Raw genomic sequence first — 57,671 nt, forward strand, 5'->3', positions numbered from 1 at the left:
TTTTATTAGAATTTTCAGGGTTTTACATACTGTTCAATCTTCTGTTTTCAAAGTGCTTTTTCTGTGTTACTGTCTCAGCAGCAACTTTTAAAGTTTATCATGTTCGGTTGTTTTTGTCAACCATTTTTTTCATTTTCTTCAAAACTTTTTTCATCGGTCATCGATGTGTTTTGTAGAAAATTTGCCGCCGTTTTCAGCGGCGAGTTATATCATACCAAAGCATTTGACAAAAGTCAACCTTTTTCTTATGTTTTTTTTGCAGACCAGAAAACTGCATCGGAATAGTTCCGATGCAGTTTTTCTAAGCTTAAATGCCAGATCATATGTGCTGTAAAAAAATCCTTTTCACAAAGACACCAAAAGAGGAGGAAAATGCCTTAATGTTGATTTTCTATCACGGTCACGATGGAATGGGGCTTTAGTAAATGAGTGCAGACCTGCGGACCTTTTCTCAAAGATGCCTCTATTTCTATGTCCGTCCGGTTTAAAAAAACGGTGACTATGGACTGATCAGGATTCAAAAATGCACAGGCATCTATTTTATCGGTGTAGCGGGAAATTCCGATCCGTACTGCCTGAGGCTTCACATACCGGCTTAAATGTCCAATGTAATAATAGCTCAGTTGCTTTTCATAAGTATTTTCTCCTGTATGAATCATAATAGGTGCCGCACAGAAGTTCCCCACATGATTGGGTCCTCCCTTTTCATCCAGATACAGGTTCCAGTCAATGTGAGCCTGACAGCCATGATTGAAATTTCCGATCATGTCATGGGCGTACATTTCTGCCTGTGCCAGCTGGTTCCCCTCATCAAATCTGGAGTATTCCACACAACCCTCTGTAAAGATAAGGGCTTTATCCGGGAAATCTTCGCTGACCATTTGAAGATTTTCAAAATGATCCCCGCTGTACCAGTGAAAGGCCTCCCCCCAGACAGCATCTCCCTCTCCCTGGAAATAGACACATGCGTTTTCATAGACACGTTCCTTATTATGATCCCAGGCCAGTATTTTCACATCAAGACCTGCCTCTAAAATCGCCGGCCTTAAAAAGTCCTGTGCAAACTCCTTCTCTTCCTGAGGCGTATAAATACAGGAATCCCATTCCTGAACAGCCTTTGGCTCATTCTGAATGGAAATATAGGTAATCTTAATTCCCTTTTCCTCATAAGCCCGGATATATTTCACTAGGTATTTCGCCCAGGTCTTCCAATATTGCCGTTTCAGCGTTCCTCCGTGGTTCATATCCCCATTGGATTTCATAAAGGAAGGCGGACTCCATGGACTTGCCATAAGAACCATTTCCTCTACAGTTCGTTCCCTGGCTTTCCGTATCAGCGGAAGAAGATAGCTTTCATCGCATTCCACAGAAAAGGTCTCCAGGCTTTCATCCCCATCCTTAACGTAACAATAGTTTTCAAGGGAGAAGTCACAGCTATTAATATGGGTTCTGCACAGGCGGTAGCCCAAACCGTTTTCAGAAAAATACGCATCCAAAGCTTCTGCCCTTTTCTCCTCACTTAAGAATGACCAGGCATATCCTGCTGCCTGAGTGAAGGCTCCTCCAAATCCTAATACAGGCTGATACCGCTTGCCAGGATAAATGGTTATTAAATTTCTTTCCTGGTCCGGACAGTTTGACCAACAGGCCTCTGACTCCTGAAAATATTGATCTTCGGCCGCATTTGTAGTGACGATTTTCATTCCGATTCCTCCTCTTTTATCAGTTCTATTTATAGTAATAACTCAAATCCTTCCTCTGTCCGCCAGGTCTTTAACCCACTCTCATGGCTTCTCATATGCCAGCCCCCTAAAATCCTTCTTAGGACCGGTTCCTTCTAAAATATAGAAACAATGGGTTTGAAAAAATGTCTGGAGGTATTTGGGGAGGATTATTCTAATTCCAGAAGGGCAGTGCCGATTCCGCCTCCCGGAACTGAAAGCTTTACCATCTGACCCTGCAGTCTTAAATAAACCGGCATATCCCGATCTGTCCGGTTCATAAGAACTGCAGCCAGCTTATTATCAGGGCGCTTAAAGGCAGTCACGTCGATTTCATCCGTGTAGCGGCTCATGCCAATGCGGACGCTTCCCGGAAGGAGATAACGACTGAAATGGCTTATATAGGTATAGGAAAGCTTCTTCTCCAGCCGTCCTGTTTCCACATCGTACATCATGGGAGCATCGCAGAAATTGTTCACATGGTTTGGCCCGCCCTTGGAATTTATAAGGATGTTCCAGTCTATAAACGCACAGGCTCCGTGGTTTAAATCCCCGGCTATGTCATGGCCATACATTCTGGCATTGGAAAGCTGATCAGCTGAGGAAAAACGGCTGTATTCCACACAGCCTTCGGAAAATACCAGCTTCTTTTCCGGAAATCGCTCCCGTATCATATCCAGGGCCTCAAAATGATCTCCGGAATACCAGTGGAAGGCCACCCCTTCTACCACTGACCGGGTTTCCTCATCTATGACTGCCAGCGTTCGTTCCAAGGCCCGCTCCTTATTGTGATCCCAGATGAAAAGCTCCACCTCCATAAGCCCCCGGCGTTTCATGGCCGGATAGAGAAAATCCTTTAAAAACCGTTTTTCCTCCCCTGGGTCATACCGACAGGAATCCCAAATCTGGGTGGCATCGGGTTCATTTTGAACACTGAGCCTTTTTACGGATACACCATTCTTTTGGTATTCCTCTACAAACCGGCACAGATAGTCTGCCCACAGGCTGTAGTATTTTTCCAGAAGCTTACCGCCGTGGTTTTTCTCCCCATTCGTCTTCATAAATGGAGGCGGACTCCAGGGAGAAAGCATAACGGAAAGACTTTCCCCTTTGACCTTTTCCGCTGCCTTTAAAAAGGGGAGTATATACATTTCATCTCTTTTTATAGAAAAACTTTTAAGCTCTTCATCCCACTCCTGGTCCATGGCCGAATAATTACCGAGACAGGCGTCGCAGCTGTCAATGGCCATGCGGGCCTGGGTATACCCCAGTCCATCCGTTCCGTAGCAGGCCTCTAAGAATTCCATCCGGGCCTTTTCTCCCATCTGATGCCAGGTATAGGCTGCCGCTTCCGTAAGGGTTCCTCCAAAGCCTTCCAGGGTCTGGTAGGTAAAATCCGGACAAAGATTCACAGCTTCCCGTTCCTGGCCTTCATCCGTTACGGACTGGATTTCTTCTGTCCACGTTTCCGCTTTTCCATTTTCATAGGTGGTGACATTCCATGAACCTTTCATCTCATTCTCCTATTCCAATATTCCTCCGATAGACAGAGGGGCTTTGCCCTGTCACCTTTTTAAATACCTTAGAGAAATATTTCTCATCATGATATCCTACTTTATATGCGATTTCATATACTTTTAAACGGCCGTCGTGCATGTATTCACGGGCGCATTCTATTCTCAGCCGGTTTAAATAATCAATAAAGCCGCAGCCAAGCTTTTGGGTAAACAAGGTGGATAAATAAGCGGTGGACACTCCCACCTTCTCTGCTACCATTCCCAGATTCACATCCTCGGACATATGGTCCATCATATATTCCATGGCTGCCTTTACAAAAATATTCCCCTCCGGTCCAGGGCCTTCCTCTCTTTCACCCAGCCAGGGTGCCGCAATGGATTCCAGCTTCTGCAATATCTCCGTGGAACGGCAGGGCTTTAATAAGTAATCCACTGCTCCCAAACGCAGGGCCTGCTGAGCATAGGAAAAAGTATCATAGCCAGACAGGATGACGGTCTTTGGGCAGACTCCTGCTGCCAGGGCCTCCTTCATTACATCCAGTCCGCTTTTTATCGGCATTTGCACATCTACCAGCATGACATCCGGATGATACTTATAAATAATATCCAGGGCCTCTTCTCCATTTACTGCACAGTGAATTTTGTCAAAGCATCTGGTATTCTTCCGTATGTAATTTTCCATCCCCTTTAGGATGTTTTCTTCATCGTCTGCCAGAAGCAGGCGAAAAGAAGGCTGTGCCATAACATTTCCCCCATCTTTATTACTCTAAAGCTCTTCCGGAATCTCGAGCCTGACCCTGGTCCCCTCATGAGGCCGGCTGTAGATGTTCAAGCTGTAGGATTCCCCATATTTTAAGTACAGTCTTTCTTTAATATTGCGGATGGCATAGTGGCCGATGCGGGCATTGGAATAGCGTATTCCTTCCTCTGCAAGAAGAATTCTGTCCGCCTCCTCCTGTTCCATTCCTACCCCGTTATCCAGAATCTCAAAAACCAGGGTATTGCCCTTTTTACGGCCTGTGACCTTAACCAGTCCCCCTTCTCCACGGATTTCCAGACCATGTACAATGGCATTTTCCACAAAGGGCTGCAGGGTCAGCTTTCCGATTCTGCATTTAAGGAGGTCTTCCTCCACATCAATCTCATAATCCAGCCTTTTGGAAAAGCGCATCTTCTGTATCTGCAAATAGCTGGTGATCAGCTCAAGCTCTGTGGCCACATTCACCTCACTCTGCCCATGACTCAAAAGGAGGCGGAACAGCTTGGAAAGGGCCAGCACATCCTCTCCCAGCTCCTCATTACCGGACCCTACGGCCTGCCAGTAAAGAGAGTCCAGCACATTGTAGAGGAAATGAGGATTGATCTGGGCCTGCAGGGCATTCAGTTCGCTTTCCTTTTCTCTCAGTGCCATAACATAATTCTTTTCGATCAGATCCCGGAGATCATTTACCATCTGGTTAAAGGTTCTGGACAGGATTCCTATCTCATCCTCGGTTTCCGCCTCAATGGCCTGATTAAAATCCCCTTCCTTAAACTTTTCCATGGATTTGCACAAAGCGGCAATGGGCTTTGTCAGCCCTCCCGATACCATAACGGACAGAGGACCGGTCAGAACCAAAAGAGAAATCCCAAGAAGCACCGGCATGGCCAGGGTTTGCCGGACCCGCTCCCTCCAGTTCTTTTCCGGTGACATATAGCAGACCTGGATTCCGGTTTCCTCACTTCTGGAGTTGAAGATATAGTATCCGTTCCAGTGGTCAACCCTAAGGAACTCTCCCTTCCGGACAAATTCCAGAACCTCTTCGTCGATCCGGCCTGTCCGGCTGATTTCCACTCCCTTTGAATCAAGGACCACAATGCCCTCATTGGGAACACTCAGCATGCTTTCGCAAATATCCGTATAGCGGGAGGCTTCCATACCGACTGCCAGAAAACCCAGGCGCCGTCGTTTCGATAAATCATATAAGGCCCTGCATGCCACCACCTTGTCGGATTTATTATTTAAATAAAGTCCTCCCGTTCCCGCAGGTTCCCGGAGCCATACCACATCTCCCTTGGCATCATGAGCTGCCTGATAAACCGGCAGCTTTCGTATCTCCTTAAGGTTTTTGTTGTGAACACTGGCGTCCCGGCTTATGTAAAAAGGCTGCGCCCCGTTTTCAGGGTAGAGAATCACTGTCTTAATCTGGCTTTTGATGGCCAGCATATCCTGAAGAAAGGTAACCGGAGTCTGCTTAGACCAGAATAATGGATCCCGTTTCAGCTCAATGGCCGGAGTTGTCAGTACCTTATGAATATCTGTATTTACAGCAAAATAGGTGGCAACATCCTGAACATCCTGCTGTAAGTAAACGATATCGTCGCAGATGGTCTGGGTAAACCGCTGGTAAAGAGAGATATTTTCCTCCATGGTAGTACGGTAGGTGCGGCCATAGAGGAATATGGCCCCGGCTATTACTACAGGAACCAGAACCATGTAGATGGCTAACATCATCTTATGGCGTATCATCAGCTTTTTCGTAATCCTTTTTGAAAGGGAATTCATCTTTCCTTCCATGGGCCACCCCCGTTTTTTTCCTCTAGTTTAACCTTTTACAGCTCCCATGGCAACGCCTTTTGTGATGTACTTATTTAAAATCACATAGATAATGACCATTGGCGCTGCGGTCAAAGCCATTACTGCAAACTGAACCGCATAATTAGAGGAGTAAAGACCTGTAAATTCCAGCACGGAAAAAGGAAGGGTCTTCCATTTGGGACTGCTCAAATAGGTGCTGGCCATCATAAATTCATTCCAATTGTTCAAGAAAGTCATGATGGAAACCGTGACCAGGGAGGATTTCAGCATTGGCGTAATGACTACCACAATGATCCGGTAGATGCCGCAGCCATCCATCAGGGCCGCCTCCTCAATTTCCCTTGGGATGCTCTCCATAAAGCTGCAGGTGAGAAACAGGCCCTGGGGCAGGGAAAATGCAATATAGGGAATCAGCAGGGCCCACATGGTATCGGTTAAGCGGAGTTTGTCATAAATCACATAATTAGGAAGCAGTGTTGCATGGATGGGAATCATCATACCAAGTAGTATTAAGTTCCTCACCAGGCCGGACAGCTTCCAGTGCATTCTGGTACAGGCAAAGGCCATCATAACGGAAATTACCAGGACCAAAAGGACTGCAAGCACGTTTATGAGCAGGCTGTTCTTAAAATACAGCAGGAAATGGCCGTCTACAAACGCCTTTATGTAATTGTCCCATTTTATCACCTTGGGAATGATCAGCAGTCCATTGGTAAACATCTCATTGCTGCTGGCAAGGGAAAAGTCTAAAAGCCAGACCAGTGGGAATATCTGGATCACAGCCACAGCTGCCAGAATGATCCATAACAAGAGGCCGCCCACCGTTATGTTCTTTATCTTCATTCTTTATCCCTCCTTCTCTTCCCGGAAAAGCCGATTTAAAATCTGGGTTGCCAGTATGCAGATGATCACAAATACCACGCTTATGGAATTGCCGTAGCCATAGCGGAAAGCACTGAAGGCCTGTTTGTATAAATAGTTTGCCATAAACTGAGTCTCATTGCCCGGACCTCCATTGGTCAGGAGGTACACGGTTTCCATCTGTTTTAATGCGGAGATAATGGCCAGGGTTACATTGACCTGGATGACCGGCTTCATAAGAGGCAGGGTAATTCTTAAAAAGGTCTGACGGCTGTTTGCTCCGTCAATGGCCGCCGCCTCATAAAGTCCGGGATCAATGTTCTTGATTCCCGTATAGTAGATGAGCATTCCCCAGCCAAAGCCATGCCAGATTAAAACCACCAGAACCGACCAAATGGCTCTCCCGCTTCCCAGCCAGTTGGTATCGCCTCCAAAACCCAGGGCCTTTGAGATGTTGTTTAACAGGCCGAAATTAGGATTGTAGATAAACTTCCACAAATAGGCAATCACCGCTACAGAGATGACATTTGGCAGGAAATAAACACACCGAAAAAAACCTTCTGCCCTGTGGCCAAGCCGGTCTAAAAGCGCTGCTGTCATGATGGCAAGGGGATGCTGGATCACTACAAAGCCAGCCGCCAGAAGAAGGGAATTACGTAAGGAATACCAGAACGCCTTCTCCTGAAACATCTCTTTATAATTGGCAAATCCAATGAAATGATAGGCCCCCAGACCGCTGAAGTCCGTAAAACCATAGTGTACGCTTAAAAGTATGGGGGCAAGTATTGCAAATACGAACATGGCCACCCCCGGAAAGACCAGGGTGAAAATAATCCCTTTATTGCTGTACGCCTTCTGCATATATTTCCTCCTTCGAGATTTTTTCACGGAAACCTATGGCCGCCTCCGTTTACCGGCAGGCGGCCATGATGAATGACTCACTTACTTACATGCAGCTTCAAGGCCCTTTAAATACTCCTCAGCAGTGATCTTTCCAATGGCTGCCTCCTGTACCAGATCCTCACTGATTGTCTTGAATTCAGAAGTCCCCATATCACCTATGGGAGTTCCGGATAAGTTGGAAGCATGGCTGACAATGTCGATGAACTGCTTTTGAGGCTCTGTTTCTTTACCAGTTGCAAACTGGGCAAAATCCTGAGCGGACATACATACTCCGTTTTCCCATGCGACCTTGGTCCATCCCTCCGGACGGAACATATAATTTAATAGCTTAATGGCTTCTGCTTTATTTACAGCCCCGGCTGTTACGGAGTATCCGCCTCCGTTCCATGCTGCAATATCAGTTTCACCGCCCTGTCCGCCGTCTATTACGGGCATGGTGAACACCCGGATATTGTCACGGATTTCTGCCGGAATGTCCTCATTGGTAGCCATGCTCATTTCCCAGCTTCCCATGTAGAACATAGCCGCCTGGCCATTGGCAAACAGGTTCTTGGCTGTGCCATAGTCTGTTGTTTCAAAACCGGTCTGGAATAAGCCCTTTTTAGCGGTATCCATTAAAATCTCCGTTGCCTTTTTAAAGGTGGGATCGGAAAAATCCTTAGAAGCAATGGCATCATGTGTTTTCTGCATAACGCCCTTGCCATCCAGCTTCTGCATCAAATCCGTCACATAGATATAAAGAGGCCATTTGTCTCCCCCATCCATGGAAACAGGAATGATTCCCTTGGCCTTAATCTTCTCTCCTAAAGCCAGAAGCTCATCATAGGTCTTGGGCACGGACCAGCCGTTTTCATCAAATATGGCTTTATTATAGTAGAAAGACATAACATCCGTATTCCGGGCCAGGCCATAAAGCTTTCCATTCCGTGAAAACCCATCCAGGGATCCATTGATAAAACCATAGTCCTTATAGTCATCCTTATTTAATTCTGCCAGAAGTCCGGCGTCCATCACCTCATCGATAAATCCCGGCTGTCCCCAAACACTTACCAGATCCGGCATCTGGCTTCCTGCTGCGTAGGCCTTGAACTTGGTTTTATAGGCTTCATCATCCAGGGCTTCCACATCGATTTTTACATTTGGATTCTCAGTCATATAAGCGTCAAAAAGCGTCTGCTCCACCAGCCCCTGGCCTGAAGTTCTGTCTGGAAGGTTGGTAAATACCTTTAGGGTAACCTCTCCGGCAGCCGTATTTCCTGCTTTTTCTCCCTTTGTTTCTGCTGCCTTTGTTTCTGCTGCCTTTGTTTCTGCTGCAGGTGCGGTTGTCTCCGTCTTGGTGCCACCGCTTCCTCCGCAGGCCGTTAAGGCACAAGCCATTGCAACTGCCATCGCGGCTGATAAAAATCTTTTTCTCATATAAACCTCCTCCATTCTCCTTTTGTTCACTTCTTATAATTATTCCGTTATAAAAGCGACCAAAAGCATCCTTTTTATTTTATATCATCAGTATAGCAGTTTCAATATGGTTATTTAACACATAATCTTTCAAAATAGTGGACTATTTTTTTATTACTTTTCACAGTCCATCCCAAAAATCCTCCACTGGGTGAGAGCTGGAAAAGGGGATTCTTCCTCTGATTTTTTCAGTTCCTTCAGCTTTACCCAGGAAATGGTTCTGGGAATAAAGGAAAAGCTTTGCCAGCTCCCGGTCTTTTCCATGAAAAGACGTTCCGCAGTTCCGTCGGAGAATTCCAGAGTCGCCTCCTTCCAGTAATTGTCATGAGGGAAATCAGCGCGTATTAAAATTTCCGCCCGGTCTGCCAGCACCCTGCGGCCAAAATCAGTTCTTATTTCTGCTTCCGGATCCTCATTATCTCCCCAGCTGGTATAAGGCCATTCTCCATGAAACGTATTCTCACACCGTCCGTCAATGGTATTCCTTGCAGCAAACACAGATTCCCCTCTGGTTTCCACAGAGGCAGTGCAGTGGGGATAAACGGTGGTTTCTCCTCTGCGGTCCAGAGGATTTTCACTTAAATTACGGTAAGCTCCCCAACGCTGGCTGCTCACCGCCTCCACCCGGATCCCTCGTTCCTCTCCAAAGGCATCTGCCGGATAAGCCTGGGCCTCTTCCTCTCCTAAAGGAACCGGAAATTCCATGGCATGATCCTCCAGCCACACCTCCGCCTCAGGAAGAGCCGGGGAAAGGGATACCTTTAGGGGACAGGGAAGGCGCCGGCTTTCTATCCGGATTACATCGCCAGGCTCATAGGGAGAAGAAGGCCGAAGCACTGCCCGTCCCTCTCCTTCCTGCTGCTGCCTGATTCTTCCCTGTTTATCACAAACCATAATTCGGAAAAAATCTTTCATCAGCTTACAGCTCCTTTTTCAGTTCTTCTACGATTCCCACACTTGCCGTGGATCCGATCCTGGAGACTCCAAGCTCTATCATGACAAGGGCTGTTTCCAGGTTACGGACTCCGCCTGCCGCCTTTATCTGAATTTCGTCGCCTACCATGCGTTTCATTAGCTGAATGTCCTCATAGGTGGCTCCTCCTGTTCCAAAGCCGGTGGAGGTCTTGATAAAATCCGGCTTTACCTCCAGAGCGATCCGGCATAAAGCTTCCTTTTCTTCTTCCGTTAAGTAACAGTTTTCAAAAATAACCTTGGAGATTACCTTATTTTTTCTGCACTCCTCCACAACAGAAGCCATTTCCTTCTCAACATAGCCGTAATTTCTTTCCTTAAGCTCTGTTAAATTTACCACATAGTCAATTTCGTCCGCCCCGTTTTTTATGGCATTGGCTGTTTCATTTGCCTTGTCCTCTATGGTAGTCTGACCTAAGGGAAATCCAATGGCAGCTCCCACATGAACGCCGGTTCCCCTTAACAGTTCCTTGCACAGGGCTACCGGAGCCGGATTGATGGCTACCATTTTAAATCCATAGCTTCTGCTTTCTTCACACAGTTTTTCAAAATCCTTCCGCACCGCATAGGCCCGAAGCTGGGTATGGTCAAAATATGCTGCCAGCTTCTCCGGTGTCATGCTTCTTAACAATTCTCTGTTCATGCCTTTATCTCCTTATTCTGCCAGTTCATAAATAGCCTTTACATCCTTCTCATCAAGGGCCTGAAAACTTCCCAGCTTCCCATTCATAACCGCCTTTTGGGCCATCACATCAAAGGCCTCCCTGCCAATACCCGCCTCTTTTAAGGTCACGGAAAGTCCCAGGCTCTTAAAAAAGTTTTCCAGGCAGCAGATTCCCAGACGGATTACCTCTTCTTCCGTTTTATCCTCCGGGCTGATTCCAAATACCTGGCAGGCAAAGCGGGCCATCTTCCCAGGATGGGATTTGTTCACATATTTCATCCATGCAGGAAATACAATGGCAAGCCCGGCGCCATGGGCAATATCATAGACAGCGCTCAGCTCATGTTCAATCCCGTGGCTGGCCCAGTCTTCCATTCTTCCTTTTCCCAAAAGGCCGTTATGGGCTACGTTCCCAGTCCACATCACTTCGGCCCAGACATCATAATCCTGTGGATTTTCAAGAACTCTGGGGAGATTATGTATCAGGGACCTCATAGCGGCCTCGCACAAGCGGTCAGAAAGGTCTGTCTCCTCATTGGGAGAGAAATACCGTTCCATGACATGAGAAAGGATATCCGCGCCTCCAGCTCCGATCTGGTTCTTTGGAAGCGTATAGCAAAGCTCAGGATTTAAAATTGCAAACCGCGGATAGAGAAGGCTGGAAATAAAAGAACGCTTATCCGGCCCCTCTTCCCTGGTAATTACACTGCCATCGCTGCTTTCACTTCCTGCCGCAGGGATCGTTAATACCACACCTATGGGCAGGACGGTTTCCGGCTTCCGGTCTGTGGTATAAAAATCCCATACATCTCCCTTGTAGGGTACTCCAGCCGCGATGGCCTTTGCGGAATCAATGACGCTTCCTCCTCCTGCCGCCAGAATAAAATCCACTCCTTCCCTCCGGCAGAGTTCAATGCCCTGGCGTACCAGGGAAAGCCTTGGATTCGGGCATACTCCCCCCAATTCTACAAAGGAAACTCCTGCCTCCGTTAAGGATTTCACAATCCCGTCATAGGTTCCGGAAGCCTTGATGCTTTTTCCTCCATAATGAAGCAGCACCTTTTTGGAATAGACAGCAGTTTCCTCACCCACCCGTAAATGAGTCTGTCTGCCAAATATAATCCTTGTCGGGTTATACCATGTAAAATCTATCATTTTATCCTTCCTCCTGTTCTGATAAAAGCCATGCCGCACTGTTCCTGATCCATTTTCCAAACTCAGGATTTTCAAAGGTCTTTCCATTGTGTCCTGCACAACAGTAAGCCACCTTTCCCTTTCCGTACCTCCGGACCCAAGCCGCAGGATAGCTTTTTCCTTCATATTGGTACTCCATTACTATCTGGATATCTGCCAGTGGGTCAAGCCGAAACTGATATGCCTCATCCTCTGCGCAAAAATCGGAGACGCCCTCCATAACTGGATGGGCTGTACCCTTTCCCTTATAATGAAGAACCGGAAGCTGTTCATAGGGCGGATGGGATAAGAATTCTCCACCGATCATCTGCCCCAGCTCGCTGCGGTTCTGGACCGAGATCCCGTTATGTAAAACCAAAAGTCCCCCTCCTGTAGAAACAAAGGACAATAATCCGGCAGTTTCCTCATCTCCAAAAGCCGGTTCGTCAAATTCTCCGTAGAGAATGCACAGCCGGTACTGTTTCATAGCATCACTTTCAAACGCCTCCGGGCGGTCTGTCAACGTAATACAGCATTCCGCAAGAAGCTCTTTTACCTTTTCCCCTGGTTCATAAAGGGGATGGTATCTTGCATCCCATTTCCCAAACATCAAGGCCTCTACCATGGAATCTCCCTCCTTCCTTCATCTCTCATGACCAGCCTTCTTTCATCCTCATGAGCCGGGCAGAACTCATCCCTGCTCCGGTCCTGAAGAAAATAAAGGACAGCCTGCTGCCCGGTCCCTTTCATCTTCCAGGAGCCGTCATAGCAGAATACCCGGAAGGTATAACCTTCCGGACCCAGGCGGTTCATCTGAATCCTTGCCTGCATATTTCTTGCTGCCCGTACCATATGTTCTCCGTATCGTTCATGATCAAAGCACATATTGTTGCTGGAATCCCTGGTGGTTATATAGCAGATCCGTCTGCCCCCGCCCTGGTCCAAAAAAGGCTTAAGGAGGCGCAGTGCCTTAAGGGGGCCGTTTACATGATGCTCATAGGCCTGTAAAACGGCTGGCCGTTCCTGGTTTTCATAGATGGTACCTGTCCGGGGAAAGATTCCCTCATCATCACCAAATACCAACAGATCAAGGCCATCTTCCTTCTTAAAAAGGTTTTCTGCTGCCTGGACCTCTCCGTATCCCAGCCGCCAAACCAGCCAGCCCATTTCTTTTAAACATTCTTCCGCCTCCCGGCAGACTTCCGTATTTTCTCCACAAATCAATGCTGTTTTCCCCTTCTTTTCCACCATTTCCACCTCCTTCCGTTTAAAAGCACCATGCCCGTCCGTATACATCCACAACCTGTAGACAAGAGGGTTTCTCTCCTGTGAAATAAGAAAATGCAGACTCTGCCGACTGGGATGGCTCCAGTTCTCCTTTCATAGGTTCAGCCCCTTCCATATAAGTGCGCATCCAACCCGGATGGTATAAATAGATTCCATAGCCCCGTTTTCCCAAATCGTTATGAAGGATTCTTCCAGCCATGTTGAGAGCTGTTTTTGACATGCAGTAGCCTGTCATATCCTTACGATGAGCCACGCCGATGCTTCCTGCCTCCGAGGACACAAAGCAGATTTTCCGCATTCCCTCCTCCATAAGCGGAAGGAATCTACGGGTTAGGCACAGCGGACCAAGGCTGTTAATGTTAAACATTCTTAAGTTCTTTTCTAAATCAGTCTCACTCCCCATATCCTGTTCCTGCCAGGCCACGCCGGCGTTATGGATCAGCAGATCTATGACCGCAGTATGGCTTCCGGCAGTTTCAAATGCCCGGGCAATGGATTCATCCGATCCGATATCCAAAGACAAAAGCTCCAAACGTCCCGGCCAGGCCTCCTTTAACCGGGAAAGCCAGGGCCATTCCTCCATATACTGTCCTGCCAGCACAAAAAAGTCTTTCTTTAAAAACTCCTCACAAAGGGCAAAGCCCAGTCCCCGGTCTGCTCCTGTTATGAATACTGTCTTCATCTTTCCCTCAGCCTTTCTCATAATCCATATAAGCCTGCTCCATCAAAAGGAAAAATGCCTGCCCTTCCGGAGAAAAGCCCGGTCTGTCAAAGCCCGGTGCGCCGCAGACTCCCCGTACAAAGCCCTGGGGATCCATCTGCCCTTCTGCCGCTCTCCGAAGACGGTCTGCCTGTTCCTTACAGCCAGGGCTGGAAAGCCAGCCCTCCTTAAGCCCCCGGTAGATGGTATATGCAGTCATCTGGGATAAATTTGTTTCCACAAAGGAAGAAGGATCATCTACTACATCATGGAACAGCCCATCCTCCCTTACATGGAAAAGTACTCCATCCAGCAGTTTCTTTACCCGCTTTCTTATCATTTCCCGCTGCCGCTCATATCCGCTTTCCGGAATCAGATGCAGAAGCCTTGCTAAGCCGGCCATGGCCCAGCCATTTCCGCTGCCCCAGTGGGCTGCCCTCACATATTCCTTTTTTTCATCATCCCACATATGGCACATCAGGGCTGCCTTCTCATCATAAAGGGCATTCCAGTAGCCCTCCGCCTGCCGGATGGCCTCCTCATAATATCCTGCAGCTGCCAGAAACGGCGGAAGCATATACATGGAATCCACCCAGAACTGGCGGCTGGTGGTCAGATGGTAAAGAATCCCTTCTTCATTTCTGGGTGCTTTCTCAAGAGTCCAGGAAAGCAGAGCCGAAAGACCTTCCTCCAGGAGAGGATCCCCGCAGGTGCGGCAGGCAGCCAGCAGGGCTTCTCCCACGGAACAGGGATCTGTCACGCCATCCGTTACTCCGATCGTGGCAGCCCGGCCATCCTCCATCCTTCTGTATACCGCCTCTCTGGCCATGGCTGTCACGACCTCCATCTCGCCCATTTCCAGAAATGCCTGCATTGCAGTTCCCTGCTCCCAGGAATGGCGCTGCATGGAGAGAAGGGCCAATGCGCCTTTTCTGATCTGTTCTGCTCTGTCCATCACCTGCCCGCCTCCTTTTCCATCTCCATCCGGTATTCTCCCAATCCCCGGTTCACTTCCTTTAAGCCTTCATAAGCCTGGTTAAAAATTGTATATAATTTATCATAACGGCCTGCCAGGGATTTTCGTGGCAAAATTTCCCGCACAACAGGATTGATCCTCTTTACTGCCGAAAAATCAGGATAGATCCCCACACCGACTCCGGCGCAGACCGCCGCGCCCAGGCTGGTGGCCTCCTCTAAATAAACCGGAACGTTTAAAGGCATCTGGAAAATATCTGCTAATATCTGAAGCCAGGCTTCTCCCTTGGCCCCGCCGCCGATCACCCTTAAATCATTGATGGCTCTTCCCTGTTTTAAGCTTTCCAGAATCATTCTCAAATTATAGCTCACACCCTCTAGAACCGCCCTGGACAAGTCCTCTTTTGTAGTGGTAACAGACATCCCTAAAAAAGCCCCTCTGACGTCAGCATCCCATCTGGGCGACCGCTCTCCCAGTATATAAGGCAGATAGATAACCCCTCCGGCTCCCGGTTCCGCCTTCTTAACTCCTTCATTGATCCGTTCATAAGGGCTTATTCCAGTTTCCTCAGCCTCCTTTGTTTCCATCTGGCAAAGGGTTCTCTTATACCAGTTGTAGGAATATCCCGCTGCCTGCATGGTTCCGCACGGCGTATAAAGCTCCGGGTCTAAGTGCACCCAGTTAAAGGTTCTAAGCTCCGGGTCAAAATAGGGTGTTTTGGAAGCCATGGAGATCCAGGAAGAGGAGCCGAGCACATGATAGGCACTTCCCTCTTCTACCACCCCGGCTCCTGCACAGGCACAGCTTCCGTCCCCACCTCCGATGACCACCGGAGTTCCTTCCAAAAGCCCGGTAAGCTCTGCCGCCTCTCCTGTCACCCGGCCCCCTATATCGGTGGAGGGATGAGGTTCCGGCAAAATCGCCGGGTCTATATCCAGAGCGCTGAGGATTTCCTCTGACCAGCACTTTTTCCTGATATCAAAAAGATTTGTGCCGGAAGCATCGCTGTAATCAGTCACAATATTTCCGGTCAGACGGAAAATGATATAATCTTTGGCCTGAAGCATCCATCTGCATTTATGATAGACTTCAGGCTCGTGATTCCGGATCCAGAGAAGCTTGGCTGCGGAATAGGACGCGCTGAGCCTGTGGCCTGTGATTTCGTAGCCACGCTCCATCCCGATCCGTTCCTTCATGAAAGCCTCCTCTTTCCCTGCCCTGGTATCTGCCCAGATGATCATAGGCCGCAGAGGCTTTCCCTGAACGTCCACCGGAAGACACCCCATCATCTGGGCGCTGAAGGAAACCACTTCGATCTCTCCGGCTGAAATTCCGGATTTTTCAAGAAGCTCTCTGGTCGAGCTGCAAACCGCCTTCCACCAATCCTCCGGATCCTGCTCCACCCAGCCAGGTGCCGGATAATAGGCAGGGTATTCATGGACGCAGCTTGCCGCCATCCTGCCGTCTGTATGGTATAGGGTGGCCTTGTTTCCGCTGGTCCCTAAGTCATGGGCTAATATATACTGTTTCATAGGTTCCTCCTTATAAAGACAGCTCCACCAGCGTGGCCGGCATCTCATGCTTTTTATTTACCTTGTCAGGCCCTGTCACTAAGTCAAAACAGGAAGCAATGATTTTTCCATCCCATACAATCGGCTCTCCCGGCTGGTCCAGGCCTCCATCCACTCCGGTGCAGTCTGGGCTTTGGGCAATTCTCTCCACACTTCCGTCAGGATCCACCTTTGCTATGGCATTGGCGCTGAAATCAGCGATATAGAGATTTCCCTCTTCGTCAAAGAACATTCCGTCTGTGCTCTGAAGCTCTGCGGGATTCCGGGCAAATACCTGGTTCTCCTTTAAGCTTCCATCCTCATGAAAGGTAATCCGGTAAACAGTTCCGTCTCCGAAATTACCCACATAGAGGTTTCCTTCCTTATCAAATACGATTCCATCCGCTCCGTACTGGCAATCCGGATTCTGTGTAATAAAGGTTGCAAAAATATGTCTGTCCTCCAGCGTATTGGTTATATGTATTCCTTCTTCCTCCAGGCCGAAGCGGTATACGCAGCTTACCAGTTTCCCGTCGGGCCGTTTTACCGGATGAAGATAACTCTGGGTAACGTACATAAAACCATCCCGGATTCTGATGCCATTTGGATGCTCCATATGATCCGCCACCACCGTGGTCTTTAAAATATTACCCTCTTCATCTACTGCCACTTTTAAGATCCTGCCTTTGAAAATAAGATCTTCGCGTTCACTCCAGCCCTGGTTATCGCAAAGATACACGTTCCATTCCTCATCAAAGGCAATACCCATGTTCCTGGCAACTCCAGTTTCCGGATGCACCGGAACATCAAACCACTTTTTCACATTTCCTTCCCGGTCAATCCTCACCACACAACCGGACATGTCATCCTCTGCATAATTGGGACAGGAAAGCACCAGATTCCCATGGCGGTCTACGGCCATGCCATCCGGGGTGCACACATAGTCAGGCAATACACAAAATAACCGGCTCTCTCTCATCATCTTTTTCCTCCTTAAAATTTAATTACGATCTTTTTAGTGCCGGGCTCTCTGGCCTCCACCAGTTTAAAGGCCTCCAGACACTGTTCAAAGGGAATTACATGGGATATAAAATCCATGGGTTTAAGGACTCCCTGATTGATCCAGGCCATAATCTGGGAGTGGGCCTCTCCCTCTTCCTTTTTGCTGGGCCACTGGACGAATTGAAGGGTCCAGTTATAAGGAGCCTGACTCCAGTCCAATTCCATATTTAGCTTGGGAGATATTCCATAACAGCAGATTTTTCCATTATATTTTACCAGGGGCATTGCCTGGTTAATGAGAGCATTGATTCCCACTGCATCCACCACATAATCCACACCATCCGGAATCAGCCTTTTTACTTCCTCTCCGATGTCACAGGCAGCCGTATTAAAGCTATAATCTGCTCCCATCCTCTTTGCCTCTTCCACTTTTGCATCTGCAATATCCGTGGTGATCACGGTCCTTAACCCCAGCAGCTTTAAAAATCTGGTAAAGCACAATCCTACCGGCCCTGCCCCAAGTACCAGAGCTGTCTCATTGGGCTGGCAGCCGAACCGGCGGATCGCACTTAGAACCTCACGGAAGGTAATGATCATGGAAGCGCCAACTGCATCCACCTGATCCTCAGGACGGAGTACCGTCTGGGCTAAATAGGCTTCGCTCCATTCCGGAGTTCCCGGTCCCATGCCATGACGGATGTAGCTCTGGGCATCTCCTACTACTGCATATTCTGCATAAGCTCCCCAGCCCGGCGTATACCCCGCTGTTTCTTTTTCCAGAAACGGCAGAAGTACCAGGTCTCCTACATGCAGATGTTCCGCCTGCGCACCCGTCTCCACCACTCTTCCAACTCCTTCGTGACCCAGAATGGCCGGATAAGACAGGAAATTTTTAAATGTGCCATGAATCAGCTTCATATCCGTTCCATTGCACACGCCGCAGCTTTCCAGCTTTACCAGTGCCTGACACGGACCATAGTCTGGCTTTTCAATTTCCTCTACGGACAGTTTTCCTGTTTCGTCTACAATCAGCGCTTTCATCTTGTTTTCCTCCTATTTCCTTCTTCAAAACAAAAAAGGTACAATCATCTCCTGATTTTCATGAGATAATTGTACCTTTTCCACAATAATTCTAACACGGTCTTTCTTTTTATTTGGTGCTTTATTTTTTTATTTGCTTTTTTTTCCGCAGCATTTCTTATATTTTTTTCCGCTTCCGCAGGAACAAGGATCGTTTGGATAGATTTTCAGAGGATTCTTGCGCTGGGCAGATACTCTCTCTAAGCCCTTCATTACCATTTCATATGGCTTGTGACCTCTGTTTAACACCATCCTGGTGTGATTCCATACATCTGTGATAATGCTTGTGAACTTTTCCAAATGCTCTTCTGATTCAAAAATGATCCCGGCAGCCTCTATTCCTTCCACAACTTCCTGAAGCTGTCCTCCCATGCTGATCTCAGCCTGCACCTGGCGCAGCAAATATGGAACCCTTTCATCCGGAACGTTCATTTCATCCGTCAGAAATTTGCTCAGACAGCTTAATTCTCCGGTCATTAAAAAGCCCTCATTGTCCGCCATGAAACGGATTTCCATCTGGGTGGGAATATAATAAGGCACTTTTTTCTGCATCTGCTGCAGTTCTTCAATGTCCTTTTGCTCTTCCAGCGCTCCATCCACAAAGTTTCCATCAACGTATCTGACGGCAGGACGGTATGAATGAAGAAGCTCATAGGCATGTAACAGTTCCTCTAAGGAAAGCTTCTTATCTTCATATTTATTAAAGGCTTCTAACAGAACCAGCGGGGGAGTGACGGCATATAAGGAATTTGCTGCACGGAGATAGTCTCCGATTGTGCTGAGACGTTCACGCTCTTCCTTAAATTCCTGTGTCTTTACCTCTTCATATGCTTTTATTACTTCTTCAGCAACCATAAAATGATTATCAGGTCCAGCAGTTACATAGCCTCCGGCGTAAAGAAAATCCATTTCTCCTGCTTCAAAGGATGGCACCTGGAAATCATCTGCTGCCACTTGCTCAAATAATCTGATTTCCGAATTACGGGCGCAAAGGAAATAACGGCTCATTACCTTCTGTTCCAGAATATGAGCTATGGTCCGTTCCGCCAGCTCTTCCTTTTTTAATTTGGAAAGCCCGCCCATGCCGTGTCTTTTTGCAATCTCAAGGATGCTGCTTTTATCATAGCAGTCATATATATCTGCTATATGAACTTCTTCGGATGCATGATCAGAACCCTGGTTCAGTAATTTATTGACAGCAGACATGTCATATTCTTTCAGCTCTTTTGAATCCGACTCCAAAAGTTTATAGTACCCGGCGATGCTTCCGCAGTTTTCCGGGACACAATCTCCTTTGAATTTTACAACCTGACCACAGCTTTCCTTATAATCAGCCGCCACATCTTCCACCTGGATATTTAATTCCCAGTTTTTGTCAAGGCCGTAGGTATATGTAAATTTGCCGGTACCGGATACCAGACTGTCAATGGTTTCATCACCTAAAAGGTATTGAAATTTCTGGGACCAATTCTCTGTCCCCGGAACTACCCGAACCCCTTCAGAACGGAATTCAAATTCATACAGGTGCTCATCGGACCAGCAGAATGCTGTCTGAATCATCTGGTGCAACTTTCCAAAGGTTATCCCTTGCGGTACCAGAACCCTTCTCCAAATCGGCGGCTTGCTGCCTTTGATCGTGACTTTCAGTTGATATGCTCCCATGAATACGCCCTCCTGTCTTGTATCCTTTGTATCCGTTCTTAAATTACGGAATGATTTTTATATTTCTACTATAAAATAAGCGCACGTTCCAATTTACCATATTTCCTCCTGTTCTGTCCAGTCCATCCCGCTATTTTTTGCAAAGGAAAGGCTGTTTTTTGTAATTATGACAGCTTTTTCAATGCTGATTTTGATTCTTATCCAAAATAGAGGAATTTCGTCTTCCCATCCTGCAGATACTATTAATAAGAAAAAAGAGAGCCGGCAGGCTTTACACAACCTTTACGATTTCTATACTAAAACATGATATCGGAAAAACCTTCCGGCTGATATACTCCATGATGTAAGCGAAAGCAATTTAAAAGAGAAAAGAGGAGAAAGTAAAATATGAAAAAAAATTTTGTTAAGGCAATTGCATTAGCTGGAATGGCAGTTCTTACAATGGGAACTTTAGCTGGCTGCGGCAGCAAAAATGCTGAAACACAGGCTCCTGATACCAAAACCGAGGCTGGCACTACAAGTGGGACAACCACAAAAGAAGATACAGCTGCTAATTTAAATGGCTCTATCAGCATGGTTGGTTCTACCTCTATGGAGAAATTCGCAACCGCATTAAGTGAAGTTTTTATGGAAAAATATCCGAGTGTTACCGTACAGGCCGAATTTGTAGGATCCGGCGCAGGAATCGAAGCAGTTACCAATGGTTCTGCAGATATCGGTAACTCTTCCCGTAATTTAAAAGATGAAGAAAAAGCAAAGGGTGTCGTTGAAAATATCGTTGCAATTGATGGTATCGCAGTTGTCTCTGATTCTGCCAATGCCGTTAACAATTTAACGAAAGATCAGCTGATCAGTATTTACAATGGCACAACTACTAACTGGAAGGACTTAGGCGGAGCAGATCAGCCGATCGTTGTCATTGGACGTGAGTCCGGTTCCGGTACAAGAACTGCTTTTGAAGAGCTGTTAAAGCTGGAAGATGCCTGCAAATACAGCAATGAGCTGGACAGCACCGGTGCAGTTATGGCAAAGGCCGCTTCCACTCCAGGCGCCATTGGTTATGTATCTCTTGACGTTCTTGATGACACCGTAAAGACCCTGAAGCTGGAAGACAAAGAACCTACTCCGGAAAACATTAAGGCTGGTTCTTACATCTTAAGCCGTCCATTCGTTATGGCTACCAAAGGAGAGGTATCAGAGCAGAGCGATCTGGTGAAAGCATTGTTCGACTATATCCATTCTGATGAAGGAAAAGAATTAGTAAAAGCTGTTGGTTTAATCCCGGCAAACTAATTGAAAACTAACTCTTCTTATACTGCATAACGATAATATTTACAGGGGACGCAGCCAGACAGTTATGCTACGTCCCCGTACTTGAAAGGAGCTGTTATATGCGACCAAAGTCTTATTCCATATTTGGTGGCCACGGAAGTAAATCAGGTGTTGAGCATGCTGCAGAGGTTATCTTTACTATCTGCGGCTTCTTTGCCGTTTTGGCTGTGGCCTCTATCAGTTTGTACATGATCATAAGCGGCACGCCAGCACTTTTTAAGGTGGGGATACTGGATATTTTATTCGGAACCATCTGGATGCCGGAAGCTGCTTCTCCAAGCTTTGGCATCCTATATGTTATTCTGACCTCCATCGTGGGAACAGCATTGGCGATTCTGATCGGCGTTCCCATTGGCGTTATGACTGCCGTTTTCCTGGCTGAAGTAGCCCCTGTAAGGCTTACCAATATCGTGCGACCGGCAGTAGAACTGTTAGCCGGCATTCCTTCTGTTATCTATGGTTTGCTTGGAATCCTGATTTTAAACCCTTTGATGTATAAGCTTGAGTTAAAAATATTTGCAGGATCCGCCACCCACCAGTTTACCGGAGGCGCGAATCTGATCTCCGCTGTTTTAGTGCTGGCCTTAATGATTCTTCCTACGGTTATCAACATCAGCGAATCAGCGCTCCGTGCTGTTCCACAGCACCTTAGAAGCGCTTCCCTGGCTCTTGGAGCCACCAAGATCCAGACGATTTTCAATGCGGTCCTTCCGGCTGCAAAGTCCGGTATCATTACCGCAATTGTCCTTGGAACAGGCCGGGCCATCGGTGAGGCAATGGCCATAAGCCTGGTGTCCGGAAGTTCGGTAAATATACCTCTTCCATTTAACTCGGTCCGTTTCCTTACTACTGCGATCGTATCGGAGATGTCTTATTCCGCCGGACTCCACAAACAGGTGCTTTTTACCATAGGCCTTATCCTGTTTGCCTTTATCATACTCATTAACATTACGCTTAACAACCTGTTAAAGAAAGGAGAGGAAAGCCATGACAAATGATATCGTTATTCCTGTTCAAAAAGATTCTGCAGTAACACATAGCATTTATAACCGGAAAAACCGGACCTCCGATTCTGTCTTAACGGTTCTTATTTACTTATGCGCTTCCATCTCCATTCTGGTCCTCATTGGGATCATGGGCTATGTGTTTGTCCGTGGCGTTCCCCAAATCAGCTGGGAATTTCTGACCACTGTGCCAAGTACGATCAGAGGAACCTTTGGTATCGTCGGAAATATTGTAAACACCCTATATGTGGTGGTCATTACCCTGTTAATTGCCACTCCACTGGGCGTTGGCGCAGCCATTTACTTAAACGAATATGCAAAGGGCGGAAAGGTAATCCGCATCATTGAGTTCACTACAGAGACCCTGGCGGGTATCCCCTCCATTATCTTCGGCCTCTTTGGCTATGTATTTTTTGGTATCACCCTGGGCCTTGGTTATTCCATTCTTACCGGCGCTTTAACCTTATCCATCATGGTTCTTCCCCTTATTACCAGGACCACCCAGGAAGCCTTAAAAACCGTTCCGGAGAGCTACCGCTTCGGCGCCCTGGGCATCGGTGCGACCAAATGGTACATGATCCGGACCATCCTGCTTCCCAGCGCCATGCCAGGCATTGTGACCGGAATCATTCTGGCCATCGGACGTATCGTGGGAGAGTCCGCTGCCCTTCTCTTTACGGCAGGAAGCGGTTATCTTCTTCCTAAGGACTTTTTCGGTAAGATCTTCGAATCCGGCGGTACCCTGACGATTCAGCTTTACTTATGCATGCAAAAGGCCAAATATGGCCAGGCCTTCGGAATTGCCGTTGTTCTTCTGGTCATCGTACTGGCAATAAACGGACTTGCAAAATATCTGTCTCATAAATTCAATACGGAGGTCAAAGAATCGTGAATACCAATACAGTAAAAATTTCAACCAACAATTTAAATTTATACTATGGAACGAACCATGCCCTTAAGGATGTAAACCTAAATCTCTTTACAAATAAAATTACGGCATTTATCGGCCCTTCCGGATGTGGAAAATCCACCTACTTAAAAACATTAAACCGAATGAACGACCTTGTTCCAAGCGTAAGAATAGAAGGAGAAGTTCTTTTAGACGGAGAGAACATCTATGATCCACGGGTCGACACCACCCTTTTACGAAAAAAAATAGGCATGGTATTTCAGCAGCCCAACCCGTTTCCAATGAGCATTTATGACAATGTGGCATACGGCCCGAGAATCCATGGCATAAAGAATAAATCCGAGCTCGACGCCATTGTAGAAAAAAGCTTAAAAGGGGCAGCGCTCTGGGATGAGGTGTCCGACCGTTTAAAGAAGTCAGCCCTCGGCCTTTCCGGCGGCCAGCAGCAGCGCCTTTGTATCGCCCGCGCCCTGGCAGTTGAACCTGAGATACTGCTTATGGATGAACCCACCTCTGCATTAGACCCTATCTCCACCTTAAAAATCGAAGACCTGATGGATGAGCTGAAAGAAAAGTACACGGTTGCAATCGTTACCCACAACATGCAGCAGGCAACCAGAATCGCTGATTATACCGCCTTTTTCCTTGTTGGAGAGGTGGTGGAATACGCTACCACAACCGATCTTTTCACTACACCTAATGACAAAAGAACCGAAGACTATATCACCGGACGCTTCGGCTGATCCATTTTATTGATAGAACAAATAAGGAGAACGGAAAATGACAACGAGAGTTAATTATGAACATGAATTAAGCCAATTAAACCATGACATAAAAGAAATGGGGCGTATGGTAGAAACCTCCATTGAAGAATGCTTTATAGCATTTGAAGACCAGGATTTTGAGAAGGCAGAGGATATTATAAAAGGAGACCGTACCATCAACGATTTAGAGCGCTCCATCGAGGCCCGCTGCCTCTCCATCATCTTACGCCAGCAGCCTGTTGCAGGAGACTTAAGAGTGGTTTCCAGCGCTTTAAAGGTAGTTACGGACTTAGAGCGTATCGGCGACCATGCTTCCGACATCGCCGAGCTCATCCTGCGAATAAAGGGCGAACACGTTTACCATGTAGTCCGCCACATCCCCTCCATGGCCTCAGCCGCCCGCGAAATGGTCCGCTGCTCCATCGAAGCCTTTATAAACCAGGATTTGGAGATTGCAAATCAGATCGAAAAGCAGGATGATGTCGTTGATGAATTATTCGATAAGGTAAAAAATGATGTAGTAGATTTATTAAAGCAATCCACTGAGCATATTGATCAATGCATTGATCTGTTAATGGTGGCAAAATATTTAGAGCGCATCGGTGATCATGCCGTAAATGTTTGTGAATGGACAGAATTTTCAAAGACAGGAGCTTTGAAGAATGTACGGATATTGTAAAGCTACGAGCAGTGCGTCCTTAAAAACGAAAGCACCCACAAGAATGCTTGCATTCTTGTGGGTGCTTTTGATTTTGAGGACATAGGTTGCCAGCCGTCAAGCGAGAAGGAGCGCAGCGGATTCGAGCTTGAGCACTGCGGACCCGCGGGCCACACAATCAAACTCAATCTTTTACTACAACATCGCCCCACCCCTACAATAAGTCTGAACCACATCATAATCATCCCGAAGAACCACAAAGTCCGCATCATACCCCGCAACCAGTCTACCCTTCCTATCATCAACTCCCAAGCACTTAGCCGGATTAATCGTACAGGAATTCAGTGCCGAATCAAAAGGAACCATAGCCTCTTCCACCAGAATCTTCAGCCCCTTATTCGCCTTAAGCGTACTACCCGAAATCGTATCCGTTCCTTTCAGATAAGCAAGGCCGTTCTCCCTAATCTCAATACTATGCCCCCCCAGCTGAAAATCCATACCAACAGGGCAATGCTTAGGGCAAAGAGAATCCGTAATCATAATCGCATGATCCCTACCCTTAATCGCATAATAATTATTAAGCGCTGCCAAATGAGAATGGCACCCATCACAAATGATTTCGCCATAAATATCCCTCACCCTAAACGCAGCTCCTACCAGCCCCGGATTCCTGTGATGATAAGGTGTCATGCCATTATACACATGAGTCATAGAGGTCGCCCCATTTGCGATCCCCATAAGTGCCTGCTCATAGGTTGCAGACGAGTGCCCCATACTCACTACCACTCCGGTATCCTTACAATACCTTGTCAGGGTGAATCCCTCATCATGCTCCGGTGCAAGGGTAATATATTTAATCAAACCCTTCGCCGCTTCCTGATACTCTTTAAACTGCGTTACAGAAGCGGTAGCAATCGCCTCCGGCGGCTGAGCACCTTTATATTTCATATCCAAATAAGGCCCTTCAAAATGAATTCCAAGGATCTCCGCGCCTTCGTATCCGCTTTCCGCCACAGCTGCCACGTTGGCAACCGCCTTAGTCAGCACATCCGGCATCTGGGTCACTGTGGTCGGAAGGATAGAGGTCACTCCCTCTTCCGGTATCCGCCTCATCCATTCCCGCAGCCCTTCCGGTTCACCGTCGTTGGTATCAAATCCATAAGCCCCATGGGTATGGATGTCAATAAATCCCGGAACAATCCTGTCATCCCCGTAATCCTGATCTGCCGCCATCTCACCATACTCATGGACTGCCTTAATCTTTTCATCTTCCACCTGTAGCTGTGCCGGGATGAACTGCCCTGCAATCCAGACCCGTCTGCTCTGTATTATCATAACCGTAACCCTCTCTTTCCTAATTTTCTTCCCTACGTTCGGGTGTAAAGGTATACCCAAAAGGTATTACCCATTCTTAGCACCCGTCTGCCGGTACACTGGTGTGTTTACATATAGTATAAACAGTTCCTTCTCCCTTTTCAAGAAGATTAACCACAGATTCCATTCTTTTTCCAGCCATAGTCAAATACCCTGCAGCAAGCTGCAGGGCATCTAACTCTTTCATCATTCGCCAAATTCAGAAAATACATACATTTTTTGCGCCTGACTCCTTCCATTCAAAAATCAATCCTGTGAAATAGGCCACCGGATGATCACCCGGAATAAGTCTGCCTCCACTTCTATCTGAAGCCTGCCGTTCTGCAGCTCTACAAAGCTTTTCGCAATCGCCATTCCAAGGCCGGAGCCTTCCGTGTTCCGGGACTGGTCTCCCCTGACAAACCTTTCGGTTATTTCATCCGGATTAAAGGTAAGCTCTGCAGCCGAAACATTCTTCAAAGTAGTGACCACATAGTCTCCTTCCTTCTTCATATCAATATAAGCTCTGGTATAAGGCATTGCATATTTAATAATATTCGTCAATAAATTATCAAATATCCGGTAGGTCTTCTGGCTGTCCAGAGGAAGAACGATCTTTTCATCCGGTAAATTCCACCTGAAATCTATGGTAGATTCCTCTATTTTATCACTAAGCTCCAGGCTGACCTCCTTTAACAGGCTGACAATATCCACATCCTCCAGATTCAGCGTCACATTGTTGCTGTTAGCCTTGCTGATTTCAAACAGGTCCTCAATAAGTGCTTTCAAACGCATTGATTTCTGTTCCAGTATATCTATATAGGCCTTCCTTTGCTCCGGCGTCGCCTGGTCATCCCTTAAGAGGTTTACATAAGTTATAATCGCCGTCAAAGGAGTTTTCAGATCATGGGACATATTGCTGATCAAATCCGTCTTAAGCTTCTGGCTTTTTACTTCCTCGCCGACTGCCACCTTGAACCCGCTTTGTATCTTCTGGATCTCCTTCTTAAATGGCTCAAACACACTTAAGTCTTCTTCTATGGCGACCTCCAGATTGCCCTCTGCGATCTGGTTTGTGACTCTTAAAAGGATCTGGTATTTGTCACTTAAATCCCTGTAATACTTTCTCATCACAATAAACAAAATGATAGAATAAAGTATCAAAGCACCGATTCCGAAAAACCACAGGCTGCAAAGAACAGACAGGATGATAAAGTTCACTCCCACGATCCGGAAAATGGTCCGGTCTGACCGTTCCTGCAGGTTGATATTCCCTACAAAATTATAAACTTTACGGCAAAGGTTTCTCACCCATTGACAAAACCAGCCGCACAGAGTCCGTTCATGAAGGTAACGCTTCAAACCGATATGAATGACATCGCGCACGCATAGAACCGCCCAGTAGACGATGGCAAAAGGGATGGACCACCACATCATGTTCCAGAGCTTTATCATGACCCCCGCCACCAGCGGCAGGAAATTGGCCCGCATAAGAGCGTCATACAAATCTCCCCGGTTTGTCACTGCCACGAGATTTGTAAGCCCTGTACCAAAAAATACGCCGCCGCAGATTATTCCCGCAACGATCTCAAAAGGCGTTCGTAAAATCCTGCTGCACTCCGGCAGGCCCGGATCAAAACAGGAGAGGAAAAAGGCTGCAATCGCTACGGCGCAGACCAGGCCCAAAAAGATCCTGGAAACACTGCCTGAGTAATTATAGGCATTCCAGACAGTTTCTCTCTCCTCTTCATATGCAGCAATCTGCTGTGCCCTCATTCCATAAGCGAAGGTAACATTTCTTGGGTTTTTCAGTTTTAAATCCGTCTCATAACGATACTGTTCCCAATAGTAATCACTCATGGGGTCCTTGTCTCCTAACATCCCCAGGGTATTCATAAGCCTGACCGTATTTTCTCCGCTTACGGCCCCGGCCTGCATACGCCCCAGATCATCATAACGAAGCTCTGCCTTAAACGTATATTCACCGCTTCCTCCAATGGAGCGGCCTCCTGCATGATCAGCCAAAACTTTGCCATTCCCATCAAGGATCTGATAATCCACGTAATTTCTTATGCCATTAAAATTCCGGCTCCAGGATTCATATTCCCGGACACAGTTTTGACGCAGCTCCTTTAAATAATCATAGCGCTCCTCCTGGTCAGAAAATCCACTTGATTCCTCTCCGGCGACGGCAATGGTATCCACTCCTTCCATGACGTCCGGCTCTCCTTCCGAGACTGCCGTCTGGCTGTTCACACCATTCTTTAATTCTTCCTCTGCCAGGGGGAAATAGAACTGGAAGGGAGATATAACACTGCCCTGATCATACTGGGCCTGTTCCAGATAAAGCACATAATTGCCCAGCACCAGATGCTTAAGAAACGCATCCTGCCCATAAACAGGCTCCTCGTACCTGGCTGATTCATTTTTAAAAAACGGATAAAGCCCCACCATGACGGATGCTGCCGACAAAATGACGATCAATGCCAGAAATGCGCTGATCCTATGCCTGTTTCTCAATTTTATATCCAACGCCCCACACCACCTTTAAATATTTTGGCTCCTTCGGGTTGATCTCGATCTTTTCCCTGATTTTCCTTACATGAACCATGATCGTATCGGTATTAATGGCCCGTTCATTCCAGACCCGCTCATAAATCTCTTCTGCCGAGAATACTCTTCCCGGGTTTTTCATAAGAAGAGCCAAAATCTTAAATTCAATGGGAGTCAGCTTCACCGGCTTTTCATCAACGGTCACTTCCACCGTATCCTCATTCAGCTCCAGCCCTCCGATGGAATAAACATTGCTTTTCTCCCTCTGCTCCTTTGCTTCCAGCATATCCATATATTTTTTATAGCGCCTGAGCTGGGAATTTACCCTTGCCAACAGCTCCATGGGCGTAAATGGCTTTGCAACATAATCATCGGCGCCGATATTAAGCCCCATGATCTTATCCACTTCCTCAGACTTTGCCGACAGGATGATCACAGGAAAATCATGAGTCTCTCTTAATTTTACGGTCATAGTAATACCATCCATTCGGGGCATCATCACATCCACAATAGCCAGATGGATCTCTTCCCGCTCTAAAACCTTAAGGCCTTCCACACCGTCCGCCGCCTGGAATACCTCGTATCCCTGGCTTCTCAAATAAATCACGATTCCTTCTCTGATCTCTTTATCATCCTCTACCAATAAGATGTGGTTTGCTTCCATGTTCTCTCTCCTTTTCCCATTCCTGCCCGGTTTTTGGGCAAAAGATATACCCTTAAGATGTTACCTGGCAAGTGATAGGGCATGCTGCCTGCAGTATCCCAATTTATGATACCACAATTTCTCCCTTTTTACTTCAATTTAAGGATACGAAAGCAATCTTAAATGGAGTGACACAGAAAACGAAAGAAATTCTAAAATTTCCTTCTCCTCCTAAATCAGACATTTCCATAAAAAGAAAAGGCCCATCAGGATTTCAAAAATTCCTGATACGCCTTTCCTATGTTATTCCGATGTCTTACGTATATTGCTTTCCATCAGCCTGTTAAAACCCAGCCAGCCATTGTTGTCTCCTGCGCCCTTTAACACCTCGATCATGGTCTCCAACTTGGCATCCGTATTATCTGCGAAATTCAAAGCCAGCGCCTCAATCAAAGCCGGTTTTTTAGGAGAACCGTATTCCAGCTCCCCATGATGGGCCAGAATGCAGTGTTTCAGCTCGGAGGCCGTCTTTTCCGGAAAGCCTGCAATCGTCCGGATCCTCTCTCCCACCATTTCTGTTCCAATGATGATGTGGCCCAAAAGCTGCCCGTCATCGGTATAGTCGTTTTCCGGAAATATGGAAAGCTCCCTGGTTTTTCCGATGTCATGGAACATGGCAGCGGTGATGAGTAAATCCCGGTTAATGTACGGGTAATAGCCGGCGTAATAATCACACAGCTTTACAACGCTTAAGGTATGCTCCAAAAGTCCGCCCACAAAGCCGTGGTGAACACTTTTTGCCGCAGAGTGAAACTGAAATGCCTTTGCAAAAGCAGCATCCTCTACAAAAAAGCTTTCCGACAGCTTTTTTAAATAGGGGTTTTTAATTGCCCGGATAAAGCCCAGAAACTCTTCATACATAAGCCCGATATTTTTAGAGGAAACCGGTAAATAATCGCCAGGTGTAAATTCACCCTCATCCGCTTTCCGGATCCGTTTAATATTCAACTGATTGGAATTCTGGAAAACGGTCACATCTGCATCTATGTATACATAATCCAGAGTTTCAAAATTCCCGATTCCCGGAGATCCCAGATCCCAGATTTTTGCATCCACTGTTCCGGTCTTGTCCTGAAGAATCAGGTTTCCATATTCTTTTCCTGACTTCGTAAGGGCAATCTGCTTATTTTTGCATAAATACACATCTGACACATGCATTCCCTCACGGAATGATTCTACATACCTCATTGTTTTCCTCCACATTCTTAACCCCAGGCAACACGGAAGCCAGGAAGATTACCTGGCTCCAATGGTTACCTGATACTGTATCTCTTTATATTCTTCCCTTCCATTGCGGGAAACACTCACAGGTATCACATCTCCTGGATTGGAATCTTCAAGGATTGACTGAAAGTCCTTCATGGTTACAATGGTTTCATCTCCCATAGTCCTTATGATATCGCCGCACTGGATCCCGGCATTGTAGGCAGGGCTATCTGCATTCACATCAACTACGTATACCCCAAGTGGCATACCGTTGCTATTCATGACGGCGCTTACTTCCTGTCCCTTAATTCCAAAGTATGGGTATGACACGCCATTGCTCATCTTTTCCAGAATACTCTTATAGTCGGATATGGCCATGGCTGCCGTCATATCCTTACTGCCGTCATTCTTATGTTCATCCGTTACCCAGCCGATGATTTGGCCTGATGTGTTCATGATAAACGTGCCGGTCCCGGCATTCCCCTTCACATCAGAATAAAGGATGCGCGTCATACCATCGGTAATCTGCACATTTTTCGTTATATAAGATATAAATCCATATCCAACAGAATGGACCATTCCGGCAGGACCGCCAACGGCCACAACTAAATCACCCTGCTTCACGGAATAGGAATTTCCCAGCTCAATGGCCTTTATTTCCTCTAACAAAGCCCTTCCAAGATCCGCCGTAGAAATGCTTACGATAGCCATTCCGGAAAGCTTATCGGTCTGCTTAATGGTCCCCTGGACCTCTGTCCCGTCGGAAAATGCCACACGGATCGCCTCCGCATCCTCCACCGCTCCATCTGGTGTCAGCACAAGAAGCTCCTGGTTTGTGGAAGCGATGATCACTCCCGAAAACAGGCCGGAGTTTTCCACAGGGTTGTTAAACCAGTCTGTCTGGGTCTTTACGGAATGAACCGTTACGATCCCCTTGTCCGCCTTTTGGACAAGTGACCTTAAGTTTCCATATAGGGTATTTAAATCATCTACTGAAAACGGATATTTCTCCATGGCGGACTTTAAAATATCCTCTATCGGTTCTGTCTCAGCCGCAGACTCTGTTTCAGTCTCGGAAGGCGCTGTTTCTGGATCATCCTTTGGTATGGTTACAGGAATGCTTTCACTGGTGGATCCTTTTGCAAAAAATCTTTCAGCTACAGGTCGGGATATGGCAAATGTAACAGCTGCAACAATTCCGAAAATAACCGCAGTCGCAAAAAGGCCCAAAGTCCTTTTTAGCATATCCCTTTTTGACATGGGCTGTCTCACTATCTTTTCATTGATAAACCGACGGGGCTCCGTCTTTCTATCATCTGGCCCGTTATTTTCCGGCATACTTACCCTCCTTTGCAGAAGACCTAAATACTATTATAAGGTTGTTCGCCCCTTAATGCAAGAAAAACCTACAGAAATGAGACTCTATCCGGGTACTTAAAGAATAATTTCTATAAATCCAGAAACATTATAATTATCTCCATAGCATGAAAAACAACCTGAGGATTGCAGTTTTTGTCCCATATATGCTATACTGTAACAGATACCATCATCACCGGACCACAATGCAAAGAAAGCAGAATAAACAAGGAATAATATATGAATCAGAAATCATTAAAAACTTTAGAATATCATAAAATCATTGCACAGCTTGCGGAATACGCTTCCAGCGATTCAGGCAAGACGCTGTGCCGGAATCTGGTCCCATCAACGGACTACCAGGAGATCGTGAGATCCCAGAGCGAGACGACCGATGCCGCTACAAGAGTGCGCCAAAAAGGCGGCATCTCTTTTGGGGGAATTAAGGACATACGGCCTTCCATAAAGCGCCTGGACGTAGGAAGCTCTCTTGGAATCGTGGAGATTCTTTCCATCAGTTCCCTTCTCACCGCCTCAGCCCGGGTAAAAGCCTACGGACGTCATGAGGACTCTGAGCTGCCGGACGACTCACTGGAAGAATTCTTCCGGATGCTGGAACCCTTAACCCCGGTCAACACGGAAATCAAACGCTGCATCCTCTCCGAAGAGGAGGTCAGCGATGACGCCAGCCCGGGACTTCATCATGTAAGGCGCTCCATGCGTTCTATTAATGATAAGATCCATACTCAGTTAAACTCCATATTAAACTCCAACCGGACCTATCTACAGGACGCGGTGATCACCATGAGAGATGGACGTTACTGTCTCCCGGTGAAATCCGAGCATAAATCCCAGGTATCAGGCATGGTTCATGACCAGTCCTCCACCGGTTCCACACTCTTTATCGAACCAATGGCCATCGTAAAGCTTAATAATGACTTAAGGGCCCTGGAAATCCAGGAACAAAAAGAGATCGAAATGATCCTGGCCGATTTAAGCAACCAGCTGGCTCCCTATCTTGAGGAGCTGGGTATGAATTTTGAAATTCTGACCAAACTGGATTTCATTTTTGCAAAAGCCGCCTTATCCAAACATTACAATGCAAGCGAACCGGTATTTAACACAAAAAGGATCATAAACATTAAGGATGGACGTCATCCCCTTCTTGACCCAGCCAAGGTGGTTCCCATCAGCATCCATCTGGGCCGGGACTTTAATCTGTTAATCGTAACCGGACCAAATACAGGAGGAAAAACAGTTTCCATAAAGACAGTGGGCTTATTCACTCTCATGGGACAGTCCGGCCTTCATATTCCGGCTTTTGACGGTTCCCAGCTGGCTGTGTTTGATGAAGTGTTTGCAGATATCGGAGATGAACAGAGCATTGAGCAGAGTTTAAGTACTTTTTCCGCCCATATGACCAACATTGTCCAGATCCTGGGCCAGGCAGACAGCAATTCTCTCTGCCTGTTTGACGAGCTTGGGGCTGGAACCGATCCAACGGAAGGAGCGGCCCTTGCCATCTCCATCCTGTCATTTCTTCACAATATGAAATGCCGCACCATGGCCACTACTCATTACAGTGAGCTAAAGGTGTTTGCCCTCACAACCCCAGGCGTGGAAAATGCCTGCTGTGAGTTTAACGTAGAGACTCTTAGGCCCACCTACCGCCTTTTAATCGGTGTGCCGGGCAAGAGCAACGCCTTTGCCATTTCCAAAAAGCTGGGACTTCCTGATTATATTATTGAAGATGCAAAAAACAACCTTCAGGCAAAGGATGAAAACTTTGAGGATCTTTTGACCCATCTGGAAGAAAACCGTGTCACCATTGAAAAGGAACGGATCCAGATCGCCTCCTATAAGCAGGAGGTAGAACAGCTAAAAGCCCGTCTGACCCAGAAGGAAGAACGGCTTGATGAACGCCGGGATCAGATGATACGGGCGGCCAAAGAGGAGGCCCAGAGTATCCTCCGGGATGCCAAGGATACGGCAGATCAGACCATACGGAATATTAACAAGCTGGCCGCAGATTCAGGCGTGAGCAAGGAGCTGGAAGAACAGAGAAGCAAGTTAAGAAGCAAGCTTCAGGATGTGGATTCTTCCCTTTCCTTAAAAAACGAGAAAAAACAGCCTGGAAAGCGGATCGATCCCAAAAATCTTAAGCTGGGAGACGGCGTAAAAGTCTTAAGCATGAACTTAAACGGGACTGTCAGCTCTCTTCCCAATGCAAAAGGCGATTTGTACGTGCAGATGGGGATTCTCCGTTCACTGGTCAACCTTTCGGATTTAGAGCTTCTGGGCGAAGAGTCTGTTTCCACTCCCGCTACAAACAATTCCAAGAAATCAGGAAGCGGAAGCAGTTCCACACGTATGTCCAAATCCTTTTCCATCTCTCCGGAGATTAACTTGATCGGAATGACCACGGATGAAGCCATTCCCCAGCTGGACAAATACTTAGACGATGCCTATCTGGCCCACCTTCCCCAGGTGCGTGTGGTACATGGCCGTGGAACGGGAGCTTTAAAAAATGCGGTGCACAAGCACTTAAAGAAGTTAAAGTATGTAAAGGAATTCCGGCTTGGCGCCTTTGGCGAAGGGGATTCCGGCGTAACCATCGTTTCATTTAAGTAAATACCTCGTGGGCAGCCGCCAAATGGATATGCAGGCATATCCTCCTGGCTTGTCTTTGCGTGAATCATTTGAGAAAGGGGTCCATTATGGCAGAAAAACAGCGGATATTGATTGTAGACGATGACAGCAACATCGCAGAATTAATTTCCCTATATTTGTTAAAAGAATGCTATGAAACAGAAATCGTAGGCGACGGAGAGGAGGCGCTCCGGGTATTCCCGGAGTTCCGTCCCCACCTGGTGCTTTTAGACTTGATGCTTCCCGGCATGGACGGCTACCAGGTCTGCCGGGAAATGCGTTCCTCCTCCCAGGTCCCCATCATCATGCTGTCTGCCAAGGGAGAGGTCTTTGACAAGGTTCTTGGCCTGGAACTGGGCGCTGACGATTATATGATCAAACCCTTTGATTCCAAGGAACTTGTGGCTCGTGTAAAGGCTGTATTAAGGCGTTACCAGACGACCCCTGTTCCTGCCGCTCTCCATACGGACCACCAGGGAGACTATGTGGAATATCCGGATCTCATTGTCAACCTGACGAATTATTCCGTAATCTATATGGGCCATTCCATCGAGATGCCGCCCAAGGAGCTGGAGCTTCTTTATTTCCTGGCGTCCTCACCAAACCAGGTGTTTACAAGAGAGCAGCTTTTGGACCATATCTGGGGATATGAATACATCGGAGATACCAGAACCGTTGATGTCCACATCAAACGGCTCCGGGAAAAAATCAAGGATCACACTGGCTGGGCCCTGACAACGGTTTGGGGAATCGGCTACAAATTCGAGGTAAAAAGGTAACCACCTCTCTGTGGAACGGTTGCAAAAGAAAAGGACAGCTACTCGCTGTCCTTTTCCTCGTAAACATCTCTGTTTTCTTTATATCTCAGTGTGTTTGGCCCCAGGAAATGCCCGGTTCCCCAGTGGTTGTTGAAAGTTTCCACTTCCTCCGCCACTTCTTTTTCGATTTCTAAATCTTCCTTGTTCTTCTCCATGTTTATCACCTCCGTGATAGTATGGACGATTGCCAGAAAAATTATTATGGGGAAAGAGAAAACACCCATCGAACTAATTCGACAGGTGTTTATAAACAAGGAGGCTCTATATGAACAATTTACTATGAATTTTATGTCGTAGTCATTTTAATCTTATACCAATAAGATATAAAGTTTCGACATGTCCTGTGACCATTTTTGATATCTTTTTTAACTTTTTTAACAATTTTATATAACCAAAGATATCGATCAATGATCAATCAGATACGGCAGACTTCATTCGGTAATTCTCTCTTTAGACTTCATTTTTGCTGCTGGCGTCAGTTCCGCTTTATCGCTTTTAAATTCAAGCACCGGCTTCGATATGGTAAATCCTATTCATTATCTTTATCATCCTATCTTTCTTTCTTCAAGGCTTCTGCCAATACCATTATAACCTATCTTGAGATTCATAGGCTTTGGATTGATAATGAAAAAAGGGGAACCCTAAAGCCACAGACACGAATTTGTTACTATAAAGAGTAAAATTTATCAACTCCTATCTTGGAAATATAAAACCGATTAATATTCAAAAATCCCATATAGAGAAAATAAGAAGTGACTTAATTACCGAAAAGATGTATACTAAATCTAATTACGTCTTAGTTCTTCGATCCGCCTTGCAGTATGCGCCGGAGGACGGGATCGTCTTCAAAGATGTAGCAGCATCCATTAGGCGCCTAAAATATAGCCGCCAATCATTTTAATTCCTGGATGTAAATTTTGATAAGATGGAGTAGCTTTATGAATCAGTCAAATAATAGTCAATTAATAAATTTGTCCCTCTCAGGTTTGCATAAATACGGCATTCTTATAGAGTGCTATGGTTTTGAGGTGAAACTCTAGATGACACATTCTCTCTATTATAAATTCATCCTTGGCTATCTGCTGTTCGGCCTCCTTGGATTTGTGACCATTGCCACCTTTTCTTCTGAAATCACGGACCAGTATCTCCTTGGCCGCCGTTCCGAAGCCCTGTATGACGAAGCCAATCAGATCGCTTCCTCCTACAGCGGCATGTACCAAGGCAAGGACATGAAGCTGACCTCCTCCTATCCCGAGCTGGTGAAAGAGGGCAATTATCTCCATGCACAGATATGGATCGTTGACCGGCAAGGCAAAGTGGTGTCCGACAGTGCACAGTCTGACAAACAGGGACAGGTCATTGAAAACTTCGACCCTACCTCAATGGGCAACAAGTCCTACAGCATCGGCGATTACTATCACCAGTTCTCCTATGATGTCCTCAGCGTCCATGCGCCCATTACGGGGAACTATAACACCTATGGCTATGTGGTGATCCACCTGCCCTTATCCTATTTAAAAATGGAGAGAGACGGGATTTTAAACATCGTTTATGTCACATCAGCGGTGGTGTTTGGCCTTTCCCTTATTATCCTCCTGGTTTTTACTAAAAATGTATATTTTCCTCTTAAAAAAATTACGGCAGGAGCAAACGAATACGCCCAGGGAAACTTAGCGCACCATATTGAGGTGAATACAAGAGATGAAATGGGCTATCTGGCCGCTACACTTAACTATATGTCCACCGAGCTTGGGAAGATGGAGGAATATCAGAAAACCTTTATTGCCAACGTTTCCCATGACTTCCGCTCTCCATTAACCTCCATTAAGGGGTATCTGGAAGCCATCCTTGACGGAACCATACCGCCGGAGATGCATGAGAAATATTTGAACAGGGTCATTTCAGAAACAGACCGGCTGAACAAGCTGACCCAGGGGCTGCTGACTCTTAATTCCCTGGACAGTAAGGGGTATTTAAACCGTACAAACTTTGACATCAACCGGGTTATCAAGGATACCGTCGCTTCTTTTGAAGGAACATGCAGTGATAGAAACATCACCTTTGATTTGACCTTTTCTGAAAGCATTCAGATGGTTTATGCGGACCTTGGGAAGATACAGCAGGTGCTCTATAATCTGATAGATAATGCCATAAAATTCAGCCATGCAGATTCCACCATCTACATACAGGCTTCAGTAAAGTATGAGAAGATCTTTGTATCCATTAAAGATACGGGAATCGGCATCCCAAAGGAAAGCTTAAAAAAGATCTGGGATAGGTTCTATAAATCAGACTTATCCAGGGGAAAGGATAAGAAGGGCACCGGACTTGGCCTTGCCATTGTCAGGGAGATCATCCAGTCCCACGGAGAAAATATTGATGTGGTCAGCACGGAAGGGGTCGGATCAGAGTTCATTTTCAGCCTGCCTAAGGCCGGAGCTCCATAGCATATGCAATTTTCCTGATCACTGCAGTAAATGGGTAAAAATAAAAATACCGGTACAGTTTTTTCTTCCAGACAAACTTAGAAAATACTGTACCGGTATTTTTTATTCCTTCCACTGAAGGTGATGAAGCTCCCCCTTCATGGTCATACGTTCAAATTCGTTCTGTCTTAATGCCTCATACAGCACAATAGATACAGAATTGGATAAATTTAAAGACCTGATATCTCCCCACATAGGGATCCTGATACACCGGTCCTGATTCTCCAAAAGGATCTCTTCCGGAATCCCGGCGCTTTCTTTTCCAAACATGAGAAAGCAGTCTGGCTCATACTCCACATCAGAATAGACATGAAGCCCCTTTGTGGTAGCCATGTAGATCTTTGCTCCCGGGTTCCGCTCCAAAAAGTCCTGATAATCGCTGTATACCGTTACATCAAGCTTGTCCCAGTAATCCAACCCGGCCCGTTTAATCAGTTTATCATTCAGTTTAAATCCCAGAGGTTCGATCAGATGCAGCTTCGTCCCCGTAGCCACACAGGTCCTGCCAATATTTCCGGTATTGGCAGGCATCTCCGGTTCTAATAATACAATATTCATACCCCTTACGCCTTTCCATCCAGTTTCTTGATAAATCGGTCCATACGGCTTAAGGCTTCCTTTAGATTCTTCAGAGAGTATGCATAGGAAATACGAAGATATCCTTCTCCGCAGTCTCCGAAGGCCGTACCCGGCACCACAGCCACCTTTTCTTCCCGAAGAAGTCTGGTGGCAAATTCATCAGAGGTCATTCCAAACCGTTTGATGGAAGGGAAGGTATAAAATGCCCCATGAGGCTCAAAACACTCCATTCCCATTTCATTAAACGCATGGATCAGATAACGGCGCCTTTGGTCATAGGATTCCCTCATCATCTGTACATCCTTATCTCCGTCCCGCAGGGCCGCTACCGCAGCATACTGGCTGGTGGTTGGAGCGCACATGATGGCAAACTGATGGATTTTTAACATCTGCTCTAAAATCATTCTTGGAGCTGCTGCGTAGCCAAGGCGCCATCCGGTCATGGCGTAGGATTTTGAAAAACCATTAATGAGCACGGTTCTATCCTTCATTCCGGGTAATGCGGCAATGGTAACATGGTCGCCTCCATAGGTAAGCTCCGCGTAAATCTCGTCTGATATTACAAACAAATCCTTCTCTATTACGATTTTAGCAATTTCCTCAAGCTCCTCCGCCTTCATAACCGCTCCCGTAGGATTATTGGGGAATGGAAGCACCAACACCTTGGTCTTTGGAGTGATCTTCTCCAGCAGCTTTTCAGTGGTCAGCTTAAACTGATCCTTTGCTTCCAGATCAATGATGACCGGAACGCCGTTTGCCAGTATGGTGCAGGGAACATAAGACACGTAGCTGGGCTGGGGGATCAGTACTTCATCTCCTGGATCTAACATGGCACGGAGAGCAATATCAATGGCCTCGCTGCCTCCCACCGTTACCATAACCTCATGGTCCGGATCATATGTAGCCTCAAAACGCCGGCTTAAATAGCTGCATATTTCGACTTTTAATTCTTTTAAACCTGCATTGGAGGTATAAAAGGTGCGGCCCTTTTCCAGGGAATAGACACCCTCCTCCCGGATATGCCAGGGCGTATCAAAATCAGGTTCCCCGACTCCCAGGGAAATCGCATCCTTCATTTCACTTACAATATCAAAAAACTTACGGATTCCGGAAGGCGGAATCTCTACGATTCGATCTGACAATGGATTTCTCACGGCGTAATCAACATCCTTTCATCGGTTGTCCCTTCAGCAAGAACGGTTCCATGGTCTTTGTATTTCTTCAAGACAAAATGGGTCGCAGTGCTCAGCACCGATTCCATGGGGGACAGCTTTTCCGATACAAACTGTGCCACCTGTCTCATGGTCTTCCCTTCTATGAAAACCGTAAAATCAAAGGCTCCGGACATGAGATAAACGGCGTTTACCTCACTGTACTGATAAATGCGCTCCGCGATCTTGTCAAATCCCATGCCCCTCTGAGGAGTGACCTTAACCTCAATCAGCGCCATGACCTTTTCATCGCTGGTATTATCCCAGTTAATCAGGGTGTGGTAGCCGCATATGATATGTTCTTTCTCCATTTCAGCGATCTCATTGGCAATGGCGACCTCACTTTCCCCTAAAAGAATCGCCAGATCCTTTAAATCAATCCTGCTGTTTTTTTCAATAATTGCCAATATCTTTTCTCTCATATCCTGCCTCCTGATTTCCTAATTATTGTCCATGGTTTCTGGACATAAAGGTATGCCCGCAGGGCGTTCCTAATTATTGTCCATGGTTTCTGGACATAAAGGTATGCCCGCAGGGCGTTCCTATTTATGTGATAAAACCTTATAAAGCTCATCCTCAGTAGGCCTGTCAAGGAAACCTATGCTTTCCCCGTGGTCAATGATCCGTTTGATGCCTCCCGTTACTTTCCCAATCACAGCGGCATGGATTCCCTGCTCTTTTAAAGCGTGCACCAGATCCCCTCCGTTATCCGCAGAAAAAAGGAGACAGCCTGTTGAGAAAAGGCGGTACGGGTTTAAGTCGTACCGCTCACAAATCTCGATGGTTTCCTGTTTCACCGGAATTCTGAGAAGAGAAAACCGGATTCCCGTCATATAAGCACCGGATAAATCCCAAAGGGCCTTTAAAATTCCGCCGTCTCCTGCTGGTTCACATTCAGTTGCACCGAATTTTTTCCACTTTTCCAAATCCCCTTCCAGCGTAATGTTCCCGGCTTCTAATATCCGGTCCACATAATCCCTGGAAAACCATTGATACAATTCTTCTTTTTTGTTTTTTACGGTTTCCACAGTTCCGGAAAGCCCGGCATATCCTGCAATAACAAGATCCTGCCCGGGCCTTACGGTTCCGTTATTCTCTCTTTCGATCCGTCTCATTTACTTACCTGCCTATGCTTACGGTCCTGCCTCCAATGAGGCATCATCCGTCATCTGGGGTCCTTCCGGTACCGGAATTCCGGGATCTGCCGGGGCTGTTTCCACAGGTGCCGTAACCGGCGGAGTTTCCACCGGAACTCCTGGAGTCTCAGACGGTATGGCAACTGCAGGAGCAGCCGGCCCGACCTTTATGATAGCCTTTGATGGGTTATAGGTATCCGTATGAAGGAGCTCACGGCTCTGCTCAACACCATCCATATATACAATCTTCCACAGCCTGGACTTCAGCCCCTTGTGTGCGGACTGGACCTGCTTTCTGCTTCCAGGCGGCATAGCTGGATCTACGACCTCCTTTGGCGCACCCGGGTCCGTCACACTTAAGGTCTCAGAGACAAACTCAAAAGTCCTGTTTGCCGGCCTGGTTTCTTTCCCATAGATGGTAAAGGTAAGGGTTTTTCCGGAAGTATAGCCCTCAACATAAATTGGCGTGCTGTAATTGTTGGTAAATTTAATGTCCTTATACGTACCGGCAATGGCCGCATCCTCAGAAGGCCTTACATATCCTACCACCATGGAGTGATTCTGCCTCTGGGCAACTGCCAGCTCTGCCCTAAGCACGGTGTTATAAAGAGTGGTAGCGATCTGGCAGACTCCTCCGCCTACGCTGTCCACTACCTGACCATTCTCATAGGCTGAAGCTGTAGCGTATCCATTTTCCAAGGTAAACGGATGCATGCACTCATAACCAGACAAGGTTTCTCCCGGCATCAGCACTCGGCCGTTGATTTTGCTTGAACCTACCTGCAGATTCTTGGATCTGGAAGAACCGCTGGAGGAGAAGCTGGTGGAAAAGGTTCCAAGCACATCCTTTATGGTGGCCAGATCTTCCGTAGCAATTGCAGGCTTTACCTCTGTAACCACTGCGGTAGCTGTTACCGGCTCCTTAAGTCCATTGGCAAGAGCCGCATCTAATGCCTGCTTTGTAGCTGCCACATCCACGGCTTTTCCAATGGCAGAAGGTGACACGATAAATGCCCCTCTGTCACGGACAATGGCCGCATTCTTTGGCTCTATTACCGCCTGTGCACATTTTTCTGCAACAAAAGCCCCCACGCTTCCGTCGTCAAGGGCCGTTTCCAGTGGGATGATCACATGGTTCTGCTCAATATCCTTTTTGTTCAGATACCGTTTGATCAGGTTGCCTCCCTGCCAGGAAGATGCAGCCTGGGATACAGCCTCCGGGTTGCTCCAGTGGAAACCAAGCTCTTTTGCAATGGTTTCCACCGGCTGTCCGTCAACGATCAATGTTATTTTCTGGTTTTCCATTTCATTAACCAGTTCCTGTATTTTCTGACTGGCCTCTTCTTCCGTCATACCTCCCAGATTATATTCTCCTACATATATCCCATCCGGTAGGGTATCAGCCATGGCATACGTGGGAGAAAGAAATCCAATTCCCGCCGCTATTATAATTGCTGCCAGGCTAATGGACAAAGTTTTCTTTTTCATATTCATTCCTCATGCTCTGCTGTGCCTGTATGCTGCCAATACACCTCCTCAATTACTTATAAAAACTGAAGCATCATAGGAAGCACCATAGCAACAATCAGTAAAACAACTACTAGGATCAAAACTATTGATAAAAATTTTCTGTTGTTTTTATTGTTAAAGTTAATCATATTGTATCACCTCTCTTATATTCTTCCATACTGTGCTATGATTTTATCCGTGATTCTTGATATTTCATTTCTGGACAATTGTTCCGTTTGCACAGATAAAACTATTTTATGATATTTTAATAAATCCTGCAAGTGTTCTTTTTGCCTTTTTGAGGCCGGCTGATCCTTTTTTACCTTATAAACCAAAGCCTGTGAGTCAAAAACCTCCGGTAAGTCTTTCCCATACCGCACAGCCAATTCCTGATACAGCTTATGGGCGGCTTTTGCATCCGCAAGTGCACGGTGGCTTAATGTCTGGATGATCCCAAAATATTTGCAGGCTGCCGATAAATTTTTTTTCTCATCAGAAGGCATAAACCTTCTGGCTAGCTTAAGAGTATCGATTCCCTGGCGCTCAAAACCAAAGCCCTCATTGACTGCCGCACGTTTTAAAAAACTGTAATCAAATATCACATGATGTCCCAGAACCGGTAATTCTCCAGCAAACTCCAAAAAACCGCCGATCACCTCTCCGATCCCAGGAGAAGCCTCCAGCTGGCGGTCGTTGATGCCGGTAAGCATGATCACCCGGTACTCCAGCTTCCTGTATGGATTAACAAAGGTTTCATAGCGCTCTGTTACCTGTCCTTCCACAACCTTCACCGCTCCGATTTCAATGATTTTATCCTGCTTTGGGTCAAGACCGGTGGTTTCCAAATCTACGGCAATATAGGTTGATACCAAATTAAGCCTCCCTCTTCTGATCTGTTTTCATTTGGCTGCTGGGACAAAGCTCTTGCAAAAAGCACTGGCCGCACTTGGGATTTCTCGCAACACAAATGGATCTTCCAAGGGTAATGATCTGGATATTCCACAAAATCCAGTGTTCCTTTGGAAGTACCTTCATCAGCTCATATTCAATTTTTTCCGGGTCTTCTTCCTTTGCAAAGCCCAGCTTTCTGGAAATCCGCTTAACGTGGGTATCCACTACAATGCTGGGTTCGTGATAAACATTCCCCAGTATAACATTGGCAGTTTTACGCCCCACTCCTGCAAGTGAGGTCAGTTCTTCTATTGTCCGCGGAACTTCACCCCCAAACTTTTCTACCAGATCCTGACAGCAGGATATGATGTTTTTCGCTTTCATATGATAAAAACCAAGAGAATGGATATCTTTTTCCAATTCCTTTAAATCCGCCTGGGCAAATTTCTTTGGAGAATCATATTTTCTGAACAAATCCGGTGTCACCATATTCACCCTGGCATCGGTGCACTGGGCGCTTAAAATAACCGCTATTAAAAGCTGCCATGGATTTTCGTGGTTTAAATAGCATACATAGGATATTCCATATTCCTGGTCAAGGGCCTCAAGCACCTTTAATACCCGGACCTGACGTTCTGCTTTTGTCTCTCTCTTTGCCATTACTTCCTCCATACGCCGATTTCATATGCCGCTGCATTATGAGACAGGGCATCCCGCTTTTTGTAATCAAAAAGAACCGCCCTTCCGTCCCGGAATACCTCCAAATGAGCCATCTTTATAAGCTGTCTGGCTTCATAACCATCGTATCCTTCCTTCAAATACCGGAAGGCCGCCGCTTCTGACTCGAAAAAGGCTCTCACCCGTTCCTTATAAGGCTCCTGGTCTGCCGCAAAGAGCGGCCTGCTCTTTAAATTCTCTCTTAAGTAAAGATCATACACCAGAAGATCCCGGTATATGGAACGCTTTTCCGGTACCAGACCGTAAATGAATTCTTCCAGTATCTCATACCGGGCCATGCGGTTATGGCTAATCTTTAAGTACCCCTGTTTATCATAGTATTCAGACAATGCTTCAAACATATCAAAAGGTGTTTCAAACTCCTTATGAAGTTCATTTATGGTCGTCCGGAACTGTCCGCTGTTTCCGTAAACCTCCAGCATTTCCTCCAAAGCCTTCAGCTTTAAAACCCCGCCATAGTCAAGCCAGCTGGTTGACAACACCTCATAAGGCGCCTTCTGTTTAAACTCCACTCCATATTCCCCGGCTTTTTCCCACAGATAGGAGCCTTTCAGCACCTTTAAGAATCCAAGCTGAAGCTGCTCTGGCTTCATCTCATATACCTCATTAAAGGAATTGCGGAAGCTTTGATAGTCTTCTCCCGGAAGTCCAGCGATTAAGTCCAGATGCTGATGGATATTTCCAAAGCTGTTGATTTTAGCAACCCTTTCTTTTAAACGCTTTAAATCCATGGATCTGCGGATTTCCATAATGGTTGACCGGTTGGTACTCTGGACTCCGATCTCAAGCTGGATGAGTCCCGGCCTCATGCGGGACATAAGCTCCAGTTCCTCTTCATTTAAAAGATCTGCGGAAATCTCAAAATGAAAATTGGTCACCCCGTTATCATGTTCTATGATATGGCGCCAGATGTCCATGGTATGCTTTCTGCTGCAGTTAAAGGTTCGGTCCACAAATTTCACCTGAGGGACCTGGTTTTTAATGAAAACATCCAGCTCCTTTAAAACCAGCGAACTATCCCGCAGACGCACAGATTTATCCAGAGAAGAGAGGCAATAACTGCAGGAAAAAGGACAACCCCGGCTGCTTTCATAATAAATGATGCGGTTCTCAAAATTCTTTAAATCTTTATATAGGAAAGGAATGGAATTCATGTCCACCGCTGTCTTTCGCGGTTTTAAGACCGCTTTTCCTTCCCCGTCCCTTACGGCAGTCCCTTCTATGGATTCAAAGGAGGGGCTCCTGCCATTGAAGTTTTCCCTGCTCCGCTCCAGATAGCACCGCACCACTTCGGAAAAGGTTTCCTCTCCTTCTCCCATCATGATCCCATAAACCGACCGTTCCTGGTAAAGGATCTCAGAAGCATCATAAGACACCTCGGGACCTCCCAGCCAGATCTCCACATGAGGGAGAACCTTCGGAAGGTCCCGGACAAGCTCTAATACATAGGAAATGTTCCAGATGTAGCAGGAAAATCCCACTGCATCCGGTTTCCTTAAGAAAATATCCTTCAGGATTTCATCGGGCTGATTGTTAATGGTGTATTCCTGGGTTTCGATCTGAAACCTTCCATCCTCCAGTTCCGGTTCTCTTATATGGGCTTTTGCATAAGCCTTTAAGCTGTAAATAGCTGGATTGGAATGGATATATTTAGCGTTAAGCGCCACCAGCAAAAATTTCATCTCAAACCTCGATCTCTATCTTTCTTCCAGTAGGCTGATATTGGTAATAACGGACCCCAGCCGCATTCAGCATCCGCTTGGAGGCATTGACCGCCGGAGTGCCGTCATACTTGTCCGAACCATATACGATGGTTTTAATTCCAGCCTGTATGATGGCCTTGGCACATTCATTGCAGGGAAACAGGGTTACATATAGCTTGCTGCCTTCCAGGCTTCCCCCTCTGTAATTAAGGATAGCATTTAATTCACTGTGAGTGGAATAGAAATATTTGGCATTAAAAGGATCATCCTGCTCATGTTCCCTGTCCCATGGAAATTCATCATCCGAGCAGCCCATGGGAAATCCATTGTAACCCATGGACAAAATCTTATTATCCTGACTCACAATACAGGCTCCCACCTGGGTACTGGGATCCTTGGAACGCCTTGCGGAAAGAGCCGCTACTCCCATAAAATATTCATCCCATGTAATATAATCTTCTCTTTTTCCCGCCATTTGTTTTCCTCCTTCTTGCCCATGCTTTTTGGGCATATAAGGATACCCAAAGGGTATATCCTCCTCTTACACTTTTATAATATGGTATCCTGCCGCCTTGGTCAGCCGGTTCATAATAGCCTGTCCCAGGTGGTTTCTGGAGAAGCTTTCGGAAAAAATAAAATCCGCTTCCAGATCGTCGAATTCCCTCAGTACTCCGTAAAGGTTATGGGCAATGGTCTCCTCCCTGGCACGTAATCCCATACTTCGTACCACTCCCTCAGAATACTTCTCTTTCGTTTCTTCGGTACATATAATCCCCACCCGAAACCCCTTAGAAAGCTTTTCTTCTGCCAGCCGGTTTATGGTCCGTATTACGTTATCTGTATCGCCCTCCACCAGAGTTAATTCCGCCTTAGGCGCATAATGCTTATATTTCATTCCAGGAGCCTTTGGCCGCACATCCGCTTTCATAGGACCGGAGACAATGGCAGGATCAAGTGGAACCTCTTTACCAAGAACAGCATAAACCATTTCCTGTGTAATAGCACCCGGTCTTAGAATCACAGGTTCGTCCCCTGATACATCGATAATCGTGGATTCCACACCGATCCCCACAGCCCCTCCGTCAACGATCATATCGATCTTTCCGTTCATATCCTGCCATACATGGTCAGCCGTAGTAGGGCTGGGCCGTCCGGAGGTGTTGGCGCTGGGCGCTGCCACCGGCACTCCGGCCAAACGGATGAGGGCATTTGCCACCGGATCCGCAGGCATCCGCACTGCCACCGTATCAAGGCCTCCGGTGGTTCCATAGGGAACCAGCCCGCTTTTAGGGAAAACCAGAGTCAAAGGCCCGGGCCAGAACGCTTTCATCAAACGCTGTCCCGCTTCAGGTATGGCAGAAACCAGGGGAGGCAGATCATCAAAATCCGCTATATGAGCGATCAGTGGATTGTCCGAGGGCCTTCCCTTTGCCGCATATATTTTCCCTGCCGCCTCTTCGTTTAAGGCATTGGCTCCCAGTCCGTACACGGTTTCCGTGGGAAATGCGACTAAGCCGCCCTTTCTTAATATTTCCGCAGGTTTCTTTAACAGTTCTTCCTCTGGTTGTTCTTTATCTTCTATTATAATTCGTTCCGTCATCATATCACTCTGCTCTTTTCTTTTAGGACGATGACTTTCCAGCACGCCCCAACTTCCATTAATCATATCACAGGCCCAGTCTCCATGCAACTTTTTTGCTGGCAGTCAAAAGCTGTCCTTCCTATTCCTTATATAAAACAATGGTTGCACGTTTTTCATATTAGTGATACCATTATAAAAACATTTTATTTGGGAGGAATACTACATGGAAATCATCATACCGGATAACTATGACCCCAAGCTCTCTGTCAGGGAGACCCAGGAGGCCATTAAATACATAAGGGATACGTTTCAAAAAGAGCTTGGCAAAGAAATGAATCTGGAACGGATCTCAGCCCCCCTATTTGTAGAGCACAGCAGCGGCTTAAATGATGATTTAAACGGCGTGGAACGCCCGGTGCGGTTTGACATCGCCGGCATTCCGGACGAAGCCATTGAAGTCGTGCACTCCCTTGCCAAATGGAAACGTATGGCCCTTCATGAATACAGCTTTCTGCCCGGAGAAGGCCTTTATACCAATATGAACGCCATCCGGAGAGACGAAGAATTGGACAACCTCCATTCCTGTTATGTGGACCAGTGGGACTGGGAAAAGGTCATCACAAAGGAGGAGCGGAACGAGGAAACATTAAAGGAAACCGTCCGCAATATCTTTAAGATCATCAAGCACATGCAGCATGAGGTCTGGTACAAATACCCCCAGGCCGTAAAGGATCTCCCGGAAGACATCACCTTTATCACTTCCCAGGAACTGGAGGACCGCTTTCCGGACAAAACTCCAAAGGAACGGGAAAACCTGATCACAAAGGAATACGGCTGTGTCTTTCTCATGAAGATCGGAGACAAACTGGGGAGCGGAAATCCCCATGACGGAAGAGCTCCCGACTACGACGACTGGCAGTTAAACGGGGACATCCTGTTCTGGTTTGAGAATTTAAACTGCGCTCTGGAAATCTCCAGCATGGGCATCCGGGTGGATGAAGAATCCCTGGCAATGCAGCTGGAAAAAGCCGGCTGCGAGGACCGGAAAAGCCTTCCTTATCACAAGATGCTTTTAAACGGAGAGCTGCCCTATACCATCGGCGGCGGCATCGGACAATCCCGTCTCTGCATGCTTCTGCTGGACAGAGCCCACGTGGGAGAAGTTCAGGCCAGCATCTGGCCGAAGGAAATGCGGGAAGAATGCAGGAAGCATAACATTATTCTTCTGTAGGCCGGATGATATTGAAGAATAAATAAAAAGAGGGTGCTGCTCAAATTGAGCAGCACCCATTCTCTTTAGCAGGGCGTTTTCAGCTTGAAGGTTTGCACCATTTCCTTCAGTGTTTCCGCCTGCTTGTACATCTGTGCCGTTGCCGCAGTACTTTCCTCGGACGCTGCCGAATTTGCCTGCACCACGGTGGATACCTGGCTGATTTCGTCGTTTATCCGGGCTATGCCGGAAGCTTGCTCTGATGATGCCCCGGCGATTTTTTCTGCCAATCCGGCGACCTCTTCTACCCCTCCCACTATTTTGTTAAATGCATCTGCGGTGGTCTTTGCGATACTCATTCCGTGCTCGGCTCTCTGAATGGAGTTTTCGATCATGTCTGCGGTTTCCTTTGCGGCTTTTGCCGAACGGGCCGCCAGGCTCCGCACCTCATCCGCCACGACTGCAAAGCCCTTTCCGTACTGGCCCGCCCTTGCAGCCTCAACGGAAGCGTTTAATGACAGTAAATTTGTCTGGAAAGCAATGTCCTCGATTGCCTTTATTATCTTTGATATATTTGACGAGGATACGTTGATTTCATCCATGGCTCTGAGCATTTCCTCCATGTGCCTGTTGCCGTCCACAGCTCCGTGCCTGACGTCATTTGCACATGTCCTGGCCATTTCCGCATGCTCCGAACTTAAGCCGATCTGGTTTTTTACCTCTGACACGGCCGCGGCCAGCTCCTGAAGGGAGCCTGACTGATGGGCTGCCCCTTCCGAAAGGCGTATGCTTGCTTCCGAAATCTGACCCGCCCCGTTCAAAACCTGTCCCGATGTATCACATATTTGAGACAAAATATGATTGTTTTTCTCCACGATGCTGCTTAACGCAATGCCGAGGACATCCTTTTCCGAATTTATCTTCACATGGACAGTTAAATCCCCGCCCGCTATTGCTTCGGCTGTCTGAGCCTGGCTCCTGGTGTTTTCCACCATCGCCTTAAAGGATTTCATCAATTCCCCCACTTCATCCTTTGTAAGGACCCGGACGTTTGCGCTTGCATCTCCAACAGACAGCTGCCGCGCAATATTGTTAAGTATTTTAAGCGGACGCACAATGCTTCTGTTTAAGACTCTGCATATTATGAAACTTGCAACAGCGGATACGACGAGCAAAAGCAGTATTGCTGCCGAAAAAAAAGCAAAATATTCCGATGAAACACTGCCTGCGGAATATAATTTGAAGATGGTGAAAAGGCTTATCAAAGAAATTAAAACCGATATCATGTTCACGATGCCGAATCCTATTGCCAGCCTTTTGCTAAGGACAATTGAATTTTGTTTTTCCTGTTTTCCCATATGAGCTACACCCCTTTTATTTGTTTTTGTATCTATATTCTATATCGACAGTTTTCGGCATAATTTTAGTAAAATAAAGATTTTGTTCCTATGCAAAAGGAGAATGTTGCTCATCAGTAAATTTTCACCAGATGATTAGCGGATAATCAATTAATCTCAGTTGCAAAAATTCGCATAAAAAAAGTTGGAGAAGTAATACTACCCCTCCAACTGCCGGCGTCATTGATATAAACATGTACTGCGAAACTCTTTTTTATATCTCATACCATCTGGATATTCAGATCCTTATAACACACATCCTCAAACGGCAAATAAATACGCCTTTTTTCCAAAGAAGACAAATAAATTCCCTTAACCAACTCCAAAGTCTTCCGGCCCTCCAGTCCGTCTATGGTAACAGGGCGGTCGTACAGAATGGATTCGTAAAAATCCCTTATCTGAAGATGGTGGCTGCTTCCCCAGTAATCCGGTCCGACATTTGTGGACTCATAGGTATTTCTTATTTCCGTATAACATCCATCCGCCTCATAAAATCCCATGTCCTGTATCAGGCCGCAGCGGCCCTTCTCTCCCTGGAATTCTAAGGTAATGGGAGCATCGGAAGCATAGGAATTACAGGCATAGAGACTGTACATGCAGCCGTCTTTAAACCGGATGGCGGCTTCTGCGGCATCCTCTACATGCACCATTTCATGACAGTGGTTGTGAACGCTTCCCTCAATCCATTCAACGTCACTGCCCAACATGTATCGGACACGGTCCATGCTGTGAATGGCCTGGTCTATCAGGACGCCGCCGCCCTCCTTATCCCAGGTCCCCTTCCAGTCGCATCCCTCGTAATAAGAGCCAGGACGGTTCCAGGTGAGATATGAGCGGGCAGATAAGATCTTCCCAAAATATCCTTCACTAATCAGCTGTTTTAACATCTCCACACTTTTTGTGTATCTGGTCTGGAAAATGACGCCCAGCTTTTTCCCCGTAAGCTTCTCTGCCTCCATCATCCGGTCAGCCTCCTGTAAGGAAATGGCAATGGGCTTTTCTGTGAGCACATGTATTCCTGCCTCCATGGCTTTTACAGCCATGACCGGGTGCAGATAATGGGGAAGGCACAGATGTATTACATCAATCCGGCATTGCAGCGCGGACTCTAGATCCGTACTGTAATGGCAGTTGAATTTTTCCCCAAAAGCTTTTGCCTTGTCTTCGTCAATATCGATAGCACATACTAACTCCACATAATCCGAAAGTCTGCGAAAGGCGTCCTCATAGCAGGCAGAGATTCTTCCGCAGCCCATAATTGCAGCTCTTAATTTTTCCATTGGCGTACCTCCGTTTCATAAGAAAACAACACAGCCGGAAAATCCCATCAGCCGATAAAAAAGCTTCCGGCCATATCCTGAGTAAAATTGTAATGGATATCAAAGAAATATTTCATTGCGCCATTATAAAGGGCGCTGGAATCCAGAAGGCTGTACCTGACGCTGACGGAGTTCACCATGCGGCGGAATCCCACGGTGCGCAGACATTCCTGGATTTCCTGGAGAAATAAAGGACCAAGGTCTTTTCCCTTACCTCCGATAATGATCAGCTTTGGATGCACCATACAGATCAAATTGCACAAGGCCATGGAAAATTCATCAGCTATATCCCGCACTACTTTGCAGGAAACCATATCCCCATATACACTTGCCTGCCCAAGATCCCCATAGGTAACGGCCGATGGCCTTCTGAAAGCCGGACTTCCTCCGGCTTTAGAAATACGGCCTTTTAAGGACGCTTCCCCGATCATCAGCTCCAGACAGCCCCGGTTCCCACAAGAGCAAAGCTCTCCCTTAGGGTCAATGGAATAATGGCCGAACTGGGTGTAGGAAGCTGAAGCACGGCCCAGCATCTCATTGCGGATGAAAAGGGTGGCGCCGATCCCTTTCCCGAAGTTAATAAATGCGAAATCCTTTTCAGTAATCTGGGTATAGACCTTTTCCGCATAAGCAAAGCAGGCCGTATCATTTAAAAGAGCCACCGGAAAACCGGAGAATGCACGCTGGAGCTGACCTACAAAATCTTTTTCCGGAAGGTTCAGTGTTGTAGCGAATATTTCCCGCTTGTCAGGGTCTATCATGGCGGGAACCACCACGCAAATCCCCAGGAACTGCTCCCTGTCTATCTGCTGCAGCACAGTCTGATGGATGTATTCCTGGCACAGAGGAATGTAGTTGTCAGGGGAAGGTACATCCACCTGCACACAAAAGGAAGCGGTGCCGGTGATATCCACCAGGGCCGCGTTCAGTCTCTTCTCCTCCAGAAAAAACACAGCCACATAATACTGTTCCGCACGAAGCAGCAGACTGTTGGGCTTTCGTCCCACATTCGTACTTCCGCTGGCACCGGAATCATATACAAATTTGCGCGCAATCAATTCATCCACCAGAGAGGAAACCGCAGTCTTGCTTAAGCGGGAATCCTTGGAGAGCTGCGCTCTCGAGATCCCTGGGTCACGGTAAATGGAATTGTACAATTGCTTTAGATTTGTATTTTTAATTAACTGCTGGTTTACAAGTTTCATAATTTCCTGCCTGTCCTTTGCTTGTTATGATAAAATACTGATTGAACTGCCTCTAGGATTTTTTATCCGGTATAGAGGCCCCATGAAGTTCCGGAAAGTCACGCATACAGCAGTTCCGCTTCTCCTTAGACAGAGCCCTATTCTGGCTCTCAGGCGTAAAACACAACTACTACACCCTTCCCCTTCTCATGATCTGCTGCATTCGAAGCTGTTCCCCCACCTCCTCATCACGCATTTAGTAAAGTAACCTTATCAAATAATGTTATCATAAAACGCGAACAGTTGCAATAATCCCAGGAAAAATATAGGAAAAAGCCTTACTCCCAGAAAATCCTAAAGCAAAATAGGTTTTATCCATACGAATTAGAATAAATAGTGAAAATAAATTGTAACTTGATATGATTAATTGGTATACAATATGAATATTGCATAAAATACAGAACTAACTTTCTACATAAATATCATTAATTACATTTATTTTATAGGAACCCAAAAAATATATTGACATATATGTCACTTAATGCTATTGTAATTTCAACAAATAAAATGACAAGCAGGAACCAAAAGCCGGAATTCAGCAATTTGATCCCATTGGCTTTTAATTTTAAATCACATTAGTAAGGTCACTGTACAAACTAAGGAAAGAGGATAATGAAATGAAAGTAGGACTGATCGGATGCGGAGGAATGGGTACGACTCATAACCTATCGTTAAAGGCGTTGTCAACAAAAATGAATATAGAAGTGACAGCCCTGGCGGACTGCAGGACGGAATTTCTGGAAAAGGCGGCAATACAATGGCCCAATGCAAGGCTGTATAAAACTGGCATGGAGCTTTTGGAGACGGAGACCCTGGACAGCGTCCATATCTGCCTCCCCAGCTACCTCCACACGGAGCATGCGCTGGCAGCTATGGACAAGGGAATGAATGTATTTGTGGAGAAGCCTGTATGTCTGACAGAGGAAGAAGCCGAAAAACTTATGGACGTCCAGAAAAGAAACGGAGTTCAGGTAATGGTAGGGCAGGTGGTGAGATCCTTTGATGAATACCGGTATCTGAAAGAGTGCTACGATACCGGCAGATTTGGAACGCTGAAATCCATCACCATGCAGAGAGTCAGCGGAGATGCCGCCTGGGGATATGAGGATTGGTTCCACGAGGAGGGAAAAAGTGGTTCCGTTGTGCTGGACCTCCATGTACATGACTTAGATTTTCTCCGGTATATGCTGGGTGAACCGGATTCCTTTGACGTAAGGGCCACGGCCTTTTCCAGCGGCATGATCAATCAGATCTTTACCGCCTATGAATTCGGCAAGGTGTTTGCCATAACGGAAGGAATATGGGACATAAGCTCCGCTCTTCCTTTTGAGGCCAGCTTCCATGCATGCTTTGAGGAAGCCAGCGTCATATTTAAGGGACGGGAAAAAATGCCTCTGACCGTTTATAAAAATGACGGCAGGATCGAGCATCCGGTACTTCACCGGGAATATGACGTAAGCGATGACTCTGCCGGAATCAACATTTCCAATCTGGGGCCTTATTATACGGAAATAAAATATTTCATCCAATGTCTCCAGGAAGGAAAACCTGTCGAAGTCGCCCCTCTGGAGGAAGGCATCCAGTCCGTACGCCAGGCGATCAGGGAATGGAAGCAGGCAAAGGAGTATGTTAATAAAAGGTAACAATGAAAATTTTATATTTTAGGAGGAAAAATTATGATGAAGAGAGCATTGGCAATCCTGATGACAACGGCATTGGCTGTTCCCAGCCTTACGGCATGCAGCGGTAGCGTCTCAAAGGATCAGGCAAAAACAGCGGAAGAAATCACCTTAAAGGTATTTGACGCCCACGCATACGGCCTTGAAGAGTATGCTGAGATGGTCAAAAAATTTGAAGAAGCCCACCCTGGTGTAAAAATCGAAGTACAGCACGCTGCAAACGACAGCAGTACGCTGCTTCAATCCCGCGTGAATTCAGGAGATATCCCGGATGTATTTGATGTGGAATCCGGTACGGCAGCTCAGAAATATTATGAATATGCCTATAACTGGTCAGAAGACAAAGAGGTATTAGGCAAATTCAAGGAGGCAGCCCTTGATACTGGAAAAGATGGGAACGGAAACATCATGTCACTGCCCTGGACCTATGAAAATTTAGGCCTGATCTATAACATCGAGCTGTTTGAAAAAGCAGGGATCACAGAACTTCCGGATACTATGGATGAACTTGAGGCTGCCTGTGAAAAGCTGACTGCGGCCGGGATCACGCCTTTTGCTTTGGCAGCAAAGGAAACATGGGTCCTTCATCACCTTTCCACTCATTTTATGATGGATAAGTCCCTGGATGCAAAGGGAGTCGTGGATAAATTAAACAGCGGAGAACTTGCCTTTAAGGATATGAAGAATTTCCAGAATCTCTTCCGTTTCCTGGATCTTGCTGTGAAATATGGTCCTGATAAGCCGCTGGAAATCGACTGGGAAACAAGCGAAAATATGCTGGCAAACGGAGAGGCAGCCATTATCCATATGGGCGACTGGTGCCAGTCTACCCTGGATTCCTTTAACCCCGATGCCCGCCTGGCATTCCTTCCCTGTCCGGTAAGTGATAATCCGGAAGATGCCACACTTCTGTCTTCCTGCAACTGGACCTATCTCGTGAACAAGGATTCCAAGCATTTGGATCTTGCAAAAGAATATCTGGAATATATCCTCACATCAGAGGAAGGCCAGAAATGGATGTGTGATGGCGTAGGAGGCGTTCCGGGAGCCAAGACAACCATGGAAGTTAAGGGTGCTCTTGCCAATGATGCGTCAGCATACGTAGAAAATGGAAAGACAAACGGCTGGATCCACACCATTGCGCCTACGGGATATTCTGATATCGTCGGGCCTGCGATGCAGGCGTATATGATAGGCGATATGACAGCACAGCAGGCAACAGAGGAGTTCCAGAAGGGATGGCAGATCCAGAAAAACTGAACCCTCAGTTTGAGAAACCGGAGCCTGACGGAAACGGAAATTGAGGAGGCGTGAAAGTGAAAAACAAAGGAAAAGCAAAAGATTTATTGATATTCGCATTGTTTGTATTTCCGGCGGTAGCGTTTGTACTGTTTTCTACAGATATACCGTTTCTGATGAACCTGTACTACTCTGTCTTTGACTGGAATGGGATCAGTAAGGACATGAAGTTTGTGGGACTTCAGAACTTTGTTAATATATTCTCAAACGATGCGCTGTTTTGGAAAAGTGCTGCATTTACGCTAAAGTTCTCAGTGTTTTATGTAGTGGCGGTAAATATTATATCCCTGACGGTTGCCCTGGTCATGGCGGAGGAAAAGAAAAGCTCTAGCGTGGGGCGGGCATTTTATTACATACCTTATATCATAAGCCTGACGGCCATCAGCCTGATCTGGAAATTCATTCTTGGTCCCGGATTTGAGGCTCTGTATCAGGCAACCGGCTGGGAGGTGTTTCACTGGAGCTGGCTGGGCTCGGCAAAGCTGGCATTTTTCGTAGTCGTGATCATGACCGTGTGGCAGAATCTGGGATTCTATATGGTGAATTATATTGCCGGCATCATTTCCGTACCAAGGGAATTGATTGAGGCCGCCAAAATAGACGGGGCCAACAAATTCCAGGTGTTAAGAAGAGTGACAATTCCCTTGATCATGCCTGCGGTTTCCATCTGTATGCTTACCTCCCTGACATTCTCATTTAAGCTGTTTGATGTCATCATGGTATTTACCAAGGGCGGGCCGGCCAATTCCACCGTTTCCGTAGCGTACAACATCTATAAAGAAGCATTTTTCAACAACCGGTACGGAATGGCTACCGCAAAGTCACTGGTATTTGTAGTTTTCGTGCTTATGGTCACTGCAGTACAGCTTAAGGTAACGAAAGGTAAGGAGATAGAGGCGTAATGAAAAAAATAAAAAAATTCAGCATGCTTTCCGTTATTGTGTTTATCTGTTCTGTGTTCTGGCTGATGCCCCTGCTTCTGATATTTATTAATTCTTTTAAACCTTATAACGACATGCTTCAAAAGTTCCTGGCCCTGCCTGAGAGCTGGAGTCTGAACATGTACATGGAGACATGGACAAAATTCCGCTTTCCGCTGCTCATCAGCAATACCCTGCTGTATACGGCATGTACGGTATGCGTGATCGCACTGCTGGCTCCTATGGCAGCCTATAAGCTGGCAAGGACAAAGGGTAGATTGTCCACGGTGTGCTTTGCACTCATTATCATGCCTATGATGGTGCCCTTCCAGTCCTATATGATCACTTTGACCAGGCTGGTGGCAAGCCTTGGCATGACAGGGAATAAGATCGGGTATATCCTGGTAAGTACAGGGCTGTGTATACCACTGGCAGTCTATATGATTCATGGGTTCGTAAAAAATGTTCCCATTGAACTGGAGGAATGTGCCTGTATTGACGGTGCTTCCAAGGTGAGGACCTATTTCACCATCGTTCTCCCGCTGCTAAAGCCCATCCTGACCACGGTCGTAGTTCTGGACACACTTGCCACATGGAATGATATCATCACTAACCAACTGATCGTCGGAGGGAATGCCCGGGCAATGAACATCCAGAATGCTCTTTACATGCAGTTTTCCGCCCAGTCGGCGGACTGGGAACACGCCCTTCCGGGTATCGTGATGTCCATGGCCCCAAGCCTGATCTTCTTTGTTTTCATGCAGAAGCATATTGTGGGAGGTATTACGGCCGGAGCTGTCAAGGGCTGATAAAAAGAAAGAGAGGTATTTCCTATGAGAATCGGAGTTATGGTTGAACTTTTCCGGGATACGGATGTGGATGCAAAATTTGCGGAGCTGCGCTCTATGGGCATGGAAAGCTGCCAGTTGGTGTGCTGGGACCAGGAATTGATGAATGAGAATACTGCTGATAAAGTAAATGCCGCAGCAAGCCGTCATAAAGTGGATATTACCGCCTTCTGGTGCGGATGGGAAGGTCCAAAAGTATGGGATTTCTATGACGGTCAGCTTACCCTGGGCCTTGTGCCTGAGGCATTCCGTTTTGAGAGAATGAAGATGCTGGAAAAAGGAATTGATTTCGCAGCCATGATCCATGTGCGGGATGTGGCGACCCATGTGGGCTACATGCCGGAAAATCCCTACGATCCCAATTACCCGGGCGTCCTGACATGCTTAAAAACGCTGGTAAGGCAGTGTAAAAAGAATCAGCAGAATTTCCTTTTTGAGACAGGACAGGAAACCCCGGTCACATTAAAAAGAGCCATACAGGATATCGAAAAGGAAACAGGAAAGGGCAATGTG

Annotated in this window: 52 protein-coding genes (1 of these 52 running past the window's edge); 14 read left to right on the forward strand and 38 right to left on the reverse strand. The window is 46.7% G+C overall.

The window, feature by feature from the left end:
- Positions 1-377 precede the first annotated feature (377 nt).
- The 18 genes from AC27IJ_RS25125 to AC27IJ_RS25210 form a co-directional block, all read right to left on the reverse strand.
- Positions 378-1,703 carry a glycoside hydrolase family 30 protein gene (locus AC27IJ_RS25125; protein ID WP_487151308.1) on the reverse strand — a complete coding sequence of 442 codons (1,326 nt, stop codon included), beginning with the start codon at positions 1,701-1,703 and terminating at the stop codon, positions 378-380.
- 188 nt (positions 1,704-1,891) lie between these two features.
- Positions 1,892-3,235 (reverse strand): glycoside hydrolase family 30 protein, encoded by a 1,344-nt coding sequence (locus AC27IJ_RS25130; RefSeq protein WP_487151309.1) that lies wholly within the window; start codon positions 3,233-3,235, stop codon positions 1,892-1,894.
- Between the two features lies 1 nt (position 3,236).
- The gene (locus tag AC27IJ_RS25135; protein WP_312443993.1) at positions 3,237-3,980 is read right to left on the reverse strand and encodes a response regulator transcription factor; all 744 of its coding nucleotides are present in this window, start codon (positions 3,978-3,980) and stop codon (positions 3,237-3,239) included.
- A gap of 24 nt (positions 3,981-4,004) precedes the next feature.
- A complete protein-coding gene (locus AC27IJ_RS25140) occupies positions 4,005-5,795 on the reverse strand; it encodes a sensor histidine kinase (protein WP_312503123.1) in 1,791 nt (596 codons plus the stop codon).
- A gap of 27 nt (positions 5,796-5,822) precedes the next feature.
- Complete coding sequence (locus tag AC27IJ_RS25145) at positions 5,823-6,659, reverse strand: carbohydrate ABC transporter permease (RefSeq protein WP_025231108.1); 837 nt, start codon at positions 6,657-6,659, stop codon at positions 5,823-5,825.
- Between the two features lie 3 nt (positions 6,660-6,662).
- Positions 6,663-7,538, reverse strand: coding sequence for a carbohydrate ABC transporter permease (locus AC27IJ_RS25150; protein ID WP_312443990.1), 876 nt, complete (start codon positions 7,536-7,538; stop codon positions 6,663-6,665).
- 81 nt (positions 7,539-7,619) lie between these two features.
- Positions 7,620-8,996, reverse strand: a complete 1,377-nt coding sequence (locus tag AC27IJ_RS25155; protein ID WP_487151312.1) for an ABC transporter substrate-binding protein — start codon at positions 8,994-8,996, stop codon at positions 7,620-7,622.
- A gap of 153 nt (positions 8,997-9,149) precedes the next feature.
- Positions 9,150-9,950 carry a carbohydrate-binding protein gene (locus AC27IJ_RS25160; protein ID WP_312503120.1) on the reverse strand — a complete coding sequence of 267 codons (801 nt, stop codon included), beginning with the start codon at positions 9,948-9,950 and terminating at the stop codon, positions 9,150-9,152.
- A gap of 4 nt (positions 9,951-9,954) precedes the next feature.
- Positions 9,955-10,650 (reverse strand): deoxyribose-phosphate aldolase, encoded by a 696-nt coding sequence (gene deoC / locus AC27IJ_RS25165; protein ID WP_312443987.1) that lies wholly within the window; start codon positions 10,648-10,650, stop codon positions 9,955-9,957.
- A gap of 12 nt (positions 10,651-10,662) precedes the next feature.
- A complete protein-coding gene (locus AC27IJ_RS25170; protein ID WP_312443985.1) occupies positions 10,663-11,826 on the reverse strand; it encodes an iron-containing alcohol dehydrogenase in 1,164 nt (387 codons plus the stop codon).
- A gap of 1 nt (position 11,827) precedes the next feature.
- Positions 11,828-12,469, reverse strand: a complete 642-nt coding sequence (locus tag AC27IJ_RS25175; protein WP_487151315.1) for a ThuA domain-containing protein — start codon at positions 12,467-12,469, stop codon at positions 11,828-11,830.
- Positions 12,463-13,095 carry a Rossmann-fold NAD(P)-binding domain-containing protein gene (locus AC27IJ_RS25180; protein ID WP_312443981.1) on the reverse strand — a complete coding sequence of 211 codons (633 nt, stop codon included), beginning with the start codon at positions 13,093-13,095 and terminating at the stop codon, positions 12,463-12,465. Before AC27IJ_RS25180 ends, AC27IJ_RS25175 begins: the two co-directional genes overlap by 7 nt.
- A 16-nt stretch (positions 13,096-13,111) precedes the next feature.
- A complete protein-coding gene (locus tag AC27IJ_RS25185; RefSeq protein ID WP_487151317.1) occupies positions 13,112-13,834 on the reverse strand; it encodes an SDR family NAD(P)-dependent oxidoreductase in 723 nt (240 codons plus the stop codon).
- Positions 13,821-14,786 (reverse strand): glycoside hydrolase family 88 protein, encoded by a 966-nt coding sequence (locus tag AC27IJ_RS25190; RefSeq protein ID WP_312444003.1) that lies wholly within the window; start codon positions 14,784-14,786, stop codon positions 13,821-13,823. The genes AC27IJ_RS25185 and AC27IJ_RS25190 overlap by 14 nt, the downstream gene beginning before the upstream one ends.
- On the reverse strand, positions 14,786-16,339 hold the full coding sequence (gene xylB / locus AC27IJ_RS25195) for a xylulokinase (RefSeq protein WP_487151319.1): 1,554 nt from the start codon (positions 16,337-16,339) through the stop codon (positions 14,786-14,788). Before xylB ends, AC27IJ_RS25190 begins: the two co-directional genes overlap by 1 nt.
- Before the next feature lie 10 nt (positions 16,340-16,349).
- Positions 16,350-17,339 carry an SMP-30/gluconolactonase/LRE family protein gene (locus AC27IJ_RS25200; protein ID WP_487151321.1) on the reverse strand — a complete coding sequence of 330 codons (990 nt, stop codon included), beginning with the start codon at positions 17,337-17,339 and terminating at the stop codon, positions 16,350-16,352.
- Between the two features lie 11 nt (positions 17,340-17,350).
- Positions 17,351-18,400, reverse strand: coding sequence for a zinc-dependent alcohol dehydrogenase (locus AC27IJ_RS25205; protein ID WP_487151323.1), 1,050 nt, complete (start codon positions 18,398-18,400; stop codon positions 17,351-17,353).
- Between the two features lie 129 nt (positions 18,401-18,529).
- Entirely contained in the window at positions 18,530-20,101 is a 1,572-nt protein-coding gene (locus tag AC27IJ_RS25210; protein ID WP_487151325.1) for a plasmid pRiA4b ORF-3 family protein, read from the reverse strand.
- 387 nt (positions 20,102-20,488) lie between these two features.
- Here AC27IJ_RS25210 and AC27IJ_RS25215 point away from each other — a divergent pair, with 387 nt between their 5' ends.
- The 5 genes from AC27IJ_RS25215 (at position 20,489) to phoU (ending at position 24,790) form a co-directional block, all read left to right on the forward strand.
- On the forward strand, positions 20,489-21,394 hold the full coding sequence (locus tag AC27IJ_RS25215; protein ID WP_487151327.1) for a phosphate ABC transporter substrate-binding protein: 906 nt from the start codon (positions 20,489-20,491) through the stop codon (positions 21,392-21,394).
- Positions 21,395-21,492: 98 nt separating this feature from the next.
- Positions 21,493-22,431 (forward strand): phosphate ABC transporter permease subunit PstC, encoded by a 939-nt coding sequence (pstC, locus tag AC27IJ_RS25220; protein ID WP_487151329.1) that lies wholly within the window; start codon positions 21,493-21,495, stop codon positions 22,429-22,431.
- Positions 22,421-23,329, forward strand: a complete 909-nt coding sequence (gene pstA / locus AC27IJ_RS25225; RefSeq protein WP_312443969.1) for a phosphate ABC transporter permease PstA — start codon at positions 22,421-22,423, stop codon at positions 23,327-23,329. The genes pstC and pstA overlap by 11 nt, the downstream gene beginning before the upstream one ends.
- On the forward strand, positions 23,326-24,090 hold the full coding sequence (gene pstB / locus AC27IJ_RS25230; protein ID WP_312443967.1) for a phosphate ABC transporter ATP-binding protein PstB: 765 nt from the start codon (positions 23,326-23,328) through the stop codon (positions 24,088-24,090). The genes pstA and pstB overlap by 4 nt, the downstream gene beginning before the upstream one ends.
- A gap of 37 nt (positions 24,091-24,127) precedes the next feature.
- A complete protein-coding gene (phoU, locus tag AC27IJ_RS25235; RefSeq protein WP_312443966.1) occupies positions 24,128-24,790 on the forward strand; it encodes a phosphate signaling complex protein PhoU in 663 nt (220 codons plus the stop codon).
- Positions 24,791-24,964: 174 nt separating this feature from the next.
- Here phoU and nagA read toward each other — a convergent pair whose 3' ends face one another.
- From nagA to AC27IJ_RS25265, 6 genes are all read right to left on the reverse strand, one after another.
- A complete protein-coding gene (gene nagA, locus AC27IJ_RS25240) occupies positions 24,965-26,104 on the reverse strand; it encodes an N-acetylglucosamine-6-phosphate deacetylase (protein WP_312503106.1) in 1,140 nt (379 codons plus the stop codon).
- A gap of 76 nt (positions 26,105-26,180) precedes the next feature.
- Positions 26,181-26,333, reverse strand: a complete 153-nt coding sequence (locus AC27IJ_RS25245; protein WP_312443963.1) for a hypothetical protein — start codon at positions 26,331-26,333, stop codon at positions 26,181-26,183.
- A gap of 56 nt (positions 26,334-26,389) precedes the next feature.
- Entirely contained in the window at positions 26,390-28,654 is a 2,265-nt protein-coding gene (locus tag AC27IJ_RS25250) for a sensor histidine kinase (protein ID WP_487151333.1), read from the reverse strand.
- Positions 28,626-29,339 carry a response regulator transcription factor gene (locus AC27IJ_RS25255; protein WP_312443961.1) on the reverse strand — a complete coding sequence of 238 codons (714 nt, stop codon included), beginning with the start codon at positions 29,337-29,339 and terminating at the stop codon, positions 28,626-28,628. The genes AC27IJ_RS25250 and AC27IJ_RS25255 overlap by 29 nt, the downstream gene beginning before the upstream one ends.
- A gap of 282 nt (positions 29,340-29,621) precedes the next feature.
- Positions 29,622-30,566: a 3'-5' exoribonuclease YhaM family protein gene (locus AC27IJ_RS25260; RefSeq protein ID WP_313152012.1), complete on the reverse strand. Its 945-nt coding sequence runs from the start codon at positions 30,564-30,566 to the stop codon at positions 29,622-29,624.
- A 48-nt stretch (positions 30,567-30,614) separates the two neighbouring features.
- Positions 30,615-31,922, reverse strand: coding sequence for a S1C family serine protease (locus AC27IJ_RS25265; RefSeq protein ID WP_312443957.1), 1,308 nt, complete (start codon positions 31,920-31,922; stop codon positions 30,615-30,617).
- A gap of 258 nt (positions 31,923-32,180) precedes the next feature.
- Here AC27IJ_RS25265 and AC27IJ_RS25270 point away from each other — a divergent pair, with 258 nt between their 5' ends.
- Complete coding sequence (locus AC27IJ_RS25270) at positions 32,181-34,571, forward strand: endonuclease MutS2 (protein WP_487151337.1); 2,391 nt, start codon at positions 32,181-32,183, stop codon at positions 34,569-34,571.
- An 86-nt stretch (positions 34,572-34,657) separates the two neighbouring features.
- The gene (locus AC27IJ_RS25275) at positions 34,658-35,368 is read left to right on the forward strand and encodes a response regulator transcription factor (protein WP_312443955.1); all 711 of its coding nucleotides are present in this window, start codon (positions 34,658-34,660) and stop codon (positions 35,366-35,368) included.
- A gap of 38 nt (positions 35,369-35,406) precedes the next feature.
- Here AC27IJ_RS25275 and AC27IJ_RS25280 read toward each other — a convergent pair whose 3' ends face one another.
- Positions 35,407-35,562, reverse strand: coding sequence for a hypothetical protein (locus tag AC27IJ_RS25280; RefSeq protein WP_312443954.1), 156 nt, complete (start codon positions 35,560-35,562; stop codon positions 35,407-35,409).
- Positions 35,563-36,447: 885 nt separating this feature from the next.
- Between AC27IJ_RS25280 and AC27IJ_RS25285 the strand changes: the two genes are divergently transcribed.
- Complete coding sequence (locus tag AC27IJ_RS25285; RefSeq protein ID WP_312443952.1) at positions 36,448-37,854, forward strand: HAMP domain-containing sensor histidine kinase; 1,407 nt, start codon at positions 36,448-36,450, stop codon at positions 37,852-37,854.
- 102 nt (positions 37,855-37,956) lie between these two features.
- Here the strand turns inward: AC27IJ_RS25285 and trmL are convergent, their stop codons facing one another.
- From trmL to AC27IJ_RS25335, 10 genes are all read right to left on the reverse strand, one after another.
- On the reverse strand, positions 37,957-38,451 hold the full coding sequence (gene trmL / locus AC27IJ_RS25290; protein ID WP_487151340.1) for a tRNA (uridine(34)/cytosine(34)/5-carboxymethylaminomethyluridine(34)-2'-O)-methyltransferase TrmL: 495 nt from the start codon (positions 38,449-38,451) through the stop codon (positions 37,957-37,959).
- 5 nt (positions 38,452-38,456) lie between these two features.
- On the reverse strand, positions 38,457-39,626 hold the full coding sequence (locus AC27IJ_RS25295; RefSeq protein ID WP_312443948.1) for an aminotransferase class I/II-fold pyridoxal phosphate-dependent enzyme: 1,170 nt from the start codon (positions 39,624-39,626) through the stop codon (positions 38,457-38,459).
- Positions 39,623-40,105 (reverse strand): Lrp/AsnC family transcriptional regulator, encoded by a 483-nt coding sequence (locus AC27IJ_RS25300; protein WP_312443945.1) that lies wholly within the window; start codon positions 40,103-40,105, stop codon positions 39,623-39,625. The genes AC27IJ_RS25295 and AC27IJ_RS25300 overlap by 4 nt, the downstream gene beginning before the upstream one ends.
- Before the next feature lie 120 nt (positions 40,106-40,225).
- Positions 40,226-40,798 (reverse strand): AIR synthase-related protein, encoded by a 573-nt coding sequence (locus AC27IJ_RS25305; protein WP_312443943.1) that lies wholly within the window; start codon positions 40,796-40,798, stop codon positions 40,226-40,228.
- An 18-nt stretch (positions 40,799-40,816) separates the two neighbouring features.
- Complete coding sequence (locus tag AC27IJ_RS25310; protein WP_312443942.1) at positions 40,817-42,307, reverse strand: VanW family protein; 1,491 nt, start codon at positions 42,305-42,307, stop codon at positions 40,817-40,819.
- A 185-nt stretch (positions 42,308-42,492) separates the two neighbouring features.
- Positions 42,493-43,200: a 3'-5' exonuclease gene (locus tag AC27IJ_RS25315; RefSeq protein ID WP_312503087.1), complete on the reverse strand. Its 708-nt coding sequence runs from the start codon at positions 43,198-43,200 to the stop codon at positions 42,493-42,495.
- Between the two features lies 1 nt (position 43,201).
- On the reverse strand, positions 43,202-43,879 hold the full coding sequence (nth, locus tag AC27IJ_RS25320; RefSeq protein WP_312443938.1) for an endonuclease III: 678 nt from the start codon (positions 43,877-43,879) through the stop codon (positions 43,202-43,204).
- Positions 43,879-45,639, reverse strand: a complete 1,761-nt coding sequence (locus AC27IJ_RS25325) for a B12-binding domain-containing radical SAM protein (RefSeq protein WP_487151344.1) — start codon at positions 45,637-45,639, stop codon at positions 43,879-43,881. The genes nth and AC27IJ_RS25325 overlap by 1 nt, the downstream gene beginning before the upstream one ends.
- 1 nt (position 45,640) lies before the next feature.
- A complete protein-coding gene (locus AC27IJ_RS25330) occupies positions 45,641-46,135 on the reverse strand; it encodes a deoxycytidylate deaminase (protein ID WP_312443934.1) in 495 nt (164 codons plus the stop codon).
- Positions 46,136-46,201: 66 nt separating this feature from the next.
- The gene (locus tag AC27IJ_RS25335; protein ID WP_487151510.1) at positions 46,202-47,263 is read right to left on the reverse strand and encodes an L-threonylcarbamoyladenylate synthase; all 1,062 of its coding nucleotides are present in this window, start codon (positions 47,261-47,263) and stop codon (positions 46,202-46,204) included.
- 202 nt (positions 47,264-47,465) lie between these two features.
- Between AC27IJ_RS25335 and asnA the strand changes: the two genes are divergently transcribed.
- Positions 47,466-48,473, forward strand: a complete 1,008-nt coding sequence (gene asnA / locus AC27IJ_RS25340) for an aspartate--ammonia ligase (RefSeq protein ID WP_487151346.1) — start codon at positions 47,466-47,468, stop codon at positions 48,471-48,473.
- A gap of 65 nt (positions 48,474-48,538) precedes the next feature.
- On the opposite strand, the gene AC27IJ_RS25345 is transcribed toward asnA, so the two are convergent.
- The 3 genes from AC27IJ_RS25345 to AC27IJ_RS25355 all read right to left on the reverse strand — a co-directional run bounded on the left by AC27IJ_RS25345 (position 48,539) and on the right by AC27IJ_RS25355 (position 52,373).
- Complete coding sequence (locus AC27IJ_RS25345) at positions 48,539-49,810, reverse strand: methyl-accepting chemotaxis protein (RefSeq protein WP_312443930.1); 1,272 nt, start codon at positions 49,808-49,810, stop codon at positions 48,539-48,541.
- 260 nt (positions 49,811-50,070) lie between these two features.
- Complete coding sequence (locus AC27IJ_RS25350) at positions 50,071-51,129, reverse strand: Gfo/Idh/MocA family protein (RefSeq protein ID WP_487151348.1); 1,059 nt, start codon at positions 51,127-51,129, stop codon at positions 50,071-50,073.
- A gap of 47 nt (positions 51,130-51,176) precedes the next feature.
- The gene (locus tag AC27IJ_RS25355; protein ID WP_312443928.1) at positions 51,177-52,373 is read right to left on the reverse strand and encodes an ROK family transcriptional regulator; all 1,197 of its coding nucleotides are present in this window, start codon (positions 52,371-52,373) and stop codon (positions 51,177-51,179) included.
- A gap of 656 nt (positions 52,374-53,029) precedes the next feature.
- On the opposite strand from AC27IJ_RS25355, the gene AC27IJ_RS25360 reads away from it, so the two are divergent.
- The 5 genes in view from AC27IJ_RS25360 to AC27IJ_RS25380 are tightly spaced (at most 56 nt apart) and all read left to right on the forward strand, a layout consistent with a single transcriptional unit that may run on beyond the window.
- Positions 53,030-54,055, forward strand: a complete 1,026-nt coding sequence (locus AC27IJ_RS25360) for a Gfo/Idh/MocA family protein (RefSeq protein ID WP_487151351.1) — start codon at positions 53,030-53,032, stop codon at positions 54,053-54,055.
- 33 nt (positions 54,056-54,088) lie between these two features.
- Positions 54,089-55,351: an ABC transporter substrate-binding protein gene (locus AC27IJ_RS25365; RefSeq protein ID WP_487151353.1), complete on the forward strand. Its 1,263-nt coding sequence runs from the start codon at positions 54,089-54,091 to the stop codon at positions 55,349-55,351.
- Positions 55,352-55,407: 56 nt separating this feature from the next.
- Positions 55,408-56,292, forward strand: coding sequence for a carbohydrate ABC transporter permease (locus AC27IJ_RS25370; protein WP_312503079.1), 885 nt, complete (start codon positions 55,408-55,410; stop codon positions 56,290-56,292).
- On the forward strand, positions 56,292-57,119 hold the full coding sequence (locus AC27IJ_RS25375) for a carbohydrate ABC transporter permease (protein WP_312443923.1): 828 nt from the start codon (positions 56,292-56,294) through the stop codon (positions 57,117-57,119). Before AC27IJ_RS25370 ends, AC27IJ_RS25375 begins: the two co-directional genes overlap by 1 nt.
- A 24-nt stretch (positions 57,120-57,143) precedes the next feature.
- Positions 57,144-57,671, forward strand: partial view of a sugar phosphate isomerase/epimerase family protein gene (locus tag AC27IJ_RS25380; protein WP_487151356.1) — the 5' portion only. Its footprint extends 312 nt past the window's final position; 528 of the gene's 840 nt are visible here — the first part of the coding sequence; the start codon lies at positions 57,144-57,146; its stop codon lies beyond the right edge, outside the window.

Source organism: Lacrimispora sp. YZC11, from assembly GCF_057543815.1.

Coding starts and splice junctions, on each gene's coding strand:
- AC27IJ_RS25125 (WP_487151308.1), bottom strand. CDS start 1,703: ATGAAAATCGTCACTACAAATGCGGCCGAAGATCAATATTTTCAGGAG.
- AC27IJ_RS25130 (WP_487151309.1), bottom strand. CDS start 3,235: ATGAAAGGTTCATGGAATGTCACCACCTATGAAAATGGAAAAGCGGAA.
- AC27IJ_RS25135 (WP_312443993.1), bottom strand. CDS start 3,980: ATGGCACAGCCTTCTTTTCGCCTGCTTCTGGCAGACGATGAAGAAAAC.
- AC27IJ_RS25140 (WP_312503123.1), bottom strand. CDS start 5,795: ATGGAAGGAAAGATGAATTCCCTTTCAAAAAGGATTACGAAAAAGCTG.
- AC27IJ_RS25145 (WP_025231108.1), bottom strand. CDS start 6,659: ATGAAGATAAAGAACATAACGGTGGGCGGCCTCTTGTTATGGATCATT.
- AC27IJ_RS25150 (WP_312443990.1), bottom strand. CDS start 7,538: ATGCAGAAGGCGTACAGCAATAAAGGGATTATTTTCACCCTGGTCTTT.
- AC27IJ_RS25155 (WP_487151312.1), bottom strand. CDS start 8,996: ATGAGAAAAAGATTTTTATCAGCCGCGATGGCAGTTGCAATGGCTTGT.
- AC27IJ_RS25160 (WP_312503120.1), bottom strand. CDS start 9,950: ATGAAAGATTTTTTCCGAATTATGGTTTGTGATAAACAGGGAAGAATC.
- deoC (WP_312443987.1), bottom strand. CDS start 10,650: ATGAACAGAGAATTGTTAAGAAGCATGACACCGGAGAAGCTGGCAGCA.
- AC27IJ_RS25170 (WP_312443985.1), bottom strand. CDS start 11,826: ATGATAGATTTTACATGGTATAACCCGACAAGGATTATATTTGGCAGA.
- AC27IJ_RS25175 (WP_487151315.1), bottom strand. CDS start 12,469: ATGGTAGAGGCCTTGATGTTTGGGAAATGGGATGCAAGATACCATCCC.
- AC27IJ_RS25180 (WP_312443981.1), bottom strand. CDS start 13,095: ATGGTGGAAAAGAAGGGGAAAACAGCATTGATTTGTGGAGAAAATACG.
- AC27IJ_RS25185 (WP_487151317.1), bottom strand. CDS start 13,834: ATGAGAAAGGCTGAGGGAAAGATGAAGACAGTATTCATAACAGGAGCA.
- AC27IJ_RS25190 (WP_312444003.1), bottom strand. CDS start 14,786: ATGGACAGAGCAGAACAGATCAGAAAAGGCGCATTGGCCCTTCTCTCC.
- xylB (WP_487151319.1), bottom strand. CDS start 16,339: ATGAAACAGTATATATTAGCCCATGACTTAGGGACCAGCGGAAACAAG.
- AC27IJ_RS25200 (WP_487151321.1), bottom strand. CDS start 17,339: ATGATGAGAGAGAGCCGGTTATTTTGTGTATTGCCTGACTATGTGTGC.
- AC27IJ_RS25205 (WP_487151323.1), bottom strand. CDS start 18,400: ATGAAAGCGCTGATTGTAGACGAAACAGGAAAACTGTCCGTAGAGGAA.
- AC27IJ_RS25210 (WP_487151325.1), bottom strand. CDS start 20,101: ATGGGAGCATATCAACTGAAAGTCACGATCAAAGGCAGCAAGCCGCCG.
- AC27IJ_RS25215 (WP_487151327.1), top strand. CDS start 20,489: ATGAAAAAAAATTTTGTTAAGGCAATTGCATTAGCTGGAATGGCAGTT.
- pstC (WP_487151329.1), top strand. CDS start 21,493: ATGCGACCAAAGTCTTATTCCATATTTGGTGGCCACGGAAGTAAATCA.
- pstA (WP_312443969.1), top strand. CDS start 22,421: ATGACAAATGATATCGTTATTCCTGTTCAAAAAGATTCTGCAGTAACA.
- phoU (WP_312443966.1), top strand. CDS start 24,128: ATGACAACGAGAGTTAATTATGAACATGAATTAAGCCAATTAAACCAT.
- nagA (WP_312503106.1), bottom strand. CDS start 26,104: ATGATAATACAGAGCAGACGGGTCTGGATTGCAGGGCAGTTCATCCCG.
- AC27IJ_RS25245 (WP_312443963.1), bottom strand. CDS start 26,333: ATGATGAAAGAGTTAGATGCCCTGCAGCTTGCTGCAGGGTATTTGACT.
- AC27IJ_RS25255 (WP_312443961.1), bottom strand. CDS start 29,339: ATGGAAGCAAACCACATCTTATTGGTAGAGGATGATAAAGAGATCAGA.
- AC27IJ_RS25260 (WP_313152012.1), bottom strand. CDS start 30,566: ATGAGGTATGTAGAATCATTCCGTGAGGGAATGCATGTGTCAGATGTG.
- AC27IJ_RS25265 (WP_312443957.1), bottom strand. CDS start 31,922: ATGCCGGAAAATAACGGGCCAGATGATAGAAAGACGGAGCCCCGTCGG.
- AC27IJ_RS25270 (WP_487151337.1), top strand. CDS start 32,181: ATGAATCAGAAATCATTAAAAACTTTAGAATATCATAAAATCATTGCA.
- AC27IJ_RS25275 (WP_312443955.1), top strand. CDS start 34,658: ATGGCAGAAAAACAGCGGATATTGATTGTAGACGATGACAGCAACATC.
- AC27IJ_RS25280 (WP_312443954.1), bottom strand. CDS start 35,562: ATGGAGAAGAACAAGGAAGATTTAGAAATCGAAAAAGAAGTGGCGGAG.
- AC27IJ_RS25285 (WP_312443952.1), top strand. CDS start 36,448: ATGACACATTCTCTCTATTATAAATTCATCCTTGGCTATCTGCTGTTC.
- trmL (WP_487151340.1), bottom strand. CDS start 38,451: ATGAATATTGTATTATTAGAACCGGAGATGCCTGCCAATACCGGAAAT.
- AC27IJ_RS25300 (WP_312443945.1), bottom strand. CDS start 40,105: ATGAGAGAAAAGATATTGGCAATTATTGAAAAAAACAGCAGGATTGAT.
- AC27IJ_RS25305 (WP_312443943.1), bottom strand. CDS start 40,798: ATGAGACGGATCGAAAGAGAGAATAACGGAACCGTAAGGCCCGGGCAG.
- AC27IJ_RS25310 (WP_312443942.1), bottom strand. CDS start 42,307: ATGAAAAAGAAAACTTTGTCCATTAGCCTGGCAGCAATTATAATAGCG.
- nth (WP_312443938.1), bottom strand. CDS start 43,879: ATGGCAAAGAGAGAGACAAAAGCAGAACGTCAGGTCCGGGTATTAAAG.
- AC27IJ_RS25325 (WP_487151344.1), bottom strand. CDS start 45,639: ATGAAATTTTTGCTGGTGGCGCTTAACGCTAAATATATCCATTCCAAT.
- AC27IJ_RS25330 (WP_312443934.1), bottom strand. CDS start 46,135: ATGGCGGGAAAAAGAGAAGATTATATTACATGGGATGAATATTTTATG.
- AC27IJ_RS25335 (WP_487151510.1), bottom strand. CDS start 47,263: ATGATGACGGAACGAATTATAATAGAAGATAAAGAACAACCAGAGGAA.
- asnA (WP_487151346.1), top strand. CDS start 47,466: ATGGAAATCATCATACCGGATAACTATGACCCCAAGCTCTCTGTCAGG.
- AC27IJ_RS25345 (WP_312443930.1), bottom strand. CDS start 49,810: ATGGGAAAACAGGAAAAACAAAATTCAATTGTCCTTAGCAAAAGGCTG.
- AC27IJ_RS25350 (WP_487151348.1), bottom strand. CDS start 51,129: ATGGAAAAATTAAGAGCTGCAATTATGGGCTGCGGAAGAATCTCTGCC.
- AC27IJ_RS25355 (WP_312443928.1), bottom strand. CDS start 52,373: ATGAAACTTGTAAACCAGCAGTTAATTAAAAATACAAATCTAAAGCAA.
- AC27IJ_RS25360 (WP_487151351.1), top strand. CDS start 53,030: ATGAAAGTAGGACTGATCGGATGCGGAGGAATGGGTACGACTCATAAC.
- AC27IJ_RS25365 (WP_487151353.1), top strand. CDS start 54,089: ATGATGAAGAGAGCATTGGCAATCCTGATGACAACGGCATTGGCTGTT.
- AC27IJ_RS25375 (WP_312443923.1), top strand. CDS start 56,292: ATGAAAAAAATAAAAAAATTCAGCATGCTTTCCGTTATTGTGTTTATC.